The 57,368-nt window shown below is 66.6% G+C and carries 48 protein-coding genes and 1 pseudogene (1 of these 49 running past the window's edge); 19 read left to right on the top strand and 30 right to left on the bottom strand.

The window, feature by feature from the left end; genetic code table 11:
* Positions 1–3,248 carry the 5' portion of a trifunctional transcriptional regulator/proline dehydrogenase/L-glutamate gamma-semialdehyde dehydrogenase gene (putA, locus tag BMY25_RS12705; RefSeq protein ID WP_092497102.1) on the bottom strand. Its footprint begins 448 nt before the window's first position, so only the first 3,248 of its 3,696 coding nucleotides appear in the window; it begins with the start codon at positions 3,246–3,248; its stop codon lies beyond the left edge, outside the window.
* Positions 3,249–3,389: 141 nt separating this feature from the next.
* Between putA and BMY25_RS12700 the strand changes: the two genes are divergently transcribed.
* Positions 3,390–3,863: an Lrp/AsnC family transcriptional regulator gene (locus BMY25_RS12700; RefSeq protein WP_092497100.1), complete on the top strand. Its 474-nt coding sequence runs from the start codon at positions 3,390–3,392 to the stop codon at positions 3,861–3,863.
* A gap of 169 nt (positions 3,864–4,032) precedes the next feature.
* Positions 4,033–5,073 (top strand): ornithine cyclodeaminase, encoded by a 1,041-nt coding sequence (locus BMY25_RS12695; protein WP_092497097.1) that lies wholly within the window; start codon positions 4,033–4,035, stop codon positions 5,071–5,073.
* Between the two features lie 51 nt (positions 5,074–5,124).
* Here the strand turns inward: BMY25_RS12695 and BMY25_RS12690 are convergent, their stop codons facing one another.
* On the bottom strand, positions 5,125–6,060 hold the full coding sequence (locus tag BMY25_RS12690) for an AEC family transporter (protein WP_092497095.1): 936 nt from the start codon (positions 6,058–6,060) through the stop codon (positions 5,125–5,127).
* A 108-nt stretch (positions 6,061–6,168) separates the two neighbouring features.
* Between BMY25_RS12690 and BMY25_RS12685 the strand changes: the two genes are divergently transcribed.
* Positions 6,169–7,053 (top strand): LysR substrate-binding domain-containing protein, encoded by an 885-nt coding sequence (locus tag BMY25_RS12685; RefSeq protein WP_092497093.1) that lies wholly within the window; start codon positions 6,169–6,171, stop codon positions 7,051–7,053.
* A gap of 47 nt (positions 7,054–7,100) precedes the next feature.
* Here BMY25_RS12685 and BMY25_RS12680 read toward each other — a convergent pair whose 3' ends face one another.
* The gene (locus tag BMY25_RS12680) at positions 7,101–9,854 is read right to left on the bottom strand and encodes a glycoside hydrolase family 2 protein (protein ID WP_092497091.1); all 2,754 of its coding nucleotides are present in this window, start codon (positions 9,852–9,854) and stop codon (positions 7,101–7,103) included.
* Positions 9,855–9,954: 100 nt separating this feature from the next.
* On the bottom strand, positions 9,955–10,686 hold the full coding sequence (locus BMY25_RS12675) for a FadR/GntR family transcriptional regulator (RefSeq protein WP_092497089.1): 732 nt from the start codon (positions 10,684–10,686) through the stop codon (positions 9,955–9,957).
* A gap of 252 nt (positions 10,687–10,938) precedes the next feature.
* Between BMY25_RS12675 and BMY25_RS12670 the strand changes: the two genes are divergently transcribed.
* From BMY25_RS12670 to arfA, 4 genes are all read left to right on the top strand, one after another.
* Positions 10,939–12,234 (top strand): ABC transporter substrate-binding protein, encoded by a 1,296-nt coding sequence (locus tag BMY25_RS12670; protein WP_428976968.1) that lies wholly within the window; start codon positions 10,939–10,941, stop codon positions 12,232–12,234.
* Between the two features lie 76 nt (positions 12,235–12,310).
* A complete protein-coding gene (locus BMY25_RS12665; RefSeq protein WP_092497085.1) occupies positions 12,311–13,180 on the top strand; it encodes a carbohydrate ABC transporter permease in 870 nt (289 codons plus the stop codon).
* Positions 13,177–14,007 carry a carbohydrate ABC transporter permease gene (locus BMY25_RS12660; protein WP_092497083.1) on the top strand — a complete coding sequence of 277 codons (831 nt, stop codon included), beginning with the start codon at positions 13,177–13,179 and terminating at the stop codon, positions 14,005–14,007. The genes BMY25_RS12665 and BMY25_RS12660 overlap by 4 nt, the downstream gene beginning before the upstream one ends.
* A gap of 61 nt (positions 14,008–14,068) precedes the next feature.
* Positions 14,069–15,655 (top strand): arabinosylfuranosidase ArfA, encoded by a 1,587-nt coding sequence (arfA, locus tag BMY25_RS12655; protein WP_092497081.1) that lies wholly within the window; start codon positions 14,069–14,071, stop codon positions 15,653–15,655.
* Between the two features lie 102 nt (positions 15,656–15,757).
* On the opposite strand, the gene BMY25_RS12650 is transcribed toward arfA, so the two are convergent.
* Positions 15,758–17,254, bottom strand: a complete 1,497-nt coding sequence (locus BMY25_RS12650; protein ID WP_092497295.1) for a CoA-acylating methylmalonate-semialdehyde dehydrogenase — start codon at positions 17,252–17,254, stop codon at positions 15,758–15,760.
* Between the two features lie 104 nt (positions 17,255–17,358).
* Between BMY25_RS12650 and BMY25_RS12645 the strand changes: the two genes are divergently transcribed.
* Entirely contained in the window at positions 17,359–18,273 is a 915-nt protein-coding gene (locus BMY25_RS12645) for a LysR family transcriptional regulator (protein WP_092497079.1), read from the top strand.
* Between the two features lie 68 nt (positions 18,274–18,341).
* The gene (locus tag BMY25_RS12640) at positions 18,342–19,124 is read left to right on the top strand and encodes an aldolase/citrate lyase family protein (RefSeq protein ID WP_092497077.1); all 783 of its coding nucleotides are present in this window, start codon (positions 18,342–18,344) and stop codon (positions 19,122–19,124) included.
* Here the strand turns inward: BMY25_RS12640 and bla are convergent.
* The 4 genes from bla to BMY25_RS12620 form a co-directional block, all read right to left on the bottom strand.
* Positions 19,107–20,000 (bottom strand): class A beta-lactamase, encoded by an 894-nt coding sequence (gene bla / locus BMY25_RS12635; RefSeq protein ID WP_092497075.1) that lies wholly within the window; start codon positions 19,998–20,000, stop codon positions 19,107–19,109. The two genes, BMY25_RS12640 and bla, sit on opposite strands and share 18 nt — an antisense overlap.
* A gap of 25 nt (positions 20,001–20,025) precedes the next feature.
* On the bottom strand, positions 20,026–20,580 hold the full coding sequence (locus tag BMY25_RS12630) for a glutathione peroxidase (protein ID WP_092497073.1): 555 nt from the start codon (positions 20,578–20,580) through the stop codon (positions 20,026–20,028).
* A 96-nt stretch (positions 20,581–20,676) separates the two neighbouring features.
* The gene (locus BMY25_RS12625) at positions 20,677–21,303 is read right to left on the bottom strand and encodes a cysteine hydrolase family protein (RefSeq protein WP_092497071.1); all 627 of its coding nucleotides are present in this window, start codon (positions 21,301–21,303) and stop codon (positions 20,677–20,679) included.
* Between the two features lie 146 nt (positions 21,304–21,449).
* Entirely contained in the window at positions 21,450–22,559 is a 1,110-nt protein-coding gene (locus BMY25_RS12620; protein ID WP_092497069.1) for an S-(hydroxymethyl)glutathione dehydrogenase/class III alcohol dehydrogenase, read from the bottom strand.
* Between the two features lie 146 nt (positions 22,560–22,705).
* Between BMY25_RS12620 and BMY25_RS12615 the strand changes: the two genes are divergently transcribed.
* Positions 22,706–23,020 carry a hypothetical protein gene (locus tag BMY25_RS12615; protein WP_092497067.1) on the top strand — a complete coding sequence of 105 codons (315 nt, stop codon included), beginning with the start codon at positions 22,706–22,708 and terminating at the stop codon, positions 23,018–23,020.
* Positions 23,021–23,744: 724 nt separating this feature from the next.
* On the opposite strand, the gene BMY25_RS12610 is transcribed toward BMY25_RS12615, so the two are convergent.
* From BMY25_RS12610 to BMY25_RS12600, 3 genes and pseudogenes are all read right to left on the bottom strand, one after another.
* Entirely contained in the window at positions 23,745–24,014 is a 270-nt protein-coding gene (locus BMY25_RS12610; RefSeq protein ID WP_092497065.1) for an RDD family protein, read from the bottom strand.
* Positions 23,978–24,190, bottom strand: a pseudogene (locus tag BMY25_RS21460) (GYF domain-containing protein); the annotation flags it as partial. The gene BMY25_RS12610 and the pseudogene BMY25_RS21460, both read right to left, overlap by 37 nt.
* A 190-nt stretch (positions 24,191–24,380) precedes the next feature.
* A complete protein-coding gene (locus BMY25_RS12600; protein ID WP_092497063.1) occupies positions 24,381–25,520 on the bottom strand; it encodes an aminotransferase class I/II-fold pyridoxal phosphate-dependent enzyme in 1,140 nt (379 codons plus the stop codon).
* 257 nt (positions 25,521–25,777) lie between these two features.
* Between BMY25_RS12600 and BMY25_RS12595 the strand changes: the two genes are divergently transcribed.
* Genes BMY25_RS12595 through BMY25_RS12575 form a run of 5 tightly spaced genes read left to right on the top strand, consistent with a single transcriptional unit; the run spans position 25,778 to position 31,016 of the window.
* Positions 25,778–27,388: an ABC transporter substrate-binding protein gene (locus BMY25_RS12595; protein ID WP_092497061.1), complete on the top strand. Its 1,611-nt coding sequence runs from the start codon at positions 25,778–25,780 to the stop codon at positions 27,386–27,388.
* A 4-nt stretch (positions 27,389–27,392) separates the two neighbouring features.
* Positions 27,393–28,454, top strand: coding sequence for an ABC transporter permease (locus BMY25_RS12590; protein ID WP_092497059.1), 1,062 nt, complete (start codon positions 27,393–27,395; stop codon positions 28,452–28,454).
* On the top strand, positions 28,454–29,377 hold the full coding sequence (locus BMY25_RS12585; RefSeq protein ID WP_092497291.1) for an ABC transporter permease: 924 nt from the start codon (positions 28,454–28,456) through the stop codon (positions 29,375–29,377). Before BMY25_RS12590 ends, BMY25_RS12585 begins: the two co-directional genes overlap by 1 nt.
* Entirely contained in the window at positions 29,374–30,228 is an 855-nt protein-coding gene (locus BMY25_RS12580; RefSeq protein ID WP_238858309.1) for an ABC transporter ATP-binding protein, read from the top strand. The genes BMY25_RS12585 and BMY25_RS12580 overlap by 4 nt, the downstream gene beginning before the upstream one ends.
* Positions 30,225–31,016: an ABC transporter ATP-binding protein gene (locus BMY25_RS12575; RefSeq protein ID WP_092497287.1), complete on the top strand. Its 792-nt coding sequence runs from the start codon at positions 30,225–30,227 to the stop codon at positions 31,014–31,016. The genes BMY25_RS12580 and BMY25_RS12575 overlap by 4 nt, the downstream gene beginning before the upstream one ends.
* A gap of 19 nt (positions 31,017–31,035) precedes the next feature.
* On the opposite strand, the gene msrQ is transcribed toward BMY25_RS12575, so the two are convergent.
* From msrQ to BMY25_RS12540, 7 genes are all read right to left on the bottom strand, one after another.
* On the bottom strand, positions 31,036–31,758 hold the full coding sequence (gene msrQ / locus BMY25_RS12570) for a protein-methionine-sulfoxide reductase heme-binding subunit MsrQ (RefSeq protein ID WP_092497057.1): 723 nt from the start codon (positions 31,756–31,758) through the stop codon (positions 31,036–31,038).
* Positions 31,758–32,702 carry a protein-methionine-sulfoxide reductase catalytic subunit MsrP gene (gene msrP, locus BMY25_RS12565; RefSeq protein WP_092497055.1) on the bottom strand — a complete coding sequence of 315 codons (945 nt, stop codon included), beginning with the start codon at positions 32,700–32,702 and terminating at the stop codon, positions 31,758–31,760. The genes msrQ and msrP overlap by 1 nt, the downstream gene beginning before the upstream one ends.
* A gap of 174 nt (positions 32,703–32,876) precedes the next feature.
* Positions 32,877–34,133, bottom strand: coding sequence for an AGE family epimerase/isomerase (locus BMY25_RS12560; protein ID WP_238858308.1), 1,257 nt, complete (start codon positions 34,131–34,133; stop codon positions 32,877–32,879).
* Between the two features lie 120 nt (positions 34,134–34,253).
* A complete protein-coding gene (locus BMY25_RS12555; protein WP_092497051.1) occupies positions 34,254–36,506 on the bottom strand; it encodes a xanthine dehydrogenase family protein molybdopterin-binding subunit in 2,253 nt (750 codons plus the stop codon).
* Positions 36,507–36,514: 8 nt separating this feature from the next.
* Positions 36,515–37,531, bottom strand: a complete 1,017-nt coding sequence (locus tag BMY25_RS12550; protein WP_092497049.1) for an FAD binding domain-containing protein — start codon at positions 37,529–37,531, stop codon at positions 36,515–36,517.
* The gene (locus BMY25_RS12545) at positions 37,528–38,049 is read right to left on the bottom strand and encodes a (2Fe-2S)-binding protein (RefSeq protein WP_092497047.1); all 522 of its coding nucleotides are present in this window, start codon (positions 38,047–38,049) and stop codon (positions 37,528–37,530) included. The genes BMY25_RS12550 and BMY25_RS12545 overlap by 4 nt, the downstream gene beginning before the upstream one ends.
* Positions 38,050–38,114: 65 nt before the next feature.
* Complete coding sequence (locus BMY25_RS12540) at positions 38,115–39,215, bottom strand: catalase family protein (RefSeq protein WP_092497045.1); 1,101 nt, start codon at positions 39,213–39,215, stop codon at positions 38,115–38,117.
* A gap of 186 nt (positions 39,216–39,401) precedes the next feature.
* Between BMY25_RS12540 and BMY25_RS12535 the strand changes: the two genes are divergently transcribed.
* Positions 39,402–40,145 (top strand): DUF2161 domain-containing phosphodiesterase, encoded by a 744-nt coding sequence (locus BMY25_RS12535; protein ID WP_092497043.1) that lies wholly within the window; start codon positions 39,402–39,404, stop codon positions 40,143–40,145.
* 77 nt (positions 40,146–40,222) lie between these two features.
* Positions 40,223–40,462: a DUF2171 domain-containing protein gene (locus BMY25_RS12530; protein ID WP_092497040.1), complete on the top strand. Its 240-nt coding sequence runs from the start codon at positions 40,223–40,225 to the stop codon at positions 40,460–40,462.
* 50 nt (positions 40,463–40,512) lie between these two features.
* Here BMY25_RS12530 and copM read toward each other — a convergent pair whose 3' ends face one another.
* Together copM and BMY25_RS12520 are read right to left on the bottom strand one after the other, a co-directional pair.
* A complete protein-coding gene (gene copM, locus BMY25_RS12525) occupies positions 40,513–40,893 on the bottom strand; it encodes a CopM family metallochaperone (protein ID WP_092497038.1) in 381 nt (126 codons plus the stop codon).
* A gap of 32 nt (positions 40,894–40,925) precedes the next feature.
* Positions 40,926–43,394: a heavy metal translocating P-type ATPase gene (locus tag BMY25_RS12520; protein ID WP_238858327.1), complete on the bottom strand. Its 2,469-nt coding sequence runs from the start codon at positions 43,392–43,394 to the stop codon at positions 40,926–40,928.
* A gap of 180 nt (positions 43,395–43,574) precedes the next feature.
* Between BMY25_RS12520 and cueR the strand changes: the two genes are divergently transcribed.
* Positions 43,575–44,024, top strand: a complete 450-nt coding sequence (cueR, locus tag BMY25_RS12515) for a Cu(I)-responsive transcriptional regulator (protein ID WP_092497036.1) — start codon at positions 43,575–43,577, stop codon at positions 44,022–44,024.
* Positions 44,025–44,048: 24 nt separating this feature from the next.
* On the opposite strand, the gene BMY25_RS12510 is transcribed toward cueR, so the two are convergent.
* The 9 genes from BMY25_RS12510 to BMY25_RS12470 all read right to left on the bottom strand — a co-directional run bounded on the left by BMY25_RS12510 (position 44,049) and on the right by BMY25_RS12470 (position 57,051).
* Positions 44,049–45,074, bottom strand: a complete 1,026-nt coding sequence (locus BMY25_RS12510) for a UDP-glucuronic acid decarboxylase family protein (protein ID WP_092497034.1) — start codon at positions 45,072–45,074, stop codon at positions 44,049–44,051.
* A gap of 169 nt (positions 45,075–45,243) precedes the next feature.
* Positions 45,244–46,344, bottom strand: coding sequence for a CgeB family protein (locus tag BMY25_RS12505; protein WP_092497032.1), 1,101 nt, complete (start codon positions 46,342–46,344; stop codon positions 45,244–45,246).
* Complete coding sequence (locus BMY25_RS12500) at positions 46,344–47,429, bottom strand: CgeB family protein (protein WP_092497030.1); 1,086 nt, start codon at positions 47,427–47,429, stop codon at positions 46,344–46,346. Before BMY25_RS12500 ends, BMY25_RS12505 begins: the two co-directional genes overlap by 1 nt.
* Positions 47,429–48,547 carry a CgeB family protein gene (locus BMY25_RS12495; RefSeq protein WP_092497028.1) on the bottom strand — a complete coding sequence of 373 codons (1,119 nt, stop codon included), beginning with the start codon at positions 48,545–48,547 and terminating at the stop codon, positions 47,429–47,431. Before BMY25_RS12495 ends, BMY25_RS12500 begins: the two co-directional genes overlap by 1 nt.
* Before the next feature lie 63 nt (positions 48,548–48,610).
* A complete protein-coding gene (locus BMY25_RS12490; protein WP_092497026.1) occupies positions 48,611–49,747 on the bottom strand; it encodes a glycosyltransferase family 4 protein in 1,137 nt (378 codons plus the stop codon).
* A 16-nt stretch (positions 49,748–49,763) separates the two neighbouring features.
* Positions 49,764–50,864 (bottom strand): NAD-dependent epimerase/dehydratase family protein, encoded by a 1,101-nt coding sequence (locus BMY25_RS12485; RefSeq protein ID WP_092497024.1) that lies wholly within the window; start codon positions 50,862–50,864, stop codon positions 49,764–49,766.
* Positions 50,864–51,976 (bottom strand): NAD-dependent epimerase/dehydratase family protein, encoded by a 1,113-nt coding sequence (locus BMY25_RS12480; protein WP_092497022.1) that lies wholly within the window; start codon positions 51,974–51,976, stop codon positions 50,864–50,866. The genes BMY25_RS12485 and BMY25_RS12480 overlap by 1 nt, the downstream gene beginning before the upstream one ends.
* Positions 51,977–52,120: 144 nt before the next feature.
* The gene (locus tag BMY25_RS12475) at positions 52,121–55,633 is read right to left on the bottom strand and encodes an error-prone DNA polymerase (RefSeq protein WP_092497019.1); all 3,513 of its coding nucleotides are present in this window, start codon (positions 55,631–55,633) and stop codon (positions 52,121–52,123) included.
* Between the two features lie 249 nt (positions 55,634–55,882).
* Positions 55,883–57,051 (bottom strand): IS3 family transposase gene (locus BMY25_RS12470; RefSeq protein ID WP_092497017.1). Its coding sequence is split into 2 segments (ribosomal slippage): positions 55,883–56,787 and positions 56,787–57,051, totalling 1,170 coding nucleotides; the frame shifts between segments, so codons are not numbered across the junction.
* A 102-nt stretch (positions 57,052–57,153) separates the two neighbouring features.
* Between BMY25_RS12470 and BMY25_RS21165 the strand changes: the two genes are divergently transcribed.
* Positions 57,154–57,368, top strand: a 215-nt coding sequence (locus BMY25_RS21165; RefSeq protein ID WP_238858307.1) for a hypothetical protein, incomplete at its 3' end; no start/stop codon positions are given.

Genomic DNA, 57,368 nt, shown 5'->3' with positions numbered 1-57,368 from the left:
GGCAGTTCGGCGCCGAAGCCGAGGGGGGAGACGGCCCCGGTCTGGCGGGCTCGCTCGGCTTCAACCCTGGCGCCCCGCGCCTCCAGCCATGCCGCGAAATCGCCGAGCGCCACGCCGGGATGGCTACCCGAAGCATCGACCGGGCGGGGCGGGTCGGCGACGAGGCGGCCGAGATAAAGCGGGCCGCCGGCTTTCGGGCCCGTGCCGGAAAGGCCCCGTCCGCCGAAGGGCTGCACGCCGACCACGGCCCCGATGACGTTGCGGTTGACGTAGAGATTGCCCGCCCGCACGCGGCTGGTGACATGGGCGATCGTGTCGTCCAGCCGGGTATGCAGGCCGAAGGTCAGGCCGTAGCCGGTGGCGTTGATGTCGTCGATCAGCCGGTCGAGCTTTTCGCGGCGATAGCGGATCACATGCAGCACCGGGCCGAACACCTCGCGCTGGAGATCGGCGAGGCTCATGAGTTCGATGATGGTCGGCGGCACGAAGGTGCCTGCCCCGGTTTCCGGTGGCAAGGCGATCTGCTCCACCTTGCGGCCGAGCGCCCGCATCGCGTCGATATGCTTCTCCAGCCCGGCCTTCGCCTCTTCGGTGATGACGGGGCCGATATCGACGCTGAGCCGGTCCGTGCGCCCGATGCCGAGCTCGTGCAGCGCGCCCTTCAGCATGGCGAGGATTCGATCGGCGGCTTCCTCCTGCAGGCACAGCACGCGGAGAGCCGAACAACGCTGGCCGGCGCTGTCGAAAGCGGAGGCGATGACATCGCCCACGACCTGCTCGGCAAGCGCGGAGGAATCCACGATCATCGCGTTCTGCCCGCCGGTTTCGGCGATCAGCGGGATCGGCTTGCCCCCGGGCGGGAGACGGTCGGCAAGCTGCGCCTGGATCAGTCGCGCCACGTCCGTCGATCCGGTGAACATGACACCGGCCGTTTCCGGCGCGCCCACCAGCGCGGCGCCGATCGGACCGTCCCCGGGCACGAACTGCAACACCTCGCGGGGGATGCCTGCCTCATGCAGGATCCGCACGCCTTCGGCGGCGATCAGCGGCGTTTCTTCCGCGGGCTTGGCGAGTACCGGGTTGCCGGCGGCGAGCGGCGCCGCGACCTGGCCGGTGAAGATCGCCAGCGGGAAATTCCATGGGCTGATGCAGACGACCGGCCCGAGCGCGCGGTCGGCCGCTTGCAGCGTGCGCCGGGTCTCGCTGGCGTAATAACGCAGGAAGTCGATCGCCTCGCGCGCTTCGGCGATGGCGTTGGGCAGGGACTTGCCGGCCTCGCGGCAGATGAGCCCGAGCAGGATCGGCATGCGGTCCTGCATGAGGTCGGCCGCGCGCTCCAGCATCGCCGCGCGGTCAGCCGGCCCAATTGCCGCCCAGCCCCCTGCGGCGGAAGCCGCGCGCCGGACCGCGTCGCGCGCTTCGTCTTCGGACGCTTCCACCACGTGGCCCACCACGTCGGCACGGTCTCCGGGGTTGAGCACCGGACGGGCAGAACCGGTTCCGCCGAAGCCCGGCGCGGCCGACCAGTCCCGCGCCGCGCTCTGCCGCAACGCGTCGGAAAGGGCCGCAAGTTCCGTCTCGCTGGCGAGATCGAGCCCGGCGGAGTTTCGGCGCACCTCGCCGTAAAGATCGGCCGGCAGGGCGATGGCCTCGTGCGGCGCGCCCATCACCGGCATGGCGCGCACCGCGTCCGCCGGATCGGCGACGAGTTCGTCCAGCGTGATGGCGGGATCGGCGATACGGTTCACGAAGGAGGAATTGGCGCCGTTCTCCAGCAGGCGGCGAACGAGATAAGCAAGCAGCGTCTCGTGCGTGCCCACGGGGGCGTAGATGCGGCAGGGACGGTTCAGCTTCGCCGGCCCGACCACCTCGTCGTAAAGCGGCTCGCCCATGCCGTGCAGGCACTGGAATTCATAGAGGCCGACGCGGAAATCCGGCCCGGCGAGATGGTAGATGGTGGCGAGCGTCTGCGCGTTGTGGGTCGCGAATTGCGGGAAGACGGCATCGGTCGCCGCCAGGAGCTTCTTCGCGCAGGCGACGTAGGAAACGTCGGTGTGGATCTTGCGGGTATAGACGGGAAAGCCGTCCTGCCCGTCCATCTGCGCCCGCTTGATCTCCGCGTCCCAGTAGGCGCCCTTGACCAACCGCACCATGATGCGTCGGCCCGCGCGGCGCGCCAGGTCGATGATGAAGTCGAGCACGAAGGGGCAGCGCTTGCCATACGCCTGCACCACGAAGCCGAGGCCATCCCAGCCGGCAAGCCCGGGGTCGAGGCCGAGCTCCTCCAGCAGGTCGAGGCTGAGCTCCAGCCGGTCGGCCTCTTCCGCGTCGATGTTGAGGCCGATGTCGTAACCCCTGGCGATCAGCGCCAGCGCCTTCACGCGGGGCAGCAACTCGCCCATGACGCGCCCGGCCTGCGCGCGGGTATAGCGCGGATGCAGGGCCGAGAGCTTGATGGAGATGCCCGGCCCCTCATAGATGCCGCGCCCAGCGGACGCCTTGCCAATGGCGTGGATCGCCCCTTCGTAATCGCGGTAATAGCGCTCCGCGTCGGCGGCCGTCGTCGCCGCCTCGCCCAGCATGTCGTAGGAGTAGCGGAAGCCGCGCTCCTCCAGGGGCCGCGCCCGTTTCAGCGCCTCGCCGATCGTCTCGCCCGTGACGAACTGCTCGCCCATCATCCGCATGGCCATGTCGACGCCGCGCCGGATGACTGGCTCGCCGCAGCGCGCGACGAGGCGGGTGAGGGCGGCGGAAAGCGAACGGTCGTTGACGGTGCCGGTCAGCTTGCCCGTGACCACCAGGCCCCAGGTCGCGGCATTGACGAAGAGCGAGCGGCCGCCGCCGAGATGGGACTTCCAGTCGCCGTCGGCGATCTTGTCGCGGATCAGCGCATCGCGCGTCGCCGTATCCGGGATGCGGAGCAGCGCTTCGGCAAGGCACATCAGCGCCACGCCTTCTCCGCTGGACAGCGCATATTCCTGCACGAGGCCTTCGACGCCGGAGCCCTTGTGCTTGGCGCGAAGAGCCTCGATCAACCGGCGCGCGGTGCGGGCAGCCGCTTCGCGCATGGCGGGCTCAAGCGTTGCGGCTTCCACCAGCGGCGGCAGGCATTCCGGTTCGGGCCGGCGGGTTGCGGCGGTGATCGCCCGACGAAGCGAGCCCTGCTCGCGGATCGGCGGAGCGAAACCGGCAAAGACCGGCGAGGCGGCCGGAGTTTCTTCGGTGGGCGCAGAGATGGGTTCGGACATGGCGGGACCGGGGTCTGAGCGAGGCGTTCGGGCCGCGCTTCTCTTGGCTCAAATCCTAGCATCCCTGACAGCGAGCCGACGCGCTTGAAATCGGCGAGGAAACAGGTCTTCTTCCTTCTTTATGGATAGAAAGAGGGAAGAATGGCGGCGAAATCCGTTGATGCCGGAGAATTAGACGTCTTTGACCGGAAAATCGTCGATGCTCTGGTCGAGGACGGACGCATGACGATCACCGACCTCGCCCGGAAGGTCGGATTGTCGAAATCCCCCTGTCAGGTCCGGCTGAAGCGGCTGGTGGAAGATGGCTTCATCCAGGGCTTCCGCGCCACGCTGGATCCCGGCAAGTTCGGGCTGGACCACATCGCCTTCGCCGAGGTGAAGCTCAGCGACACCCGCGAGGCGGCGCTCCGGGAGTTCAACGCGGCGGTGAGCCGGATCCAGGAGGTCGAGGAATGCCACATGATCGCGGGCAATTTCGACTATCTGCTGAAGGTCCGCACCGCCGATATCCGGCGCTATCGCCACGTGCTGGGCGAGCGCATCTCCACCCTGCCGCATGTCGCGAGCACCTCCACCTTCGTGGTCATGCAGACGGTGAAGGACACCGGCATCTGAGTTCGACCCATCAAGTTGCCTGAAAGCTACTCCACTTCTGCCCGGACAAATGTCGTATCTCCCGCACTTCGTCCGTTTCGCCTTGCATTCTGCTCGCCTAGGCTCTGGTCCCAAGTTCTTTCGGCCAAGGCGACAGCGTTTCGTTCCGGCCGCCTTCCGGAGTTGCCGCATGATCCCGAAACTCAACATCGTCCCCTTCGTCAGCGTGGACAACATGATGAAGCTGGTCCTCTCCATCGGGGTGGAGCGTTTCCTGACGGAGCTGGCAGAGGTTGTGGAAGAAGATTTCCGCCGCTGGGAAAGCTTCGACAAGACGCCGCGCCTCGCCGCCCACTCGCCTGAGGGCGTGATCGAACTGATGCCGACCTCGGACGGCACGGCCTACGGCTTCAAATACGTCAACGGCCATCCCAAGAATTCGCGCACCGGCCGCCAGACGGTCGCCGCCTTCGGGGTGCTCGCCGATGTCGGCAACGGCTACCCCGTGCTCCTGACGGAAATGACGATCCTCACCGCCTTGCGCACGGCGGCGACCTCCGCCGTGGCGGCGAAGCATCTGGCGCCCAGGGGCGCGCGGACGATGGCGATCATCGGCAATGGCGCGCAGGCGGAATTCCAGGCGCTCGCGTTCAAGTCGCTGCTCGGCATAGACAAGCTCCGCCTCTACGATATCGACGCCTCGGCCAGCCAGAAGTGCCGCCGCAATCTCGCGGGCTTCGGGCTCGACGTCACGATCTGCGGCAGCGTCGAGGAAGCGGTGCAGGGCGCCGAGATCGTCACCACCGTGACGGCCGACAAGCAGTACGCGACGATCCTGACGGACAATCTCGTGGGCTCCGGCATCCACATCAACGCGGTGGGCGGCGACTGTCCGGGCAAGACCGAGCTTCACGCCGACATCCTGCGCCGCGCCGACATCTTCGTGGAATATCCGCCGCAGACCCGCATCGAGGGCGAGATCCAGCAGCTCGCGCCGGATCATCCCGTGACGGAACTCTGGCAGGTCATCACCGGCCAGATCCCCGGCCGCCGCGATCCCCGGCAGATCACGCTGTTCGATTCCGTCGGCTTCGCCACGGAGGATTTCTCCGCCCTCCGCTACGTGCATTCCAAGGTGACCGGCACGGCCTTCTTCGAGGAACTCGACATGGTGGCCGACCCGGACGAGCCGCGCGACCTTTTCGGCATGCTGCTGCGAGCGGCGGCCTGATCGAACAGCAGGGCGGCCGCGAGCCGCCCTTTTCTGTCGGGGGCGTCTGCGCTAGCCGGCCACCGCCAGATAGGCGGACACGGTGAAGACGGAGAGAATCGTCGAGATCAGCACCGTGTTGCAGGTGATGCTGGCTTCGCGATTGTAGAATTCCGCCAGCATGAAGGGGCCGGTTCCCGTCGGAAGCGCCGCGATCAGCACGGCCGTGTGCGTCAAGAGCGGCGGCAGTCCGAAGACATGAGCGGCGAGAACCCAGGTCAGAACGGGCTGGCAGATGAGCTTCAAAAACACCAGGAGGGTCGTGGTGCCGAAGTCCGATTCCGATGGCTGGCGTTCGGCGGCCAGGAACAGGCCGAGCGCCACCAGCGCGCAGGGCGACGCCGCGCCGCCCAGAAGCTTGAGGAACGTTTCCGCCGGCGCCGGGATGGTGAACCCGGCCAGCGGCACGATGGCGCCGAGCAGCGGCGAGACCAGCAGCGGGTTCTTCAGGAGCGACAGGCCGACCTTGGCGGCCAGCCGGCTCCGCCGCTTCTCCGTCTGCAGGCCGGTCTCGATCAGCACGATGGCGGCGGCGAAGAGGACGCAGACCGTGATGATGGTTGCCACAAGCGTCGGGGCGAGTGCGTCGTGCCCGAGCGCCACCAGCGCCAGCGGAAAGCCGATGAACCCGGCATTGGCATAGCCGGCGTTCAGCCCGTCGATCGCGGCATCGGCGAGATGGCGCGGACGCCGCAGCCGCACCGCGATCGTCAGCGCGAACACGATGCCGGAACCCAGCCCGAAGGCGGCGATGAAGCCGGGCTGCCAGACATCGCTCCACCGCGCATGGGCCACGATGTCGAAGAGCAGCGCCGGCAGCGCCAGCCAGACCACGAAACGGTTGATCTCGCTGGAAGCCTGCGGGCTCAGGATCTTCGTGCGTCGTGCGAGCCAGCCCGCAAAGATCAGGGCGAAGATCGGCAGCACGATGGAAAGGGTGGAGAGCATGATCGCGGGCGTTCGGGAGAGAAGGAGGAGGAAGCCCCTCCCGCATAGCGGGCGGAGGCGTTACGATCCAATGCCGATTATTCCGGCGATCCATACCTTTTCGGCATCATGATCGATATTCGCCAGATGCGCTATTTCGTGGCGCTCGCCGAGACGCTGCATTTCGGCCGCGCCGCCGAGCGTCTCAATCTCAGCCAGCCGCCGCTCAGCCGCCAGATCGCCGCGTTGGAGCGCGAGCTCGGCGTGCGGCTCGTGGAGCGCCACTCGCGGCAGGCGTCGCTGGCGGCCGCGGGCAAGCGCTTCCTGCAGGATTCCAGAGCGGTGCTCGCCTCCTTCGACGAAGCCTGTCGCAACGCGAAGCTGGCCGATGAGGGCGAACTCGGCGAACTCGCCATCGGCTTCATGATGCACGCGGCCTACGGGGCGCTGCCCGGCATCGCGCGGCGTTATATGGCGGCCTATCCCGGCGTCCGGCTGTCGTTGCGCGAGGTCATTCCGAGCCTGCTCCCGCAGCTGATCATGACCGGGCAGTTCGATGCCGGGATCACCTTCCATGGGGGCGGGAACCCGGCCCTGGAAAGCCGCTCGATCCATCGGGAGCGTCTCTGCCTCGTCGTTCCGCCCGGCCATCGGCTGGCCGACAGGGAAACGGTGCAAGCCGCCGATCTCGAAGGCGAGGCGCTGATCGCCACCCACGCCGACGTCGCGCCGATCCTGCGCAACGTCGTGGTCGATTTCTGCCGCGCCGCCGGTTTCGAACCGCTGGTGCAGCTGGAAGCGCAGCTCCAGCAGACCATCGTCCGGCTGGTCGCGGAGGGGCTCGGGATCGCGCTTGTGCCGGAAACCATGCGCAAGATCGGCTTTGCCGACGTCGTCTTCCGCGACCTGGAGGATGCGCCAGTGGTGGAGCACGTGATCGCCTGGCGGCGCGGCAATCTCAATCCGGCGCTGAAGCCGTTTCTCCGCACCGCCGGGATCTTCGTCGAGGAATGAGGAAGGGACGGGGCGGCGCGCTCGCCCCGCCTCGTCCCCTCCTGCCCTCAACGTCCGGCCGCGGTGCGGATCAGCGCCGCCATCAGGGTCGCCGCGACCGGGTCTTCGCCGGGCGCGGATTCCGTCAGCCGGAAGGTGCTGGCGACGAGCTTGCCGCGTCCGAAGGGCCGCTCGCCGATCGTCACGGCGGGCTTGTGGATCCATCCGACCACGACGCCCGCATGGACGCGGCTTTCATATTCCCAGGGCTGGAAGCCGGTCAGCACATGGCGTGGCGCGACATTGTTGAAGGCGAGATCCAGCAGCGGGCCGCCCGGCAGGTCGGCGAAGGCGCCGGTCCGCTTCAGCCACGAGAAGGACGAGATCCAGTCGCCGCGCCACATCGTGCCGTGCCGCTCGGCAAGGCCGAGACCGGGAAAATAATGATGGTTGGCGACGGGAATGCCGGGCCTTCCATCGACGATCGGCATGAAGGGCTGCTCGCGCGGCGGTTCGTCGGCGCGGAGGTTGCCGCGAGCCCGGCCATGCCCGTCGGCCAGCACCAGCATGCGGCCGCCGAGGCGGATCGCGTCGACATCGTCGGCGTCGACGCCGCGCGCCACCACCACGTCGGCTTCGCCCGGCTTGGCAAGCCTGTAGCCGAGAGCCCCGAGATAGGCGGCGAGTTCGGGATCTCGACAGGCGAGGGTGAGGGACGGGGGCTCCGGCGCCCGCGCGAGCAGGGCAAGGTCGCCGGCATGGGTCGCCAGCACCGATCCATCGGAGGCCACGAGGTCGAGCCGCAGCGTCGCATTGACCGAGGCGTCGAGCGTCGGCGCACCGATCGTGACGGCGAGCGGCGCGGAGGTGGCAAGCGGCGCGACGGCCGGCGCCTGGACCTCGCCCGCGCGTCCGGCCAGCGACCAGCGCAGGCTTAAGCCCTCAGGCACATGCCGCCCGCCCGCCGCGATCACGATCTGGAGGTCGATCGTCTCGCCGGTCCAGAATGCATGGCGCTCCAGCTTCGGCACCAGCACGATGTCGGTATTCACCTCGGCGAAGCGCTCGTGAAAGACGCGCGGATTGCGCTTCAGGTCGAGCAGGCCGTTCGCCTCCCAGTGCACGTCGGTAAACTCGGTGATGACGTAGCCGACGATCGACGGGTGCGAGCGCATCGAGCCGATCTCGTACTGGAGATTGCGGAACTGGTGCCACTGCACCGCCTCGATGAAGCGGTCGAAGGTGCCGAAGACGCGGTCGAGGCGCAGCATGTCGAAGCGGTTGCGGATCGCGTGGGGGTAGGCCGCGCCGTCGCCCCAGAAGGGACCGCTTTCCATCCAGAAGGGCTCGCTGCCGTCCGGTTCGGTCAACTTGGCCGGATCGGGCAGGCCCCAGACGCCGAACTCGGAAACGATCAGCGGTTCCTCGCCGGTGCGGGTGCCGTCGCCATGCGGCGTGAAGGTCCAGTCCGCGCCGCCGGCGAACTCCTCCGTCAGCCGCTCCCACTCCGCCGGCCTTTCCGGGAAGGCGCGGTAATAATGGTAGTCGTTGATGTCTGTCTTCACGTGGAAGTTCGGCACGCAGGCGGAATTATCGACCACGAGCCGCGTCGGATCGAGCGCTTTCGCCCAGTCGAACGTCTCGGCGAGCCAGGCCCGGTGTTCGGGATTTTCCACCAGCCGCGTGCCCCAGTCCTCGTTGATGAGGGTCCAGGCGATGATCGAGGGATGGTTGCCGTCGCGGCGGAGAATGCCCTCGAAGGTCTCGCGCAGCCGCCGCGCGGCGTTCGGCGTCAGCTGCTCGACATTGGGGATCTCGGTCCAGACCAGCATGCCCAGCCGGTCGGCCACCTCGTAGTAACGCGGATCCGGCACCTTGATGTGGCAGCGCAGGCAGTTGAGCCCGAGCTCCTTCGCCTTGTGGAGCTGGTCTTCCAGAAATTCCAGCGAGGGCGGCGTGCAGATGCCGTCGGGGTAATAGTCCTGATCGAGCGCACCCCGGAGATAGAGCGGCTCGCCGTTGAGGAAGAGCTTGCCCTCCCGCGCTTCGATGCGGCGGAAGCCGAAGCTTTCCTCCAGCGCGTCGATCACCTCGCCATCGCGGAGAAGCTCCAGCTGCAGCCGATAGAGGTTCGGTGCATCCGGCGACCAGGGCAGCGGCGCGTCGACATGGAACCGCGCCGCAGCCTGCTCGCCATCGGCCGTGATCTCTCCCTTCCAGGCGGATGAACCGTCCTGCCCGAGCGCACGGATCCTGATGGCACCCGAATGAGCCGCGGAAAGCCCGAGATCGACCTTCACGCCCCCGGAGAGATCGGCGTGGATACGGCAATGCGCGAGATGCGGCGTGGAGCGGGCAAGCAGGCTGACAGACTGCCAGATGCCGCCGAGCGGGCCGTACCAGCTCTGCTTGCCATGCGGGATTTCCGGAAAGGGGAAGTCCGGGAAGCGGTCCGCCTCGCTGGTGGGCAGGGTGACCGTGACCTCGATCTGGTTTTCGGGGCGCAGGCAATCCGGCGGCAGGACGAATTCGAAGGGGAGATAGCCGCCCTCGTGCCGACCGATCTCGGTGCCGTTCACGCGCACGATGCAGAAATAGTTCACCGCGCCAAAGCGGAGCCACACCTCCCGGCCAGCCCAATCGGCGGGCAGCAGGAAGGTCCGGCGATAGTCGGCCGTGCCGGAGCTCTCGCGGAGGTCGTCGAAGGCCGCCTGCCAAGGGCCGGGCACCGTCGTCGTCCGCCAGCCGTCCCGGCTTTCGTGGCGAAACTCCCAGGTGCCGTCGAGGGACAGGCTGGGCCGCACCTCTGCTGTGGTGGTCATGAATGCCTCCCTGATTGTCTTGTTATGTCAGTCGCGATGCGGTCGGAGCGCCCGGCCTTCTTGTGTGGGCCATCTCGTGTGGACCTTCATATGTCGGTCCTCATGGGTCGGGGCCGACCGTGAAGGGCAGCACGCGGGCGCGCGCGGCGTGCAGCAGCTTCTCCATGGCGCCGGCAGCCTGCTGCGGCTCACGCCGGGAGATCGCCGTCCACACCGCCTCGTGCAGGTCTAGATCGGCGATGGGCTGCGTGCTTTCGCGCTGGATCAGCCGCGAGGACACGCGGAGTGCCGATTTCAGCGCCGTGCCGATGGTGACGAAGAGCCCATTATGCGAGGCGTTGATCACCGCGAGGTGGAATTCGAGATCCGCCTGCGACGCCGCTTCCGGCGAACCGTCCGGCCCGTAACTGGAGGCGAGCGCCTGGAAATGATGCTCGATCAGCCCGTAATCCTCGGCCGTGCCCTCGCGGGCGGCAAGAAAGGAGGCGCGGGGCTCGAAGCAGAAGCGCATCTCGAAGATGTCCTCCACGATCTTGGAATCGAACTGCGCGTTGAGCCGCCAGGAGAGGACGTCCCGATCCAGCAGGTTCCAGTCGGCAAAGGGGAGCACGCGCGTGCCGACCTTGGGCGAAACGTCGACCAGTCGCTTGGCGGCCAGCGTCTTCACCGCCTCGCGGATCGTCGTGCGGCTCACGCCATAGAACTGGCAAAGGTCGTTTTCCACCGGCAGGAGATCGCCCGGCGTGAATTCGCCGGAGACGATGCGTGTGCCCAGATGCTGGCCGATCTGGGCCGACATCGTGCCGATGGGCGGCGTCTCGCGCTCCAGCATTCCTCTGAATTCCCTCCCAGCCCGCACGAGCGGTGCGACACTCCGGCCGCTGAACCCGTGGGGCCAACGCTCGCGCAAGGACGATTGACAAGGCCCCGCGTCGGCAACATGATAATCAGCATAAGATAATATGAAATACGGAAACGGAGCAATTCACCTTCATCGAGAGGGGAACGATCCGGGGCCGAACGACGCGGGGAACCCGCGCGAATGTGGCTGATGCCGCAGAGGAAACGTCAAGGAGGGATGAGAATGAAGACGGGATGGAAGCGTCTGGCCGGCGGCTTGGCCGCGGCTTTGATGACGGTCGGCCTCGCTGTGCCCGCGCAGGCGAAGACGCAGGTCGTCTGGTGGGATTTCCTCAGCGGCGGCGACGGCGTCCGCATGAAAGGCATGATCCAGGCCTTCGAGAAGGACAATCCCGACATCGAGATCAACGCCACCACGCTGGAGTGGGGAACGCCCTTCTATACGAAGGTGCAGACCTCGGCCGCGGTGGGGCAGGGTCCCGACATCATGACCTACCATCTGTCGCGCATGCCGCTGGGCGTCTCGACCGGCACCCTGCGTCCCTTCACAGACGACGAGCTGAAGAGCGTCGGCCTCGGCCAGAGCGACTACTTCGCATCTGACTGGGATGCCGCCCATGTCGACGGCAAGCTCTATGGCGTGCCGCTCGATATCCACTCCATCGTGCTCTACTACAACAAGGACCTGTTGAAGAAGGCGGGGCTACTCGGCGACGACGGCAAGCCCAAGGGCCTGAACGGGCTCGATAATTTCAACGCGGCGGTGAAGAAGCTGACGACCGGAAACGGCACGTACGGGCTCTCCATCCATGACGGGGCGCCGGACGGATCCTCGGCGTGGCGCATCTTCTACACCCTGCTGGCGCAGCAGGGCGGCACCTTCATGACCGACAACAAGGTGCTGGACGGCGACAATCTGGAAAAGGCGCAAAAGTCCGTCGAGACGATGGCGAACTGGGTGAAACAGGGCTGGTCGCCCGCCAATGTGAGCTACAATTCGTCGATCGCGCTCTTCACCTCCGGCAAGGCCGCCATGCACATCAACGGTGTGTGGGAAGTGCCGACCATGGTCGATCTCGCCAAGCAGAAGAAGCTCGGCTTCGACTGGGGCGTGATGCAGATCCCGGTCATCTTCGACCATGCCGCGACCTGGGCCGATTCGCATTCCTTCGCGGTGCCGAACCGCAAGGGCAACGAGGTCTCGGCGGAAAAGATGAAGGCCGTGATGACGATCATCTCCTGGATGAACCATCACAGCATCATGTGGGCCAATGCCGGCCACATCCCGGCCTTTAAGGCGGTGACGGAATCGGCCGACTTCAAGAACATGAAGCCGAATTCCGACTACGCTTCGCTGGCGGAGACGGCGGTGTTCGACCCGAAATCCGGCATCACGGGCGTCGCTTCGCCCGCCTACGACACGGCCACCAACTTCCTCGAGCCCGCCATCAACGGGCAGATGGATGCGGCCAGCGCCGTCGAGCAGATGCGCGACGAACTCCAGAACGACCTGCAGTAGACCGAAGCCACCGCGACCGGCCGCCTCGTCGGCCGGTTGCGCCCTGCTCCCCGGAAGCCACGCTGCGAGCGGAACCATGTTCAAACGCCGTCAGATCCTGCCAGCTCTGGTCCTCGTCGGTCCGTTCGTGATCGCCTATCTCGTCCTCTTCATCTATCCCAGCTTGAAGATGCTCGAGCTGAGCTTCACCAACGCGCCGCTGGTCGGCGAGGGCAAGTGGGTGGGCTGGGCCAATTATTCCCGCCTTTTCCGCGACAGCCTGTTCAAGGGCTCCGTGGTCCACACGATCTATTTCGTGGTTCTCACCGTCATTCCGACGACGCTGCTCGGGCTCGTGATCGCGATCCTCGTCGGGCGGCTGAAGGGCTGGCTGCAGAGCCTCGTGCTCGCGGCGTTCTTCCTGCCCTACGTGCTGCCCGTCACCGTCGTCTTCCGCATCTGGGAATGGGTTCTGGATTCCCAGTTCGGCATCGCGCAGCCGGCGTTCCGGCTTCTTTTCGGCCATTCCATTTCCGTGTGGCAGGATCCGGTCTGGGCCATGCCTTCGGTCGCCTTCATCACGATCTGGTGGACCAACGGCTTCAACGTGCTGCTCTTCATCGCGGGGCTGCGGAACATCTCGCAGGACGTCTATGACGCGGCCGAGCTTGACGGCGCCGGCGGGTGGACACGCTTCCGGTTCATCACCTGGCCGCTGATCTGGCCGGTCACCGCCCTGGTGCTGACGATCCAGCTGATCCTGCAGCTCAAGATCTTCGACCAGATCTACCTGATGACGGTCGGCGGCCCGTTCAACTCCACGCAGGTCGTGGTGCAGTACATCTACAAGCAGGCCTTCCAGACCAATCACGGCGGCTACGGCTCGACGATCGCGGTCGCCCTCTTCGTCACCATCGCGGCGCTCTCGGTGCTGCAATACCAAGTCCTGCGCACGCGATCCGAATGAGAAACCGTCTGAACCTCGGGGGTGCGCTCATCACCCTCGTCACCATCATCGCCGCGATCCTGTGGTTCTTCCCGCTCTACTGGTCGGTGATCACCTCGCTGAAGCCGGAATACGAGGTCGTCGAGCCGACGATCCGGCTGATCCCGCGGCACTGGACGCTGGACGCCTATGTCTACGTCTTCGAGAACACGCCGATCCTGCGCTGGTACCTGAACTCCACGGTGACCTCGGCGGCGATTACGATCCTCGTGCTGATCATGAGCGCCGGCTGTGCCTACGCGCTGTCGCAGCTCCGCTTTCCCGGACGCCGGCTGATCTACGGCATGATCCTCGTGAGCTTCATGGTGCCGATCCAGGCGCTGATCATCACCCACTTCGTGCTGATGAACGATTTCGGGCTGATCAATACGTGGCTCGGTGTGATCCTGCCGCAGCTGATCGTCCCGGTCGCGGTGATCGTCTACAAGCAGTTCTTCGATTCCATCCCGCGGGAATACCGGGAATCGGCGCTTCTCGACGGGGCCAACGAGTTCCAGATCTTCGGCCGGCTCTATGTGCCGATGAACTGGGGCGTCACCACCGCGCTCGCGATCATCACCTTCATCGCCGCCTGGAACAATTTCCTCTGGCCGTTCCTGGTGACGAACTCCAACGCCAGCATGACCGTCACGGTCGGCATCACCCAGATCCACGAGAATTTCGGCGTGCAATATGCACGCAATCTCGCCGGCGCGGTGATCGCCGCCTCGCCCGTGGCGGTCGCCTATCTCGTGTTCCAGCGGCGCGTGACCGACGCGATCATGCTTTCCGCCGGCATCAAGGGATAGGCCGGAAACCTCCGCGATCCCGAACATCCTCCCAGCATCGATACAGACAGGACCCCCACAAATGGCCCGCGCCCAAATCATCGTCGATCGCGACTTCGTTCTGGCCGACCTCGACCGCCGCGTCTTCGGCACCTTCGTCGAGCATCTCGGCCGCTGCGTTTATGGCGGCATCTACGAGCCCGGCCATCCGACCGCCGACGAGAACGGCTTTCGCGGCGACGTGATGGAGCTGACGAAGGAACTGGGCGCCACCATCGTCCGCTATCCCGGCGGCAACTTCATGTCGGGCTACAACTGGGAGGACGCGGTCGGCCCGGCGGAAAACCGTCCCAAGAAGCTCGACCTTGCCTGGTTCTCCACCGAGACGAACCAGTTCGGCACCAACGAATTCATGGACTGGTGCCGCAAGACCGAAATCGAGCCGATGCTGGGCGTGAATCTCGGCACGCGCGGCGCCGACGAAGCGCGCGAGTTCCTCGAATATTGCAACCATCCCGGCGGCAGCCACTTCGCCGAGATGCGCAAGTCGCACGGCTACGACGAACCGCACGACGTCAAGTTCTGGTGCCTCGGCAACGAGATGGACGGGCCGTGGCAGATTTGCCAGAAGACGGCGGAGGAATATGGCCGCGTGGCGCTGGAAACGGCGAAGGTCATGCGCTGGCTCGACCCGACGCTGACGCTGTCGGCCTGCGGCTCCTCGCACCGGCAGATGCCGACCTACGGCTCATGGGAATACGAGGTGCTCGACCATTGCTACGAGCAGGTCGACTTCATTTCGCTGCACACCTATTTCGCCAACAAGGCCGACGACATCGAAGACTATTTCGGCGTCATCGACCAGATGGATTCCTTCATCAAGGAAGTCGTGGCGATCTGCGACGCCGTCGGGGCCAAGAAGCGGGCCAGCAAGCGCATCATGCTGAGTTTCGACGAGTGGAACGTCTGGTACAAGGCCCACACGATCGAGCACATGCGCAAGCCCGGCTGGCCCGAAGCGCCGGCACTCCTGGAAGAGATCTACAATGTGGAGGACGCGCTGGTCGTCGGCGGCGCGCTGATCACGTTGATCAACAATGCCGACCGCGTGAAGACCGCTTGCATCGCGCAGCTCGTCAACGTCATCGGCCCGATCATGACGGAAACCGGCGGTCCGGCGTGGCGGCAGACGATCTTCCACCCCTTCGCGCTCTCTTCCCGTTACGGCCATGGCCGGGTGATGCGGACGGAGGTTCGCACGCCCAACTTCTCCACCAAGACCGTGCCGGAGGCGCCGCTTCTGGTGGCCGCCGTGGTCGACGACCCCACGACCGGCCGCAACACCGTCTTCGCGCTGAACCGCAGCGTCTCGGAATCGCTGGATCTGGAGGTCGAGCTTCGCGGCCTCGGCACCGGGCGCCGGCTGGTGGAAGCATGCGAACTCCACAACGCCAACCTGAAGGCGACCAACACCAAGGCCGCGCCGAACAATGTGGTGCCGCAACAAAACCGCGACGTTTCGGTGGAAGGGGAGCGCTTGCGGGTGAAGCTGAAGCCGCTCTCGTGGAACGTCATCGTGACGGAGGCCGAGCCCGTGTCCCTCGTGCCCGGCGCCGATGCGCGGCTGGAGACCGGCACCGCGCCGGAACCGCGGCCGCAAGCGACCTGACCGCAGAGGAGCAAGCCTCCCGCCGATTTATCCCGGTGAGAGGCTCTGGTTCAGCCGTTCAGCGCGTTCTTTCCACTCGACGCATAATCTCGGCGCATCACCTCAACGCATGACCGGCATGGAGAATTCCGCGCCGTCCTTGATGCCGGAGGGCCAGCGCGAGGTGATGGTCTTGGTGCGGGTCCAGAACTTCACCGAGTCCGGGCCGTGGTGGTTGAGGTCGCCGAAGACGGAACGCTTCCAGCCGCCGAAGGAATGGTAGGCCAGCGGCGTCGGGATCGGCACGTTGATGCCGATCATCCCGACCTGGACGCGGGAGGCGAAGTCGCGGGCCGCATCGCCGTCCTGCGTGAAGATCGCCACGCCGTTCCCGTATTCGTGGTCGTTGGCCAGCTTCAGAGCCTGTTCGTAGCTGTCGCTGCGAACGACCGAGAGCACCGGCCCGAAGATTTCCGTGCGGTAGATGTCCATGTCCGCGCCGACATGGTCGAAGAGGCAGGGGCCGACATAGAAGCCCTCTTCGTAGCCCTGCAGTGTGAAGCCGCGACCGTCGACGACGAGCTTGGCGCCTTCCTGCACGCCGCGATCGACCAGCGACAGGATCTTCTCCTGCGCGGCGCGGGTGACCACCGGACCGTAATCGGCGTTCTCGTCGGTGTAGGGGCCGACCCGCAGCCGTTCCACGCGCGGCACCAGTGCCTCGACCAGACGGTCGGCCGTTTCCGCGCCCACTGGTACGGCGACGGAGATCGCCATGCAGCGCTCGCCGGCCGAGCCGTAGCCCGCGCCGATCAGCGCGTCCGCCGCCTTTTCCATGTCCGCGTCGGGCATGATGATGGCGTGGTTCTTGGCACCCCCGAAAGCGTGGACGCGCTTTCCGTGCGCGGCGGCGGTCGCATAGACGTAGGCCGCGATGGGCGTGGAGCCGACGAACGAGATGCCGCCGATCGCCGGATGGGCGAGGATGCGATCCACCGTCTCCTTGTCGCCGTTGACGACGTTGAGGATGCCGGCCGGCAGGCCCGCCTCGATCATCAGTTCGGCAAGCCGGATGGGCACGGATGGATCACGCTCGGACGGCTTCAGGATGAAGGCGTTGCCGCAGGCGATCGCCGGGGCGAACATCCACATCGGGATCATGGCCGGGAAGTTGAACGGCGTGATGCCCGCGCCGATCCCGACCGGCTGGCGGATGGAATGCATGTCGATGCCGGGGCCGGCGCCCTCGGTGAACTCACCTTTCTGGAGGTGGGGGATGCCGATGGCGAACTCCGCCACTTCCAGCCCGCGCAGGATGTCGCCCTTGGAATCCTCGACCGTCTTGCCGTGCTCGCGCGACAGCATCTCGGCCAGTTCGTCCATATGGCGGTTCAGGAGTTCCACGTAGCGCATGAAGACGCGGGCGCGGCGCTGCGGGTTGGTCGCGGCCCATGCCGGCTGAGCCTTCGCGGCGGCATCGACGGCGGCCTGCAATTCGTCGGCGGACGCGAGCGCCACCTGCGCCTGCACTTCGCCGGTCGCCGGGTTGAAGACGTCGGCGGTGCGCCCGCTCTTTCCCGGCACATGCTGCCCGTTGATGAAATGACCGATGGCATGCATGGCGTTCTCCCGCATTTCTTTGTCCGCTTGATATGCCTCCCTTTATCTGCGCACAGCAACGCCATTGATTGCGGTTCCGATGTGCGGAAAACGAAGGGGCGTCGATGGACTGGGAACGGGCGCGGATCTTTCTGGCGGTGGCGCGGACGGGTCAGATCCTGGGCGCGGCGCGGCGTCTCGGCCTCAACCATGCGACGGTCAGCCGGCAGCTCACCGCGCTGGAAGCGGAGCTGAACGCGCGGCTCGTCGATCGTCAGACCACCGGCTGCACGCTGACGCCGGCCGGCGAGATCCTGCTGGTCGCGGCGGAAAAGGCGGAATCGGAGTTCCTCAAGGCATCCTCGGCGCTTTCCGGCGTCAACGAGGCGCTTTCCGGCATCGTGCGCGTCGGCGCCCCCGACGGCTTGGGCAATTACGTGCTGGCGGAAACGCTGGGTGAACTCGCCGAACGTCACCCCGATCTCGTCATCCAGCTGGTGCCGCTGCCGCGTACCTTCTCGCTGTCGCGGCGCGAGGCCGATATCGCCGTGACGCTGGATCGCCCGGCGCAGGGCCGGCTGATCGTCAAGAAGCTGACGGACTACACGCTGGGGGTCTATGCCTCCCGCGATTACCTCGCCCGCACCGGCCCGATCGGGACGGAAGCCGATCTCGCGGGGAGGCTCTTCGTCACCCATGTGGAGGATATCGCCTACAGCCCCGCGCTGGATTACGCGGCGGCGCTGGGGCGGCTGATGCAGCGGCGCTTCGAGTGCGGCAGCGTGACCGGCCAGACGGAGGCGATCCGCGCCGGGCGCGGCGTCGGCATCCTGCACGACTACATCGCCCGCCAGTCGCCGGAGCTCACGCGCGTGCTGCCGGATCTCCGCTTCAGCCGGACCTACTGGCTCCTGTCCCACCCCGATACGCACGAGACGCGCCGGGTGGCGGAAGTGCATGCCCACATCGTGCGCGCCGTGCAGCGGCGCCGGGGCGCTTTCGTGCTGGGCGGCGAGGCGACGACAGCGCCGGCGGGTTGAACTTGGCTCGGCTCTAGGAAAGGATCGCTTTATCGCGGGCGCTCTCCGCGACGCGGCGGGGGACCACCATGGAACTTGCACCCAACACCTTCAAGCGCGCGATCCTCGCGGGCCGGCAGCAGATCGGCTGCTGGTGCACGCTTTCGACCTCCACCTCGGTGGAAGTGGTGGCGGGTTCCGGCTTCGACTGGTTGTTGCTGGATACCGAGCATTCGCCGGCCGATGTCCTGAGCGTACTGCCGATGCTGCAGGCGCTTTCCGGCTATCCCGTCGCGCCGGTGGTGCGGCCCGTCGGCAACGACCCCGTGCTGATCAAGCGCTATCTCGATTTCGGCGTCCAGACATTGCTGATCCCCTATGTCCAGAACGCGGCGGAGGCACGGGCCGCCGCCGAGGCGGTGGCCTATCCGCCGGCGGGAATCCGTGACGTCTCATCGCTGACGCGCGCGACTCGCTACGGCCGCCTGCCGGACTATTTCGCCCGCGCGCGGCAGGAGATCTGCCTGCTGGTCCAGGTGGAAAGCCTGCAGGCCGTGGACCAGATCGAGGCGATCGCCGCCGTGGAGGGCGTGGACGGCATCTTTATCGGTCCGGCCGATCTCGCCGCCAGCATGGGCCACAACGGCAATCTCGGGCATCCTGACGTGCGCGCCGCTGTCGGCGAAGCCATCCGCCGCATCCGCGCCTGCGGCAAGCCGGCGGGCATCCTGACCGGCGACCCCGCCTTTGCCCAGCACTGCATCGAACTCGGTACCGTCTTCACCGCTGTCGGTATCGACATGGGCCTGCTCGCCAATGCCGCCGACGCGCTGGCGCGAAAGTTCGGACGCGGCTCAGCCGGCGAGGGCTGAGGCGAGCGCGCGGCCGATCTCGGCGATGGCCGCATTACGGTCGTCGAAGGAGGCTTCCGTTTCCGTGATGTAGACGGCCGCGATGACCGGTTTGCGGTTCGGCGGCCAGGCTATCGCGACGTCGGCCATGGCGCCGTGGTCGCCGCCGCCGGTCTTGTCTCCGACGCGCCAATCCTTGGGCAGGCCCGCGCGGAGCTTCGCGCCGCCGGTCTCATTGGCCACCATCCATGCCGCCAGCTGTTCGCGCGAGCGCCCGCTCAGGGTTGGGCCGAGCAGCAAGGCACCCAGATCGGCCACCATGGCTTCGGGGCTCGTCGTGTCGCGGGGATCGCCGGGGGTGGCTTCGTTCAGCGCCGTCTCGCGGCGATCCAGCCGGGTGACCTCGTCGCCGAGCGAGCGGGCGAAGCGGGTGACGGCCTCCGGGCCGCCGATGCTGTCGAGAATGAGGTTGCCGGCCGTATTGTCGCTCTGCGTCAGCGCGGCCGCGCTGATCTCGGCCAGCGTCATGCCGTCGCCGACGTGATGCTGGGTAACCGGCGAATAGGTCACGACATCCGCTTTCCCGAAGCGGATGCGACGGGCGGGATCCTCATCACCGGCATCGACCTTGGCGAGCACCGCCCCGGCGGCGAGCAGCTTGAAGGTGCTGCAGAGCGGAAAGCGCTCCGCCGCGCGGTGCTTCCACGCGCGGCGGGTCTCCGTATCCAGTATCGCAACGCCGAGCCGGGCCTGGAGCCGCTTCTCGATAGAGGCGAAGCTCGCGGCAAGAGCATCCCTTTGCGCGGCACGAGCGAGGCCGGAGCGGCCGAGCACTCCGCCCGCCAGGGCCGAGCCGGCGAAAACGGCAAAGCCACGGCGCGTCAGCGTGAGAGGCATGGCTGCTCCAGTGGGCTGGCCGGGCTCAGCCGGTTGCGGAAAGCGCGCGGTCGATCGATTCCCGCAGCTCCGGCGCATCCGGCGTCACGTCGGGGGCGAACCGGCCGACCACCGCGCCATCGCGGCCGATCAGGAACTTCTCGAAATTCCAGAGAACGTCAGAGGGGCCGCCGTCGACGAGCCCGCGTTCCTCCAGCCGGGCGCGCATCGTGCCCGGGCCGGCGGCCTCCGGCGCAGCCTCCGTCAACGCGCGGTACAGCGGATGCATGTCCTCGCCCTTGACGCTGACCTTGGAGAACAGCGGGAAGCTGACATCGTAGTTCATCGAGCAGAAGCTGGCGATCTCCTCGTCGGTGCCCGGCTCCTGTCCCTTGAAGTTGTTGGCGGGAAAGCCGAGCACTTCCAGCCCCGCGCCGTGCTTCTCGCGGTAGAGCGCTTCCAGCGCCTCGTATTGCGGCGTCAGCCCGCACTTGGAGGCGGTGTTGACGACCAGCAGCACCTTGCCCGCGTAATCCGCGAGCGAGGTCTCGCTTCCGTCGATGCGTGTGAGCGGGATCGTATCGAGTTTCGCCGAGGTCATGGACTGGTCCTTGTTTCGTAAGCCAGCCTTCACAGAACCGCCGCTCGAATGCAACGGCAACGGGATGGGCTGTCTGCAGATGCCGATATGCGACGATCAGAACGCGACCATGTCAGTTCGGGTCAGCGTCACGTGTCCCTTCGGCCCCGGCGCGTTCGCCAGGTGCCAGGCGGTATATTGCTCGCCGTAGGGGGTCGCCGAGGAGGCGCCGTCCACTGGCACGACCACCTCGAACCCGCGCATCGCAGCCTCCGAGGAGGTGGCGAGGACCGCACCTTCCGCCGCCGTCCCCACCGTGACGATCGTCTTGATGCCCTTGTCCTTCAGGATCTTCTCAAGATCGGTCTTCAGGAACTTGTCGGCGCTGGCGGTGACGACCGGATCGCCCTTCTCCGGCGCCAGCTCTTTCACCACGTCGGCCGGCTTGGCGCCGGGCACGAGCGTATAGATCACCGGCACATGCGCCGCCCTCGCCTTCGCCAGGAGCTCGGAGACGGGCTTCACGGAATCCACGCAGCGCGGGCGTTCGTTGCAGCGCTGTTGCACCATGTCGAGGATGACGAGAGCCGTGGTCGCGGGATCCGCCTTGACGGATTGCAGCACCGGCGGAGGCGGCACGGCGACGCTCTTCCATTCGTCGACGATCGTGGCGGCCGAGGCGGCTCCGGCCAGAAGCGGGGAAAGGCAAAGCCCGGCGAGGCAGAGAGTTCGGATGGGACGCATGGCAGCTCCTTCACGCGACGTGTCGGAGACGATCTAGGCCGCCGGCCGGCCGGGTAAACGTTAAACTTCGTTAAGGTCGAACGCGGCGGGATGGATCGCCCCGCCGCGTTCGCCCGCCTGCGCCCGGCCGCCCGGTTCTCGCTCGGTCAGTAAACGACGACGGAGCGGATGCTCTCGCCGGAATGCATGAGGTCGAAGCCCTTGTTGATGTCGTCCAGTTTCAGGACGTGGGTGATCATCGGGTCGATGGCGATCTTGCCGCTCATGTACCAGTCGACGATCTTCGGCACGTCCGTCCGGCCCTTGGCGCCGCCGAAGGCCGAGCCCTTCCAGACGCGTCCGGTGACGAGCTGGAACGGGCGGGTGGAGATTTCCTTGCCCGCTTCCGCCACGCCGATGATGATCGACTGGCCCCAGCCTCGATGGCAGGCTTCCAGCGCGGTGCGCATCACGTTGACGTTGCCGGTGCAGTCGAAGGTGTAGTCCGCGCCGCCATCGGTGAGCGCCACGAGGTGCTGCACGAGGTCTCCCTCGACCTTCGACGGGTTGACGAAATGCGTCATGCCGAACTGGCGACCCCATTCCTCCTTGCTGTCGTTGAGGTCGACGCCGACGATCTTGTCCGCGCCGACCATCTTCAGGCCCTGGAGGACGTTGAGGCCGATGCCGCCGAGGCCGAAGACGATGCAGTTGGAACCGGGCTCCACCTTGGCCGTGTTGACCACGGCGCCGACGCCGGTCGTGACGCCGCAGCCGATATAGCAGGAGGACTGGAACGGCGCGTCCTCGCGGATCTTCGCGACCGCGATCTCCGGCAGGACCGTGAAGTTGGAGAAGGTCGAGCAGCCCATGTAATGGTAGATCGGCTGGCCCTTGTAGGAAAAGCGGGTCGTGCCATCAGGCATCAGGCCCTTGCCCTGCGTGGCGCGGATGGCGGTGCAGAGGTTGGTCTTGCCGCTGAGGCAGGACTTACACTGGCGGCATTCCGGCGTGTAGAGCGGGATGACGTGGTCGCCCGGCGCGACGCCCGTGACGCCGGCGCCCACCTCCCGCACGATGCCGGCGCCCTCATGGCCGAGGATCGACGGGAAGAGACCCTCGCTGTCGAAGCCGTCCAGCGTGTAGGCGTCGGTGTGGCAGATGCCCGTCGCCATGATTTCCACCAGCACTTCGCCGGCCTTGGGACCTTCCAGGTCCAGTTCCACGATCTCGAGGGGCTTCTTCGCCTCGAAGGCGACAGCGGCGCGTGTCTTCATGGGGATGCTCCTTGCACTTCCCGCTGTTCTACACGCGGAACTCGGCCGAGATAAACAGGTCTCGCTGCGGCAATGCGGCGTTGCCCCGTCCGAACAAGTGCCGCGTCCGCGCGTTCTCTCTGGAGAAAACGCAGGGAAGCCACGCGATGGAACCGATGAAGCCGATGAAACCCATGGAAGGCATGCGCCCCATGGAGCCGATGAAGCCGATGAAGGGCAGCGAGCCCTGGTGGCCGCGGGATCTGGGCGAGCCATCGACGAGCGGCGGGCAGAACGACGTCCAATATGCCTTTTTCGCCGCCGCCCATCGCCTGCTGATCCGCAAGGGCGGGGAGATCGCCACCTATGACAGCGGCGACCACGGCATTTCAGGCGTCTCGCAGCAGCAATCCGGCTCCAGCTCGCTGACCTTCACCAGCGGTGAGGGCCGGGTGGATCTGGACGCGCTGAAGAAGGTGTGACCCCGACGCCGAGCGGGCCTTCCTGCTAGCGGATGGTCTGGGACAACGCCTGCACGAGTTGCAACTGGGCTGGGCTGGGTGGTGGGTCCGTTGGCTTGGAAAAGAGCATGACGTGCCAGAAGCGGGACCCGGTTTTCTTCAGGAAATAGCTGACCAGGCCCCCGCTTCAGGAAAAAGCCGTTGGCCTCGACGAACTCCACGTTCCCCACCTTGAAGGGCGCCCAGTCGCCGTCGAGTTGAAGAATGGTGCTGAGTGCTATCCGCTGTTGTCGGGCGTAAACGGTAATCTCTTCCTGACCGGTGACATCACTGTCGGCGGCCAGCCTCACGACGCTGGATCCGTCCAGGGCGGCGAAGCTGAAGACTGGATCTTTCGCCCCCTCCACTGTCCTGATCGAGAGAGTCCAGCCCTGCGGCAACCAGGCAGCCTTCCCGGAGATCGGGTTCGTCCAGTACTTTTCTTTGGCTGCTGCACTCTGTTCCAGTTGCAGCTGTCCGACCCGATCGAACAGCGCGAAGGTGCCGAGCAGCAACAGGATCGGTAGCAGGACACCGATGAATCTCCGCGTTCGTCCGATCGGTCGGGCGATCACTGTAGCCATGCCGCGATCATAAGGAACCGGTGCGTCCCGCACGCGCCTCTCGAAAAGCGCGATAGGCCCGGATCTGCCCGACAACGGGGATGCCATAGGCGGTTTCGTTGACGAGGACCGTCATTCTTGCTTCAGCTGTTGAAAAGCCTGAGGCGGGTCCTTCCATCCGCCGCGACTGCACGTAGCCCGAGGATCTTCTTGCCCAGCGAGTTGCCGAAGAGCGCGAGGGTGACGGCGTTCACGAGAGACGCCAGAGCTACCACCAAGAAGGGCAGGAGCCTGTCGTAGCCTCCCTGTTCCGTTGGCCTGGGAAGCCAGCCCTTCACAACAAGAAGGCCGAACAGGAACATGAGAGGGATGGTGATCAGGTGGATGTCGAAATAGCGCGCGCCCTGCCGCAATCAGGGGGCGCCCCGCGTATTGGGCACCCCGCGTGCCGGCGTCGTGCCATCGTGCTGCGCGGCCGTGACCGGGTTTCCATGGCCTCGCCATAGGCCTGCCAGTCCGGCCACCCTTCAAGCCAGATCAGCGTCTCCCGCCCGATATCGCCGCGGGCGAAGAGTCGTTCTAATTCTGATAGCGAGACGGGCCGACCGGCTTACCGGCCTGCGCTTAATACCGTTCCTGCACCCCGGCCCTCCCGGAAAGATGCTCGATCGAAGACGATCGTGTCCTAGACTCATTCCGCACGCGCTGCCGATTGAAACAAGACCCCGCGGCTTATTCCTTGCCGTGTGGCATTCGGGCGGCAGCCCGAAGGCAGCCGTTCAGCCCGTCTGCCGGCGCGCCGCGAACCAGGGCGCCATGCGGGCCAGCGCTTCTTCCACCCGGTCGGTGGAGACGGCGAAGCTGAAGCGCATGAAGCGGTGGCCGTCCACGGGATCGAAGTCGATGCCCGGGGCGGTCGCGACCCCGGTGTCGCGCAGGAGCTGGGTGCAGAAGGCGAGACTGTCGTCCGTCAGATGGCCGATATCGGCGTAGATGTAGAACGCCCCGTCCGGCGGCGCGATGCGGGTCAGGCCGAGTTCCGGCAAGCGCTGGAGCAGGAGGTCGCGGTTGTGCCGGTAGGTCTCGACATGGCCTTCCAGTTCGTCGACGCAATCCAAGGCGACGAGGCCGGCGTGCTGGCTGAGCGAGGGCGGGGTGAGGAAAAGGTTGCCAATGCGCGCGCGGGCGGGCGCGATCAGCTCCGGCGGCACGACCAGCCAGCCCAGCCGCCAGCCGGCCATGCTGAAATATTTGGAGAAGCTGTTGATCACCAGCGCTTCCGGCTCGTCCTGCAGGATCGAGCGGGTCGGCCCGACATAGCTGAGCCCGTGGTAGATCTCGTCGGAAACGATGCGGATGTCCCGCTCGCGGCAGATCTTCGCGATGGCCTGCATTTCCGCCGGCTCGATGATCGTGCCGGTCGGGTTGGCGGGGCTGGCGATGATCAGCCCCTCGGGCGGGGGATCCATCGCGGCAATGGCGGCGGCAGTGATCTGATAGCGCTCGGCCTCGCCGCAGGCGACCTCGACCGGCTGCAGCTGCAGCGCCTTCAAGGTGTTGCGATAGGCGACGTAGCCGGGCCGGGCGACGGCCACGCGTGCGCCGGGAGCGAAGGCCGCGTTCAGCGCCAGCACGAAAGCGGGTGAGGAGCCGCAGGTCAGCAGGATCTGTTCGGGGTCCAGGCTCACGCCGTAGCTCTCGGCGTAGTGCCGGGCGATGCGCTCCTTCAGCGGCATGCTTTCCCAGTACCCCATGCCGTCCGTGTCGAGCACGCGGTGCGCCGCCTCGATGGCCTTTGCCGGGGCGCCGGTAGAGGGCTGGCCGAACTCCATGTGGATGATCGAGCGCCCCTCCGCCTTCATCTGATGGGCGAGCCGGCTGAGGCCGATGGCGTGGAAGGGATCGATCTTGGCAGTCATGGAGGTATCCCTTGAGGCTGGGGAAGGGCTGGTGGCCCGCTTCGACGCGACGTTGCGTCCCTCTAGCGCGAGCGGACGGTTCCTGCCGACCGAAAAATCCCGACGGCCTCCTGTTGAAACAGGGACGGAGACGGTTCGGACCTCCGACTTGGCCGATCCGTCCAGTGGGGCCGCTGGTCAACGCCTGCTTTTCGTGCAGAATGTTCCACTGATCACGGTTGAGGCACATTCCGGGCCGAGATCTTGAGGGGAACACGATGAAGCTGCTTTCAACGGCGCCGGTCGCGCGCGCCGCCTTCTGCGCATTGACCATCATGCTGGGGGGCGTCAGCCTGCCCACGCTGGCCGCGACGCCCAAGGACACCCTGGTCGAGGCCTTTGCCTTCGACGACATCATCACTTTGGATCCGGGCGAGTCCTACGAGCTCAGCACCGGCGAGATCCTGGGCAATTCGTACCAGACGCTGGTCCGCTTCGACATCGACGACCCCGCCAAGATCTACGGCGACGCCGCGCAGAGCTGGACGATTTCCGAGGACGGCAAGACCTACACCTTCAAGATGAAGCCCGGTCTGAAATTCGCCTCGGGCGACCCGTTGACCGCTGAGGACGCGGTCTATTCCTTGCAGCGCGCCGTCCTGCTCGACAAGCCGACAGCCTTCATCCTTGGCCAGTTCGGCCTGACCAAGGACAACGTGAAGGATAAGGTGAAGAAGGTGGACGACCTGACGCTCACCTTCGAAGTCGACAAGCCCTATGCGCCGACCTTCGTATTGAACTGCCTGACCGCGACGGTCTCCATGATCGTCGACGAGAAGCTGCTTCAGCAGCATGAAGCCAACGGCGACATGGGCAATGGCTGGCTGAAGACCCATTATGCCGGCTCGGGCCCCATGAAGATCCGCGAATGGCGCGCCAACGAGATCGTCGTGCTGGAGCGCAACGACAATTACAATGGCGAGAAATCAAAGCTCGCCCGCGTGATCTATCGCCACGTCAAGGAAGCCGCAACGCAGCGCCTGCTGCTGGAAAAGGGCGACGTGGACGTGGCGCGCAATCTCGGCCCCGTCGAGCTCGACGCAATGGCGAAGAACCCGGATATCAAGACCGTCAGCGCGCCCAAGGGCACCCTGTATTATTTCAGCCTGAACCAGAAGAACCCCATCCTCGCCAAGCCGGAAGTGCGCGAAGCGATGAAATATCTGGTGGACTATGACGCGATCGGCGCCACCCTTTTGAAGGGCATCGGCGAGATCCACCAGACGTCACAGCCGGACGGCTTCCTCGGTGCGATCGACGACAAGCCCTATCACCTCGACGTTGCGAAGGCCAAGGAGCTGCTTGCCAAGGCCGGCTACAAGGACGGCTTCTCCGTCACCATGGACGTGCGCAACACCGAGCCGGTGACGGGCATCGCGCAGGCTGTGCAGCAGAGCTTCGCCAAGGCCGGCATCAAGATGGAAATCATCCCCGGCGACGGCAAGCAGACGCTGACCAAGTATCGCGCCCGTAACCACGACCTTTATATCGGCCCGTGGGGCGCCGACTACCAGGACCCGCATTCCAATGCGAGCGGTCTGATCTGGAACCCCGACAACTCCGACAATTCCACCGAGAAGTCCCCGGCATGGCGCAACGCCTGGCAGGACAAGGCGATGAACGACGAGGTGCAGGCCGCCGTCCTGGAGCGCGACACGCAGAAGCGCATTGCCCTCTATCAGGACATGCAGCGCAAGCTGCTGGCCGACGGGCCTTTCGTGATCATCTACCAGCAGATCGAGGTTGCGTCGCTTCGCAAGGACGTTGGCAATTTCCGCCTCGGTCCGTCCTTCGATACCAACTACGCCTACAAAGCCACCAAGGGCTGACGGCATGAGCCTCACGGCAAATGCAGGCGGACGCTCCGGCGCCCGCCTCAAGGGTTTCGGCAAGGCGGCTTCCCGCCTCCTGATCAGTATCGTACTGACCTATGCGGGGCTTCTCGCGGTCACCTTCTTCATCGGCCGCGTGGTGCCGATCGATCCTGTGCTGGCGATCGTGGGGGACCGCGCTCCGGCCAACGTCGTGGAGCGCACGCGTCAGGAACTGGGGCTCGACAAGCCGCTCTACGAGCAGTTTGTCATGTATGTCGCCAAGGCGGTGAAGGGCGATTTCGGCACCTCGGTGCTGACCTCCAATCCGGTCATCCAGGATCTGAAAAGCGCGACCCCCGCAACGCTGGAACTGGCGCTCGCCGGCACGCTGCTCGGCACCGGCATCGGCGTGCCCCTCGGCATCATCGCCGCCGTTCGGCGCGGCAGCCTCGTGGATCAACTCGTCCGCGTCGTTGGCCTTGTCGGCTATTCCGTGCCGATCTTCTGGCTGGGCCTGATGGGGCTCGTGCTCTTCTATGCGCGGCTCGGCTGGGTGCCCGGACCGGGGCGCATCGACATCGCCTATGAATTCACGGTGGAGCGGCAGACCGGCTTCATGCTGCTCGACACGGCGCTGCAGGGCCAGTGGGACGCCTTTGTCGACGTGCTCCGCCATCTGATCCTGCCGGCGGCGCTGCTCGGCTATTTCTCCATGGCCTATATCAGCCGCATGACGCGCTCCTTCATGCTGACCGAGTTGTCGCGCGAATATGTCGTGGCCGCCCGGGCCAAGGGCGTCGGCGAATTCCGCATCATCTGGCGCCATGCGCTCCGAAACGCTCTGGTGCCGCTCGTCACGGTGATCGCGCTGTCTCTTGCCGGCCTGCTGGAAGGCTCGGTGCTGACCGAGACGATCTTTTCCTGGCCGGGTCTCGGCCTCTACATCACCAACTCCCTTCAGAATGCCGATCTGAACGCCGTTCTCGGCGGCACGATCGTGGTCGGATCCATGTTCATCGCCCTTAACCTCTTGTCTGACCTGCTTTATTCCATCCTCGATCCGCGGACCCGCGCGCGATGATGCCGGAAGCATATAATCCGCCGGCTCCGGGCTGGCGGGAATGGCTCTTGACGGAACGCCCGGCCTCGCGACGGCAGGCCCGGCTAGGAAGGGCCTATGCCTCATGGACGCGCTTTGCTTCCAACCGGCTGGCGCTGGTCGGGCTGGCGATCCTCGTCCTGCTGCTGCTCGTCGCCGTCTTCGCCGGTCTCATCGCGCCGGATTCCCCCGTCGTGGGAGGCGATCTGCGCACCGCGCGCCTGCTGCCGCCCTCGGCCGCGCATGTCTTCGGCACCGACGACCAGGGCCGCGATATCTTCTCGCGCATCGTCTTCGGCTCGCGTCTGACGCTGATGATCGTCTTCCTCGTGGCGATCATCGCCGCGCCGGTGGGCCTCCTGATGGGCACGGTGGCGGGCTATGCCGGCGGCTGGGTCGATGCGACGCTGATGCGCATCACCGACATCTTTCTCTCGTTCCCGAAGCTCGTACTGGCGCTGGCCTTCGTGGCGGCGCTCGGCCCCGGCATCGAGAATGCGGTGCTTGCCATCGCCATCACCTCCTGGCCGCCTTATGCCCGCATCGCCCGTGCCGAAACGCTGGCGATCCGCAACTCCGACTTCATCGCCGCCGTGCAGCTGATGGGCGCGTCGCCGGTGCGCATCGTGCTGCGCCACGTCGTGCCGCTCTGCCTGTCGTCGCTGATCATCCGCGTCACGCTCGACATGGCCGGCATCATTCTGACCGCCGCCGGCCTCGGCTTCCTCGGCCTCGGCGCGCAGCCGCCCTCGCCGGAATGGGGCGCGATGATCGCCGACGGCCGCCGTTTCGTGCTGGACCAATGGTGGGTGGCGGCGGCGCCGGGCGCTGCGATCTTTATCGTCAGCCTCGCCTTCAACCTGCTTGGCGACGGCCTGCGCGATGCGTTGGATACGCGCGGATGACGAACATGAAATCCGATACCGCGCCGCTTCTGGAAGTGCGCGACCTCCGCGTCAGCTATCCCACGCGGGATGGCCGCACCGAGGTCGTGCGCGGCGTGAACTTCACCCTTGGCCGTGAGCGGCTGGGGATCGTGGGCGAATCCGGCTCCGGCAAGTCGCAGACGGGCCGCGCGATCATCGGCCTGACCCCGCCGACCGGCCGCATCACCGCCGAGCGGCTCGCCTACAAGGGAACCGATCTCCTGACGGCGAGCCCGCGGCAGCGCCGGCAGATCCGCGGCGGCGGCATCGGCATGGTGCTGCAGGACCCGCGCTTTTCGCTGAACCCGCTGATGACCATCGGCCAGCAGATCGTGGAGGCGCTGCGCTCGCATGTCCGCGTATCCGGCAGCGACGCCCGCCGTCGCGCGCTGGAAATGCTGGAACGCGTCCGCATCAACGATCCCGAGCGCGTCTTCGGGCTTTACCCGCACGAGGTCTCCGGCGGCATGGGCCAGCGCGCGATGATCGCGATGATGCTGATCGCCGGGCCGGACCTGCTGATCGCGGACGAACCCACCTCGGCGCTCGACGTGGTGGTGCAGATCGAGGTGCTGGCGATCCTGGACCAGCTCGTCGCCGAGCGCGGCATGGGGCTGATCTTCATCTCCCACGACCTTCGCCTTGTCTCGTCCTTCTGCGACCGGGTTCTGGTCATGTATGCCGGCCGCGTCGTGGAAGAGATCGAGGCGAGCCGCCTCTCGGAGGCCAAGCACCCCTATACGCGCGGCCTGCTCGATTGCGTGCCGCGCCTGCACAACGATCGGCACCCGCTGCCGACGCTGCAGCGCCAGGCGGAGTGGGCGGTATGAGCGACCTTCACGGGAAGAGCGGGACGGGGGCGCCGGTCCTCATCGCCGATGCGCTGGGCGTCGATTTCGGCCCCTTCCGCGCGGTGGACGGCGTTAGCTTCGAGGTCCGGCCCGGCGAGTCGCTCGGTCTCGTCGGCGAGTCCGGCTCGGGCAAGTCGACCATCCTGCGCGCCATCGCCGGGCTCGCGCCGATCAGCTCCGGCGCGGTCCGGTTCGAAGGCAAGCCGCTCGGCAAGCGCCGGGAAAAGGCTTTCTACCGGCATGTGCAGATGGTCTTCCAAGACCCCTACGGATCGCTGCATCCACGCCAGACGGTGGACCAGATCCTCTCCGAGCCGCTGGCGATCCACCGCATCGCCGATGGCGAACGGCGGATCCGTCAGGCGCTCGATGAAGTGGGCCTCGGCAGCGGCTTCCGTTTCCGCTATCCGCACCAGCTTTCCGGTGGGCAGCGCCAGCGCGTGGCAATCGCCCGGGCGCTGATCACCGAGCCGGAACTGCTGCTTCTGGACGAGCCGACATCGGCGCTCGATGCTTCCGTGCAGGCGGAGATCCTGAACCTCCTGGAGGAGATCCGCCAGCATCGCCGGCTGAGCTCGATCCTCGTCAGCCACGACCTCGCGGTGATCACCCATCTCTGCGAGCGGTTGATCGTCATGCAGTCGGGCCGGGAGGTGGAGACCCTCACCAGCCGGCAGCTGGTGGCGGGCGAGGTGACGAAGCCCTATACGCGCGAACTGATGGCGGCGAGCGAAGGCTTCCGGCGCAAGGAGCCGGTCCCCGCCTGACGGGACCGGCTGCGGCGTTTCAGACCTGGCGCGGCTGGCCGGCGAGGGGCGTTCCGGCGCTCCGCTGCCTTGCAGAGCCACGCCGCTTCGGCCGCCAGAGCGGCCTGAGCAGCCGATATGTCAGAAGCACCGCGACGATCCCGGCATAGACCAGCGGTTCCGTCGGCCAGGACTTCACCGACATCACGAAGTGCACGGCCCCGGCGGCGGCGGCGAGATAGATCAGCTTGTGCAGGCGACCCCAGTTTCGTCCGAGGCGGCGGATGAAATAACCGTTCGAGGTCACCGCCAGCGGGATCAGCATGACGAACGCCGCCATGCCGATGGTGATGAAGAGCCGCTTGAGCACGTCGGCGACGACAGCCGCGATATCCAATCCCTGATCGAGGATCAGGTAAGTCGAAAGATGCATCGCGGCGTAATAGAACGCGAGAAGCCCGAGCGCGCGGCGGTAGCGGATCAGGCTCATGCCCGTGATCTCGCGGAGTGGCGTGACGCAGAGCGTCAGGATCAGGAAGCGCAGCGCCCAGAGGCCGAGCGAATGCTCGAAGCTCTTGACCGGGTCGGCCCCGAGCTGGTCCGTCGCGCCGAGATAGAAGGTCCAGACCGCCGGCACGAAGCCCACGACGTAGAGCGCCCAGACCTGCCACGCCTGCCGCCGGCCGGGACGCGGGCCCGAACGACGTATGGGGGTGGCCGGGGCGGCGGCCGGGGGAGCGGTCGGACGGGCAGGCGAGGCCATCAGTAGTTCACCCGGAGGTCCATGCCGGAATAGAGGCTCGCCACCTGGTCGCCGTAGCCATTGAAGGGCAGCGTCTTGTGCCGGCCGGCGCCGAAGAAGCTGCTTTCGCCGATGCGGCGCTCTGTCGCCTGGCTCCAGCGCGGATGGTCGACCTCGGGATTCACGTTGGCGTAGAAGCCGTATTCGTTGGCGGCCTGCCTGTTCCATGACGTCGGCGGCTGCTTGTCGACCAGGCTGATGCGGACGATCGACTTAATGCCCTTGAAGCCGTATTTCCACGGTACGACCAGCCGGATCGGAGCTCCGTTCTGGTTGGGCAGCGTCTCGCCATAGAGGCCGACGGCGAGGATCGCGAGCGGATGCATGGCCTCGTCCAGCCGCAGGCCCTCCACATAGGGCCAGTCGAGCACGGGCAGGAAACCCTTCTGCCCCGGCATCTCGCTCGGCCGCTGCAGCGTCTCGAACGCGACGTATTTGGCGCTGCCGTTCGGCTCGACCTTGTTGAGGAGTTCGGCGAGCGGGAAGCCGATCCACGGGATCACCATCGACCACGCTTCCACGCAGCGCATGCGATAGACGCGCTCCTCCAGCGGCATGGAGGACAGGAGGTCGTCGATGCCGAATTCGCCGGGCTTGTTGACGAGCCCGTCCACCTTCACCGTCCAGGGTCGGGTCGTCAGCGAGCCGGCATAGGCGGCGGGATCGCCCTTGTCCGTGCCGAACTCGTAGAAATTGTTGTAGGTCGTGATGTCCTTCAGCGAGGTCTGCTTCTCGTCCACCTTGAAGGCGCTCGGCTTGGCGGAAAGAGGAGCCGCGAGCGCCGGGCCGGCAAGTCCGGTCGCGCCCAGCGCGACAGCGCCGCCCAGAATCTGCCGCCGGCTGAGGAAGAGTTCCTTCGGCGTGATCTCTGACGCGGGAACGGTGGGATAGCGATAGGCGGGCACGGGAGCGGCTCCGGGATGATCTCAGGGTGGAAATAGAGATCCTGACGGACGAAACTATTCCCTGCGCCGCAATTAAACGTGACGCCGTGGAGCAAAACTTTTCCCGTCGCTCCTCCGTATGCTGTCGAATGCTGCCGGGACCGGGCCGCAACGTGCGCGACCCGGTCCGTGGCTTCAGCCCGCGTTCGCCTCCGCCAGCGCACAATCGAGCAGGCTGCCCTTCGCCGGGAAGAGCGGGATCAGGCAGGCCTGCAGCGAGTGATAGATATCGGGCTGGCCGGAGAAAAGGCTCGTATTCACCTCCAGCTCCCGGTCGATCTGCGGGATCCAGCGCCCGTTCGGCCGCTCCAGCACATGCGCCGTCGTGAAGTTCCAGATGCGCTGGTACCAGTCCTCGAAGAAGGCGTCGCCCGTCAGATCGTGCAGGAAAGCCGCGGCGCCGATGCCTTCGCAGGCCGGCCACCACATCTTCTCCGTGTTGAGCGGACGTCCGTCGAAACCGACGGTGTAGAAGAAGCCGCCGTATTCCGGGTCCCAGCCGTCGCGAACGGCATTGTGGAAGAGGGTGGAGGCCGCCTCCATCATCCAGTCGTGGCGGCGCGACCCCGCGACCCAGAGCTGTGCCAGGAGCCGGCTCCATTCCAGCCAGTGGCCGGGCGTCGAGCCGGCGGGGCGGAACATCTCCGAGCCCTTGTAGGCGAGGTCGAGTTCCCAGTTCTCGTTGAAATGCTCCGGCAGGCGCCAGTCGTTCGCGCCGGTGATGCGGCGGATCAGCAGGTCGGCGATCGATTCCGCCATGCGGAGCAGCGTCTCGTCGCCGGTCGCCTCATAGCCCGCCATCAGCGCCTCGGTGAGGTGCATGTTTGAATTCTGGCCGCGATAGGGGGCGCCGAGCGGCTGCCAGTTGGCGGTGAATTCCTCGGCGACGGCGCCGTGGCGCTCTTCCCAGAAGCGCTCCTTCAGGAGCGGCACGATATCGGCCAGAAGCCGGTCGGCATCGGGATGGCCGACCCGCTTGGCGCTGGCCGCCGCCAGCAGCACGAAGGCATGGCCATAGGCCTGCTTGGAAGGATCGACGGGCCCATCGTCGCCGACGCCCCAGAAGTAACCGCCGTTCTCCGGGTCGCGGTGACCGGACCACAGATAATCCATGCCATGGTCGATCACCTCATCCGCGCCGGGATGGCCGAGCGCCTTGGCGACGCAGAAGGAGAAGATCAGGCGGCTGGTGGCGTGGAGATTACGCGTGCCGGAGCCGTTCTCGTCCTTGATCGGCTGGCCGTCATCGTCGAGCTCGTAGAAGCCGCCGAGCGGATTGACCGAGGCGAACTGAAAGGTGTCGAAGAGCGTGCGGGCCTGGCCCGTCAGCCACAGGCGATGATAGGGGCGGTTTCTCCAAGGCTTCGGTGCCTGTCCGTTTTCTTGCTGCAAGGACGTTTCCTCCGTCGGCGTGGACGCCGCTTTTAGCATTTCTGGCCGCCCTGTCGCGCGCTTCGGGAAACGAAAAAGGCGCCCCGGTTCCCGGAGCGCCGTCCTTTGGCGAGCCTCGCTTCAGGCGAGGATCTTGTCGATCGTGATCGGCAGGTCCCGGATGCGCTTGCCGGTTGCGTGGTAGACCGCGTTGGCGATCGCCGCGGTGGTGCCGACGATGCCGATCTCGCCGATGCCCTTGGCGCCGATCGGGCTGGTCTTGTCGTCCGGCTCTTCCACGAAGATCACGTCGATGTCCTGCACGTCGGCATTCACCGGCACGTGGTACTCCGCGAAATTGTGGTTCATGAAGCGACCGAGATTGTGATCGGCGAAGGTTTCCTCCTCCAGCGCCGCGCCCATTGCCATCACCACGCCGCCGAGGATCTGGCTGCGCGCCGCCTTGGGGTTCAGGATCTTGCCCGCCGCGACCGCATTGACGATCCGCGTGACGCGAACGACGCCGAGTTCCTCGTCGACCTTCACCTCGACGAAGATCGCGGAATGGGTGTAGCTGACATATTCCTTCTGGGTGGCGGAATCCGGAGCGGCGCTGCCCTCCGCCTCCATCCGGTGCTGGCGGGCTGACCGAACGATCTCGCCCAGCTTCACGCTCGATCCCTCATCCGCGGCCAGCATCATGCGACCGTCGCGGAAGGCCACGCCGTCGAAATCAACGTTGCCGAAGGGGCTGTCCGGCATGGACTGTGCCTGCTTGAAGAGCGCCTGCTTGAGCTTGTCGCAGGCATCGACGACGGCGGACGAGGTGGAAGCCGCGGCCCATGAGCCGCCCTCGACGGGCGCGGTCGGCAGGGAGCTGTCGCCGAGCCTAGCCGTCACATGCTCGATCGGCAGGCCGAAGGCGTCAGCGCCGGTCAGCGCCATCACCGTGTAGGTGCCGGTGCCGATATCGGAGGTGGCGCTGGAAACCTCCAGATGGCCGGTTTCCGTCAGGCTGGCGCGCGCCGCCGTCTTGTTGATCTTGGCTTCCCAGACTCCGGTCGCCATGCCCCAGCCGACAAGCTCGTGGCCGTCGCGCATGGAGCGCGGCTCGGCGCTGCGCTTCGACCAGCCGAAGCGTTCCGCGCCCTGCTCGTAGCAGGAGATCAATGCCTTGCTGGTGAACTTCTTGTCCTCGTTCTGGTCGAAGTCGGCATAGTTCGTCAGCCGCAGCTGCAGCGGATCGACGCCTGCGGCATAGGCCAGTTCGTCCATGGCCGATTCCAGCGCGAACACGCCCAGCGTTGCGCCGGGCGCGCGCATGTCGGACGGCGTGTAGGTGTCGATCTTCGCCAGTTCGTAGCTGAGCTTGACGTTGTCGCAGCCGTAGAGAAGCCCCGCCCAGTTCACCACCACCTCCTGGTAGTCCTCGAAATGCGAGGTGCCGGCCACAGCGTGGTGCATGATGGCGTCGAGCTTGCCACCGGGCGCGGAGCCCAGCGACAGCGTCTGGATCGTTTCGGGGCGATAGCTGAGCGTGAACATCTGGTCGCGCGTCAGCACCACGCGTACGGAACGCTCCAGCGCCTGCGCCGCCATGACGGCGAGGAAAAGCTGGTGCTGCGGGCGCAGGCCGATGCCGAAGGCGCCCCCGACGAAGGCATTGACGACCGTGACGTCGCTCTGGTTCAGGCCGAAAACGCCGGTCACGTAGGCCTGTGCGTTCTGCGACCCTTGAGTCTTGTCGTAGATCGTCAGCTTGCCCCCGGCGTCGCGCACGACCGTGGTGGCGAAGGGCTCCATGGGGTTGTGATGCTCCACGGCGACCCGGTAGGTTTCGTGCACCTTGACCGGCGCCTTGGCGAACGCGGCTTCCGCGTCGCCACGGGGCTCCGGCGGCGGGGCGATGCCCGAGCGCTTCTTGGGCGGTACGTAGGACTGGCCCTTCACCGCGTCGAGATCTGTGATGTGCTCTTCCGGCGCGTAGGTGGCCTTCACCAGCGCCGCCGCGTCGCGGGCAGCCTCGAAGCTTTCCGCCACCACCAGCGCGATCGGCTGGCCGCTGTAGAGGATGCCGTCGCCGTAGAGCGGCCGGAAGGGGCTGCCGGGCGGGGCGACCTGGTCCTGGTACTTGCTGTCGAACCACGCCGTGCGCGGCCGGTTCTCGTGGGTGAAGACCTCCACGACGCCGGGAATCGCCATGGCGGCGGAGGTGTCGATGGACAGGATGCGGCCTTTGGCGATCGAGCCGGACACGACGTACCCGTGCAGGAGATCGTCGGCGAAGTATTCACCGGCATATCTGGCGCCGCCGGAGACCTTCAGGGGGCCGTCGACGCGGCGCGTCGGCTGGCCGATGGAGGGCCGGCCGATCAGGGTTGCTGTGTCAGCCATGTCGGTTCCTAGCGAATGCGTTTGTCGGTCTGGGACTGCGGCGTCCCGTCGGCGGCCTGCTTCAGCGTGCGCACGATGGCGCGGCGGGCGAGGTCGATCTTGAAGCTGTTCTCGCCATAGCCCCGCGCCGTCTCCAGCACCTTGGCGGCGGCGGCCGAGAAGCTTGCCACGCCGGGAGTGCTGTTCTTCAGCATCGCCTCGGCTTCGGTGTCGCGCCACGGCTTGTGGGCGACACCGCCGAGCGCCAGCCGCGCCTGGGTGATGCGCCCGTCCTCGATCTTCAGCGCCGCCGCGACGGACACCAGCGCAAAGGCGTAGGACTGCCGGTCGCGCAGCTTGAGGTAGCTGTGATGGGCGGTGAAATCCTCCGCCGGCAGCTCCACGGCGGTGATGAGGTCTCCGGGCTGAAGATTGGTATCCTTTTCCGGCATGTCGCCGGGTAGTCGGTGGAAATCCTCGAAGGCGATCGTCCGCTCGCCGCCGGGGCCGATGACATGCACCTTCGCGTCCAGCGCGGCCATGGCGACGCACATGTCGGAGGGATGCGTGGCGATGCACTGGTCGCTGGTGCCGAGGATCGCGTGGATGCGGTTCACGCCCTCGATCGCCGGGCAGCCGGAGCCGGGCTCGCGCTTGTTGCAGGGCGTACCCGTGTCGTAGAAATAGTAGCAGCGGGTGCGCTGGAGCAGGTTGCCGCCGGTCGTGGCAAGATTGCGCAGCTGCGGCGAGGCGCCGGCCAGAAGCGCGCTGGAGAGCAGCGGATAGCGCTCGGCGATGCGGCTGTCATAGGCGAGGTCGGCATTGCTGACGAGCGCGCCGATCTTCAAGCCCCCGGATTCCGTCGCCTCTATCGTGTTCAGCGGCAGGCGGTTGATGTCGATGACGCGCTCGGGTGTCTCGACGTCGTATTTCATGAGGTCGACGAGGTTGGTGCCGCCGGCGATGATCCTGGCGGCCGGGCTTGCGGCCAAAGCCGCGACCGCCTCGCCAACATCGTTGGCCCGCACGTAATCGAAGCGCTTCATTCCGCGGCCTCCCTGAGGGTGGAAGACTGCCCGAGCACGTCCTCGATGGCGTCGACGATGTTGGTGTAGGCGCCGCAACGGCAGATGTTGCCGCTCATGTATTCGCGGATTTCCTCGCGGGTGTGGGCGCGGCCTTCCTGCACGAGGGCGACGGCCGAGCAGATTTGCCCGGGGGTGCAATAGCCGCACTGGAAGGCGTCATGCTCGATGAAGGCTTCCTGCATCGGATGCAGGTTTCCGGGCTGGCCGAGCCCCTCGATCGTAGTGATCTCCGCGCCGTCCTTCACCACGGCCAGCACCAGGCAGGAATTCGCCCGCTTGCCGTCGATGAGCACGGTGCAGGCGCCGCACTGGCCGTGGTCGCAGCCCTTCTTTGAGCCGGTCAGCCCTTCCTGCTCGCGCAGGAGATCGAGCAACGTCGTCCACGGCTCCACCTGGAGCCGGCGTTCGGTGCCGTTGATGGTGAGCCGGATCGGCACGGCCGCCGGCGAGAGGGATTGTGCGTCTTGCGAACTCATCGGGTCCTGCTTCGGTTGGAGCGGGGCCGTGCTCCAGATGGCGTGCCCCTGATCGGATGGCCGGCTCAGGCCGGCAGTTTGTCGAGGCGGGCGGGCTCATGGATCGGGCAGCCGTTGAGCTTCGATCGAAGGCCCACGATATCCTCGTAGACGGGCTTGCGGACGCGCATCACGCCGCCGAGCGGCTGGTGGGCGGCGATCCCGTGCCAGGGCCGGAAGGAATAGCCGTCATCGACTGTCCGGGAGCGCTCCTCCGTCCAGCTCGGCTGCGGCTGAACGCTGATGCGGGCGACCGGAACGTAGGGACTTTCCTCTTCCGGCCAGCGGACGGAGGCGTCCTCGATCGGCATGGTCTCCAGGTCGGTGCAGAGCTGGACGCGGATCTCCCATTCGCCGCCATGCTCCGCGAAGAACTCTCCGATCGCGTCGCGAAGGCCGTTCGGCTTGCCGTTGACGTTGAGCGGGGCGTCCTTGAGGTCGCGCAGTTCCGGCGAGACAGGGGCGATCGAGAGCTTGGCGATGTAGTTGCCGTAGCGGATCGGCACCTGCGTGTAGAAGGCTTCGCCAAGCGGGTGCGTTTCCGGCTGGCCGCCGAGGCCGGTGAGCGTCGGGCTCTTCGTGCCGACCTCCTCCAGCGCCCATTCCAGCCCGCGCGCGGCGGCCGAGAAGACCTTCTTCAGGCCCTGCGCCCGGTCGGTGGTGGCAGCGAGCAGCTTGAGGTTGCCCGCAAACTGCTTCGGCGTCGAGGCGTTGAACACGGGGCCGTTCACCATGACGAAGTCCTGCGTGGCGTCGCCTTCCGAGCCCGGCAGCCGCTCGCCTTCCACGCCGATCATCTTGATCGCGAGCCCACGCGGGGTAGAAACGCTGTCGTCCAGGATATCGCCGGGATTGGTGGAGAAGCGCATCACCACCGGGTATGTCTTCGCTTGCGCGAACACGCCCTGCGACAACACCGCGGGCAGGCCGCCGAGAACGCGCACTTCGCCTTGCAGCAGGCCGTGGCTCTTGGCATGCACGCTGCGCAGCCCGTGACCGCCGTCCTTGTAGGTGGTCTCGACGACGTACCGCATGCTGTCCAGGATCGACTGGATCGTTTCCGCCTCGTCCGGGGCGGGTTGCTCGACGGAGGGATCGAAGCGAACGGGAGACGCGGGTGCGGTCAAGTCAGGCTCCGGTGCTGGAAGGTGAGCGAGGGGGCGATTTCACCGCCTGTCGATTGCTTCAAGCGTGCAGATCGGATTGAGTTCCGCCCACAGAACCGGCAGAAAACCTGAGAGTTTTCGTCGGGAAACCCGGCGGCAGTGCCCGTTCGATCCGCCACCGCCAAGGTCGCGAAAACAGGAGCAGCGTTGGAAACCAGTCTCTACCCACCCGTCAAACGCTTTCTGGAGAAGCTCGGCTTCGAGGTGAAGGGGGAGATCGGCGGCTGCGACGTGCTGGCGCTCCGCGACGGAGAAACGCCGGTCGTCGTGGTCTGCGAGCTCAAGCTGAGCTTCAACATGGAGCTGGTGCTGCAGGGCGTGGACCGGGCGGCGGCCTCCGACGAGGTCTGGCTGGCGGCGCGCATGTCGGCGCGGGGCAAGGGACGGGAGAGCGACGCGCGCTTCCGCAATCTCTGCCGGCGGCTCGGTTTCGGGCTCCTGGGCGTCACGTCCACGGGGCAGGTGGAGGTCCTGCTCAGCCCAGCCGCTCTCATGCCGCGCCGCGATCCCAAGCGTCGGTCGCGGCTGGTGGACGAGCACCGCCGCCGGCGCGGCGACCCGATGGCCGGCGGCGGCACCAAGGCGCCGGTCATGACCGCCTATCGCCAGCAGGCGCTATCGTGTGCCGCGCTTCTGGCAACGGGGCCGAAGCGCCCGCGCGACCTCAAGGCGGCAGCGCCGGACGCGGCCCCCGATGCGGCGAAGATCCTGCTTCGCAACGTCTATGGCTGGTTCGCCCGGGTGGAGCGCGGCCTCTACGACCTCACCGACCCCGGGCGCGAGGCGCTGCAGCGCTGGCCCCAGGAGCTAGCGGTAGAGCCCGTGGTCGAGCCCGTGGTCGAGCCAGCGGTCGAGCCGGTGGAAGGGCCCGCCGAAGAAGCGGGAGAGTAAGCGCCGGCCGCCGGGAACATGGGCTCGGGTCGGTCGTTTGAGCGTGCACGCCGCGCAAGGGCGAAGAGGAGATCCCAATGGCAGACGCATCCGAAATCCGCGAGCACATGGAAGTGGTCGGCTCGGATCACCAGCATGTCGGCAAGGTCGACCACATGGATGGCGACCGCATCAAGCTCGCCAAGACCGATCCGGCCGCCGGCGGCGAGCATCATTTCATCCACATCGACAGCGTGGGCGGAATCGAGGGCGACCGGGTCGTGCTGAACCGCACGGCGGCAGAGGCCCGCGACGAATGGGGTGTCGAGTCCGTCTGAGGTTCCGGCTCTCCGGCTGCCGACCCGGCCGGCCGGAGAGCTCGTTTCGGCTATTTCGGGTGCTTGGCGAGCCACGCCTTGAGCTCAGCCACTTCCGGCTTCTGCGAGGCCACGATCTTCCCGGCGAGCATGCGCAGTTCGGGATCCTTGCCGTATTTCAGCTCCACCTCGGCCATGTCGATCGCGCCCTGATGATGCGGGATCATCATGGTCGCGAAATCGTGGTCGGGGTGACCCGTCGGGTTCATCTTCATGTTCGTCATCATCTTCTGCATCGACCTGGCGAAGGCCTGGTCGGCAGGGGAGGCCGCAGCGGCCTGGGTCTTGCCCGCCTCCTGCTGCATGCCCTGCATCCCCTGCGCCGAAGCCATGCCCGGAAGGGCAAGGGCGCCGGTCGCGATGAAGGCGGACAGGATGGTCGTGATCTTCATTGCTGGTCTCCTCTGATGAATGGATATGGCGCTCAGTCCAGCGGGACCGAGCGCAGGCGAAGGGCGTTGCTGATGACGCTGACCGACGAGAGCGCCATGGCGGCCGCCGCGATCATCGGCGACAGGACGAGACCGAAGACGGGGTAAAGAATGCCCGCCGCGATGGGCACGCCGGCCGCGTTGTAGATGAAGGCGAAGAACAGGTTCTGCCGGATGTTCGCCATGGTGCGCCGGGAAAGCCGCCGCGCCCGGACGATGCCGGTCAGGTCGCCCTTGAGCAGGGTGATCCCGGCGCTCTCCATGGCGATGTCGGTGCCCGTGCCCATGGCGATGCCGACGTCGGCGGCGGCCAGTGCCGGCGCATCGTTGACGCCGTCGCCGGCCATGGCGACCACCCGGCCTTCCCCGCGCAGCCTTTCCACCACCCGGGCCTTGGCGTCGGGCAGGATCTCGGCCTCGATCTCATCGATGCCGAGCCGTCGGCCGACGGCTTCCGCCGTGGTCCGGTTGTCGCCGGTCAGCATGACGACGCGCAGGCCCTGAGCCTTCAGCGCGGCGATGGCGGCGGCGGTGGACTGCTTCACCGGATCGGCGATGCCGAACGCTCCGGCAAGCGTCCCGTCCACGGCGACATAGACGGCGGTGGCGCCGTCGCGACGCAGCTCGTCGGCCCTGGCGTCGAGCCGTGCGGTCGCCGTGCCGAGATCGGCCATGAAGGCGGCATTGCCGATCTGCACGGTTCGGCCGTCCACGACGGCGCGGGCGCCCTTTCCGGCCGGGGCGTCGAAGTCCCGCGCGTCCGGAAGGGCGATGCCGCGATCGCTCGCCGCGCGCACGATGGCCTCGCCCAGCGGATGCTGGCTGGCCCGCTCGACGCTGGCGGCAAGCCGCAGCAGTTCCTTTTCGGTGAAGGGAGCCAGCGGCAGGATGGCGGTGACCGACGGCTTGCCCTCCGTCAGCGTGCCGGTCTTGTCCACGACCAGCGTATCGACTTTCTCCAGCCGTTCCAGCGCCTCGGCGTTGCGGATCAGAACGCCCGCCTGCGCTCCCCGCCCGATGCCGACCATGATCGACATGGGCGTGGCGAGGCCGAGCGCGCAGGGGCAGGCGATTATCAGAACGGCCACGGCCGCCACCAGCGCGTAGGAGAAGCGTGGCTCCGGGCCGAAGATCGCCCAGATCGCGAAGGTGACGGCCGCCGCGGCGAGCACGGCCGGAACGAACCAGCCGGCGACGGCGTCGGCGAGCCGCTGGATCTGCGCACGGCTGCGCTGCGCCTGCGCCACCAGCTGCACGATCTGCGAGAGCACGGTCTCCGCGCCGATCTTCTCCGCCCGAATGACGAGACTGCCGCTGCCGTTCAGCGTGCCGCCGATGACCTGAGCGCCGGCTGTCTTCTCCACCGGCATGGACTCGCCGGTGACCATGGATTCGTCGACGTTGCTGCGGCCGTCCTCGACGGAGCCGTCGACGGGGATCTTCTCGCCCGGGCGCACGCGGAGGCGGTCGCCGGTGCCGACATGGTCGAGGCCGATTTCCTCGTCGCCACCATCCGGCTTGAGCCGCCGCGCGGTCTTCGGCGCGAGGTCGAGCAGGCCGCGAATGGCGCTGCTGGTGTTATCGCGGGCGCGCAGCTCCAGCACCTGACCGAGCAGCACCAGCACGGTGATCATCGCCGCCGCTTCGAAATACACGGCCACCCCGCCATGCATGTCGCGGAAGGCGGGCGGGAAGATGCCGGGCGCGAGCGTCGCGACCACGCTGTAGATCCAGGCGATGCCGGTGCCGATGGCGATCAGCGTGAACATGTTGAGGTGGCCGGTGCGCACCGACTGCCAGCCGCGCTGAAAAAACGGCCAGCCGGCCCAGAGCACGACCGGCGTCGCCAGCACCAGCTGCGCCCAGTTGGAAAGCGCGTTCGGGATGATCCGGTCGAGACCGAGATGGCTCCCCATGCCGAGGATCATCACGGGAATGGCGAGCGCCAGCGCGATCCAGAAGCGCCGGCGCATGTCGATCAGCTCTTCGTTCGGCCCGGCATCGGCGGTGAACGTCTCCGGTTCCAACGCCATGCCGCAGATCGGACAGGTGCCGGGTCCCTCCTGCCGCACCTCCGGATGCATGGGACAGGTATAGATCGCGCCCGCTGCGGCCGGTGCCTCGGCTCTCAGTTGGGGGTTCAGGTATCGGGCGGGATCGGCGAGGAACTTGGTCCGGCAACCGGCCGCGCAGAAATAATAGGTCGCGCCATCGTGCTCCGCGCTGTGCTTCGCCGTGGCGGGATCGACGCTCATCCCGCAGACGGGGTCCTTGACCTTTCCCCCGGCCACAGCGGCGTCGTGACCATGTCCGCCGCAGCAGGCGTGTGCCGGAGCTTCGGCTTTGGCGAGATAGCGGTCGGGATCGGCGAGGAACTTGGTCCGGCAGCCTGCCGCGCAGAAATAATAGGCCGCGCCATCGTGCTCGGCGCTGTGCTTCGCCGTGGACGGGTTCACGTCCATCCCGCAGACCGGGTCCGTGGCGGTCATGGGCTGGGAGTTTCGCTCCTGGTGGGCGTGCTTGGCCGAGCAGCATGAGTGGCCGGCGTCCGGAATGTTTTCCGTCATGATCGGTTTCCTTGTTGAAACCGGTTCTGCACCTTCCCATCATGGGAAGGTCAAGCGACGGAATTCGGAGCGTTCATGCAGATCGGGGAAGCGGCCAGGGCTTCGGGCGTATCCGCCAAGATGATCCGGCACTACGAGGCGATCGGGCTGGTGCCGACGGCGGATCGGCGCGACAGCGGCTATCGCGATTATGCGGACGAGGATCTCTCCCGCCTCCGCTTCATCCGCCATTCGCGCGACCTCGGCTTTCCGATCGAGCAGATCCGGGTGCTGCTGCGGCTCTGGACCGACCGGGGACGCAGCAACGCTGAGGTGAAGGCGCTCGCCCGAACGCATCTGGCGGAACTGGAAGGACGCATCGTCCGGCTTCGCGAAATGGCGGACGTGCTGCAGCATCTGGCCGATGCCTGCGACGGCGACGGCCGGCCGGATTGTCCGATCCTGGCCGGGTTAGAGGCCGCCGGCTGCGACGGTTCCCGCGCGGGGAACCGCAGCGTTTGTCACCCGAACCCGGGAGCCGACTGAGCGGCCGCCCGGGACAGGCGACCTTCAGACGGCGACTTCCGTCGCGGCGGCAGCGCGGACCGGAGCCGGCTGCGCCTGCACCTGCACCTTGCGCGAAAGCCGATCTTCCCGGTTAAGCTTGGCGCGGAAATAATCCACCGTCCGCGACAGACCCTCTTCCAGCACGGTGGAAGGCGCCCAGCCCAGAACTTCCCGGGCGACGCGGATGTCCGGCCGGCGGCGCTGGGGATCATCCACCGGCAGCGGCTTCAGCAGGATTTCCGCCTCCACGCCGACATGGGCGGCGATCCGGTGGGCGAATTCCAGAATGGTGACCTCGTCGGGATTACCGAGATTGACCGGGCCGTGCACGCCGTCCGGCGAGTTCATCAGCTTCATCAAGCCGTCCACGAGGTCGTCGACATAGCAGAAGGAGCGCGTCTGCCGCCCCTCGCCATAAACGGTGATCGGCTGCCCCGTCAGCACCTGCACGGCGAAATTGGAGACGACGCGTCCGTCCTTCTCGTGCATGCGCGGGCCGTAGGTGTTGAAGATGCGCGCCACCTTGATGTTCGTGCCGTGCTGTCGCAGCGCATCGAACAGCATCGCCTCGGCGCAACGCTTGCCCTCGTCGTAGCAGGCGCGCGGGCCGGTGCAGTTGACGTTGCCGTTGTCGCTTTCCGTCTGCGGATGCTTCAGCGGGTCGCCATAGACCTCGCTGGTGGAGGCCTGCAGGATGCGGGCGCCCTTTTCCCGCGCCAGCGCGAGCAGGTGATAGACGCCCATGACGCTGATCATCACCGTGTAATGCGGGTCCGCCTGGTAATGCACGGGCGAGGCGGGGCAGGCGAGATTGTAGATCTCGTCGAGCTTGCCGCGAATCTTCAGCGGCTCGACGATGTCATGTTCCATGAACTCGAACCGCGGGTGGTCGAGATTATGGCTGACATTGTCGTGCGAGCCCGTGAGCAGATTGTCGAGGCAGATGACGTGATGACCCTCGGCCAGAAGGCGATCGCAAAGATGGGAGCCTACGAAGCCCGCTCCGCCGGCGACCAGAATGCGCTTCATCGCGTCGTTCCTTCTTGCTGTTCCCGAGGGATCGTAGCGCCGGGGCGGCGCGAGACGCCAGTCAGGGGTTCTGCTGCGTTTGTGGATGGGACGGAGCGGTTCATGCCGGACACGAACGTTTCCGCGATCATCCTTGTTCCTTGATAGTTTAGCCGGGACAGGATGGCGCTCACGACACCGGCTCCGGGTGCCGCGTGTTCTCGGATCGAGCGGCGGGGCGGAGCGAGAAGAGCTGTTCCAGCTGCTCGGCACGGTGGTCGGCGGTGTGCGAGCGCAGCACCGCCGCGCGCGCCGCCGCGCCGATCGCCTGCCGTCCCGCCTCGTCGATATCGTTCAGGAATTCCACGACCTCGGCTGTGCTCTCCGCCAGCAGGATCTCGCGGCCCGGCTCGAAGAAATCGGCAAGTCCGTCCCAGGTGTCGCTGATCACCGGCACGCCGCAGGCCGCCGCCTCGAACAGCCGCACGCTCGGCGACCAGCCGGCGGCGCGCATGTCGGCGCGGGTGATGTTCAGCGTGAAGTCCTGTCCGCAATAGAAGGCGCCATGCTCCGAGGGCGGCAGGTGCCAGATGTAGGAGACGTTTTCCGGCCAGGCGGTGTCTTCGGGATATTGCGGGCCGGCGACGACGAAGCGCGCATCCGAAAGGTCCCGCGCGGGAGCGAGCAGCAGCCGCTCCAGCGTCGGCTGGCGGTCGGGCGAATAGGTGCCGAGATAGCCGAGCCGCCAGTCGCGCGCGACGTCCAGCGGATGGTGAACGTCGGGATCCACGGCGCAGTAGAAGGGCACCGGGTCGGGGCTGCCTAGTTGGCGCAGCCGGTCCAGCGTCGGGCCGCCGGTGAACGACAGGTAATGGTGGTAGGCGCCGATGAGCTCGGCCGTCAGATATTCCTCGTCGCCGCGCGCGAGCTTGGCCAAGGTCACCGGCGTGTCGATGTCGTAGAAGGCGACGGGTCCCGAGGCGCGCGCCAGGGCCCATTTCCCGACCTCCACGCCTTCCGGCACGTAGGAGCCGACGATCACGGCATCGGCTTCGCGCACGATCGCGGAGAAGCGACGATCCAGTTCCTCGCGGTCGGCGTAGAGATGCGTCCGGCAATAGGGCGGATCGGCGAGATCGCGATGCGAGGCGTACCAGGGCACATCGCGTTCCAGGAAGACGACATCGTGCCCGCGCCGCGCCAGCGCCTTCACCAGCCCGCGATAGGTGGTTGCGTGTCCGTTGCCCCATGAGGACGTGATGGACAGGCCGAGGATGGCGATCGTCGCCATCAGATCGCCTCCTGCAGCGCCTCTCGGCCTTCCAGGATGGCCTCCAACTGCTCCGCGCGATGGGAATAGGTGTGGGCGGCGAGAACGCGGCGGCAGGCGGCGTCGCCGATGGCGCGGGCGCGTTCGGGATCGAGCGCCTCGACATGGGCGGCCACCTCGTCGCCGGTCGCGGCGAGCAGGATCTCGCGGTCGGGTTCCAGGAACTGCTCGATGCCTTCCCAGGCATCGGTGACGATGCAGGCGGCGGCCCCGGCGGCCTCGAAGATGCGCGTCGGCGGGGAAGCCCCGTAGCGCGCCATGCTTTCGCGATTGATGTTGAGGACCGCCAGCGCCGACGAGTTCAGCGCGTTGTGGTCACGGGTATAGACGTGGCCGATATAGTCGATGTTGGACGACATCGGCTTGTCGGCCCAGCCGTTGCCGCCTAGCAGGAAGCGGCGCTCCGGCAGCTTCGCGGCGGGGTTCAGGAAGAACTCTTCCACGCGCGCCTCGCGGTCGGGCAGGCGGTTGCCCAGGAAGGCCAGGTCGGTGCGGAAGCGGTCCTCGGGCTCCACCCGGTGATGGGTGGCGGGATCGACGGCGTTGTAGATCGGCAGGCAGGCCTTGGCCCCGAGCTTCTCGTAGGCCGAGACCACGGCCTCGCCGCCGCCATAGGTCATGACCGCGTCGTAGCGCGGGATCTGATGGCGGAGCGGGTCGGCGGGGTCGGCGAAGATGCTGTCGAGCGTCGCCGGTGCGTCCACGTCCCAGAAGAGCACGGTGCGGTTTGGCCGCTTCATGTCGACGACGGCCTGCTCCAACTCGCGGTCGAGCACGCCGACGCCGCTGAACTTGACCACCACGTCGGCCGAAGCCGCGGCATCGAGCGAGCGCTGCAGGCCTTCCGCATCCGGCTGGAACACAGTGACGCGCGCCCAGTCGGGGTCGTCGATATCGCGATGCGCCTGCCGCTCGAACGCATCCGGCTCGTAGAAGGCGACCGAATGGCCACGCGCGGCGAGCGCCTTCAGGAGGCCGCGATAATAGGTGGCGGCGCCGTTCCAGTAGGCCGAGACGAGACTGGAGCCGAAAAAGGCGAACTGCATCAAACCGCTTCCTGCATGCGCTGCGCACCCGTCCGGGGCGCGAGGGTGGAGTAGATTTCGAGTAGCTGGTCGACGCGATCGCGGCACGTATGGCCGTTCAGCACCGCCTTCAGCCCGGTTTCGCGCAGCGAGGCCGCGAGGTCCTCATCGTCCAGCACGGCGCGCATGGCGCGTCGCATCTCCTCGCCGCTGTTAACCCTGAGATAGCTGCCGGCGGGAAAGAGCTGCTCGGTGTCCTCCCAGGGGGCGCTGATCAACGGAATGCCGCAAGCCAGCGCCTCGAAGACGCGGATCGTCGGAATGCCGGGCAGAGCGCGCGCATAGGGCCGGCGCGGCACATGCACGGTGAAACGATGGCGGGCGAAGGCATCGGGCGCGTCGTAGTTCGGCAGGAAGCCGCGATATTCGATGCCGTGCTGCTTCAACTCGTCCCGCGCATATTGCGGGTAGCGGACGCCGTAGATGTGCGTGGTCAGGGCGAGGGCGGAGGAGGGTTCCAGCAGGAACTCGCGAAGTTCGTCCGAGCGCTCCTCGTCGCCCCAATTGCCGACCCATACGAGATCGCCTGCGATCTCCCCCGCCTGCCGGGGATAGAAGATCGAGGTATCGGCCGCCTCGTGCCAGGTCCAGACGCGCCTGGCCCAGCCGCGCTCCTCGTAGATCTCGCCGATCGCCGCGCCGAAGGCCAGCACGCCGTCATAGCCGGAGAGATCGAACCGGGCCATCTCATCGGGCACGGTGGCGGCGCGGTGGTGCGTATCGTGGAAGAGCAGCACGAACGGCGCGCCGTTCGCCCGCATTCGGCCCAGGCGGTTGACGAGGTCCGGCTCGTTCCACTCGTGGACGATCACCAGGTCCGCGCCCTCGGTAAGCTCGATCAGGTCGGGATCGCCCGCATAAAGGGCGGGCTGGATGTGGGGAAACGTCCGGGCGTAGCGCTCCAGCGCGGCGACGCCATGGTCGGCGATGAGGTTCTCTCGGCTCCAGGCGCCGGCAGGCTCGTGGAGGACGACCTCGTGTCCCTTTTCCTGCAGCGCGGTCACGACGCCGCGTAGGAAGTGGGCGTTGCCATTGTTCCAGCAGGAGGCGACGGCATGGACGAAGAAGACGACCTTCATCCGTTGAGCCTCGCGTTCGATGCGGAGTTCGATGTCATGCTGCGTTCCGTAAAATCCGGGCCATCAAAGTCGGGCTCCCTGCGTCCGGGCCGGCATTCCGACGTGGGGATGCGAGCCGCCGAGGAGCGTGCGGTAGGCGTCGAGATAGCCCTCGGCCATCCGCTCCGCCGTGAAATGGCGGCCACGTTCGAGCGCCAGCGTCCCGAGTTCCTCGCAGCGGCGGGGATCGTCCAGGAGCGCGCGCAGGGCATTGTGCAGGCCGGCAGCGTCGTCCGGGCTGACAAAGACCGCCGCGCCGTCCCAGAGTTCGCGCAGGGTGCCGATGTCGGCGACGATCAGCGCGCAGGCGGAAAGCGCCGCTTCCAGGACGCCCAGCCCGAACGGCTCGTAGCGCGCCGGGGCGACATAGACGGACGATCGCGCCATGTGGCCGGCAAGGTCGGGCGGCGGCAGAAAACCGAGTTCGGTGACGTTGGGCTGGAGCTCGGCCCGATTGCTGCCGGGGGGGCAGGCCGTCCCGGCGATCGCCACGGGATAGGGGAGGCCCTCGGCCGCCTTGCAGAGGAGCGAGATGTTCTTCGCCTCATCCCAGAGGCGGCCGGAACCCAGTGCCACCGGGTGCTTCTGGCGGCGGGGATCGAAGCGGTTGGGATCGCGTCCGTTCAGGATGACACGGCCCGCGCGCGGCTGCCCGTGCAGCTCGGTGAAGGTCCGGTAATACGAGTGCGTCGGCGCCACGATCATGTCGGCGGCGCGTACGCATTCGCCGACGCGGTGCTCGTACCTCTCCCATTCCGCCGGCACCGGCTCGGCCCGGCAGGCGCGGAACCAGGAGGTGACGCAGGAATGCGCGACGGCGAGCACCGGCGCTTGAAAGGGCAGCGCGGCATGATGGTAGCCGTTCAGATGCACGATGTCGGGCTGCCGTTCGGCTTCCAGCTCGATCAGCAATTCGTCGGCGATCCGCAGATCGTCCTCCGCGCCCTGCATCCATTCCAGCTTGAGGTCGGTCGCGATCAGCGAAACGTTGGAGAGAAACTCCGCGTCGCGCATCTGCTCGCGGTTGGGCTTGCCGCCCATCACCACCAGCGTGACGTCGATGTTGCGGCGAGACAGTTCCCGGCAGAGGTCGAGCGAGTAAGTCCAGACGCCGCCGACGCTGTCCGTCGTCATCAGGATGCGGCGGGGCTCGCTGGTCATGTCGCCGGTCCGCCGGTCACGCGCGGAGCTCCCGCTTCGCGGCGCCCTGAGCCTCGAAAGCGGTGCCGAGCCAGCTCTGCAGCTTGGACAGGCCGTCGCGAACGCTGGTTTCGGCGCGCCAGCCGGAGGTGCGGGACAGGTGATCGGTGTTGGAGACGTACCAGGGCTGGTCGCCCGGCCGCCATTCGTCGAAGTCGGTGACCGGCTTCACGCCGGTGATGTCGGCAATCAAGGACAGCAGCTCGCGCAGGCTGACCGTGTTGGCCGGTCCGCCGCCGAGATTGAAGGCCTGCCCGGCCATGCTGTCGATATCGGCGAGTGCGCGCGTATACGCGTTCACGGCATCGTCGACATAGAGAATGTCGCGAACCTGGTATCCGTCGCCGTACAGCGTGATCTTGCGGCCCGTCAGCGCCGCGATCAGGAAATGCGCGACCCAGCCCTGGTCCTCGGTGCCGAACTGGCGCGGCCCGTAAAGGCAGCTCATGCGGAAGACGGCGGTCTTCAGCCCGTAGACGCGGCCGTAATCCAGCACATACTGGTCCGCCACGCCCTTGGAACAGCCATAGGGGCTGTAGAAGGCGAGAGGCGTCGTCTCGTCCAAGCCCTTGTCGAAGGCAGGATCGCGCGGCACGTAGCGCTCGCCTTCCTGCTTCATCGCGTCGAGGTCCATCAGCTTGCCGTAGACCTTGTTGGTCGAGGCGAAGAGGACGGGCGCGTCCGGCGCACCGTTACGGACGGCTTCCAGCACGTTCAGCGTGCCGCGCGCATTGATCTCGAAATCGGAGACGGGATCGGTCACGCTGGTGGTGACGGCGACCTGGGCGGCCAGATGCACCACGGCCTTCGCCCCGCGGATCGCCTCGGCCATCTTGCCGGCATCGCGCACGTCGCTGCGCTCGAAGGCGATGCGGTTGCCGTGCCGCTCCTTCAGCCAGTTGAGGTTTTCCTCCACGCGCGGGCGCGCGAGCGTGTCGACAATGAGGACGTCCTCACCCTGCGACGCAAGGTTGGCAACTAGATTGGAGCCGAGAAAGCCCGCGCCGCCGGTGACGACGATGCGGCCTTCCCCCGGCGCGGCGCCGGGGGCTTTGTTCGGTGATACAGGCGCTGCCATCAGGCGACGAGGCCCCGCTTGGTGAGCTCCTCGGTCGCCGCCTCGACGGAATCGACGGCGATCTGGCCGGAGAGCCATTCCGCGAGTTCGGCGATGCCGTCCTCGAAACGCACCTGCGGCTTGAAGCCCAGGAGCTTCTCCGCCAGCGAGATATCGGCGAAGCAATGGCGAATGTCGCCGGCGCGGTACTTGCCGGTGACGTGCGGCGTCAGCTCGGTCTTTCCCGTTGCGTCGGCCAGCGCCTGCGCGATCTCCATGATGGAGCGGCTCTGCCCGGAGCCCACATTGATGACGTGGCCGTTGGCCTCGGGTGCCTCAAGTGCGAGCCGGCAGGCGCGGGCGACGTCGCGCACATGCACGAAGTCGCGGCGCTGCTGGCCGTCCTCGAAGACCATGGGCGGACGGTTGTTGAGCAGGCGCGAGCCGAAGATCGCGAGCACGCCGGTATAGGGGTTGGAAAGCGCCTGGTCCGGCCCGTAGACGTTGAAGAAGCGCATCGCCACGACCTCGCGATCATAGGCGCGGCCGAAGATCAGCGTCATGCGCTCCTGATTGAACTTGTTCAGCGCGTAGACGGAGGAAAGGGCGGGGTGCTTGCTTTCCGGCGTCGGGATCGGCTCCAGCGCCTCTCCATCGGGGCCGCGAAGCTCCCACTGACCGGCCTTGAGCTGCTCCAGCGGCCGCTCGGCGGGCTCCACGAAGCTGTCGCCGGAGCGGGTGAGTCCCTCGCCGTAGATCGACATGGAGGAAGCGACGAGAAGGCGGCGCACGTCGGTCTGCGCCAGTTCCTCCAGCAGGATCGCGGTGCCGAGATCGTTGACCGAGGTATAATGCTCGATCGCGTACATGCTCTGGCCGACGCCGACGGCCGCGGCGAAATGGACGACGACCTGAACGCCTTCCAGCGCCGTCTTCACCGCTGCGCGGTCGCGCACGTCGCCGACGATCAGCTCGGCTTCGGCTTCGAGGTAATCGGGGCGCTTGCCCTCCGGGTGGACCTGCCGGTCGAGATTGTCGAGAACGCGGACCTTGTAGCCGTTCTGCAGCAGTTCGCGGGCGAGATGGGAGCCGATGAAGCCGGCTCCGCCGATGATTAGCGCTGTCTCTGTCACATTCGTCCTCGTCTATAGCCAACTAAATGACGGTAATAGAAGGTTCGTTCCCGAGGTCGTGAAAAGCCCAGTTGTAGCCGGTTTTGCATCTAAGTACAGGTTGAAGAAGTTAGCCTGCGAAGCGTTTGTGGGGCAGCGCCGGCCTTATTGGAAGTTGCGGCCCTTGGGCATGACGCTGCCGGCCTGTCGGGCGAGAGCGTCCAGTTCGGCCCGTGCGCCGGGTTCCTCGGCCAGCAATTGCTGCAGCCGGGAGCGGGTGGAAACCTTCTGGTAGCGGCTTGGCACGGGTCGGCGCACCTCGTCGGCGCGCGCCATGCCGGCCGCCCCGATAGGCTCATCGGAAAGGTGGGAAAGGAGCGACGAAAGGTCCTCCACCTGGTCGGCGACGAGATGGATCACGCCCTGCTCCGACTGCAGACGGCCGGTCACCGCAATGAAGCGTGCGCCCATCACCACGGCGCGGTATTTCTCGAAGACCTTGGGCCAGACGATGACGTTGGCGACGCCCGTCTCGTCCTCCAGCGTGGCGAAGATGACGCCCTTGGCCGTGCCCGGCCGCTGGCGCACCAGAACGAGCCCCGCCACCGTCAGATGCCGGCCGCCGCGGATCTCGCGAAGTCGGCCGCATTCCACGATATCCGCCCGCCGCAGACGGTCGCGGAGAAACGATACGGGATGCGCCTTCAGCGACAGCGACAGCGAGCGATAGTCGTTCACCACATGCTCGCCCAGCGGCATGGCCGGGAGTGCCACCGTCGGCTCGGCCTGCAAGGGCGGTGCGTCGTAATCCGGAGCCGCATCCTCCGCCAGGCCAGGCATCGCGACGGCTTCAAAGAGGGGCAGGCGTTCCGCGGCGCTCTTCGTATCCAGCGCGCGCACCTCCCAGAGGGCGGCGCGGCGGTCGAGGCCGACCGAGCGGAAGGCATCGGCTTCCGCCAGCCGTTCCAGGCTCGCCCGCATCAGGCCGGTGCGCAGCCAGAGTTCGCGAACGCTGCGATAGCCGCCACCGCGCGCGCTCACCAGCCGCTCCGCCTCGTCCTCGCGCAGTCCCCGGATCTGGCGAAAGCCCAGTCGGACGGAGCCGGTCGAATGGATCGCCGCGCGCTGGGTGGCATGCTGCGCCTCGACCCGGTGGCGCAAGGTGGCGGCGCCCCCGGCTTCCGGCTCCAGCGAGGAAAGCCAGTCGGAATGATTGATGTCGACGGGGCGCACCTCCACGCCGTGCTCGCGCGCATCGCGGACAAGCTGCGCCGGGGCATAGAAGCCCATGGGTTGCGCGTTCAGCATGGCGGCGCAGAAGACGTCGGGATAATGGCACTTCATCCAGGCGGAGGTGTAGACGAGAAGCGCGAAACTCGCCGCGTGGCTTTCCGGAAAGCCGTATTCGCCGAAGCCCTCGATCTGGCGGAAGCAGCTTTCGGCGAAGGCCCGGTCGTAGCCGCGCGAGGCCATGCCTTCGACCATCTTCTCCTGAAAGGTGGAGATGGTGCCGACCCGGCGGAACGTCGCCATGGCGCGGCGGAGCTTGTCGGCCTCCCAGGGCTCGAACTTCGCGGCCACGATGGCGATCCTCATCGCCTGCTCCTGGAAAAGCGGGACGCCCAGCGTCTTGGAGAGCACCTGCTCCAACTCCATGGGGTCGTGCTCCGGAGCGGGCCGGGGATAGTTCGCCTTTTCCAGCCCCTGACGCCGGCGCAGATAAGGATGCACCATGTCCCCCTGGATCGGCCCGGGGCGGACGATCGCCACCTCGATGACGAGATCGTAGAAGGTGCGCGGGCGCAAACGCGGCAGCATGGTCATCTGCGCCCGGCTCTCGATCTGGAAGACGCCCAGGGTATCGGCCCGGCAGATCATGTCATAGACCTCGGGGTCTTCGGCCGGGATGGAGGCGAGCGTCAGCTGCTTGCCGTAATGCGTCTCCAGGAGCTTGAGCGCGTGTTTCATGGCGCTCAGCATGCCGAGCGCCAGCACATCGATCTTGAGGATGCCGAGCGCGTCGAGATCGTCCTTGTCCCATTCTATGATGGTGCGGCCGTCCATGGCGGAGTGGAGCACCGGCACCGTCTCGTCGACGCGGCCGCGCGTGATCACGAAGCCGCCGACATGCTGGGAGAGATGGCGGGGAAAGCCGACGATCTCGCGCGTCAGCTCCATCACCTGCCCGATGCGGGCGTCGGCGGGGTCGAGACCCGCGCGGCGCGCATCCTCCAGGGCGAGCCCGTCCGACGACCAGCCCCAGACATTGCCGGCCAGCGCCCCGACGGAATCCTCCGAGAGCCCGAAGGCCTTGCCTACCTCGCGCGCGGCCGAGCGCGTGCGGTAAGTGATGACGGTGGCGGCCAGCGCCGCACGGTCGCGGCCGTACTTGCCGTAGATATACTGGATCACCTCCTCGCGGCGCTGGTGCTCGAAATCCACGTCGATATCCGGCGGCTCGCCGCGTTCAGGGGAGATGAAGCGCTCGAACAGGAGATCGGCGCGGTCGGGATCCACCTCCGTCACGCCGAGACAGTAGCAGACGGCGGAATTGGCGGCCGAGCCGCGACCCTGGCAGAGGATGCCCTGGCTGCGGGCGAAGCGGACGATGTCCCACACGGTGAGGAAATAGCCCTCGTATTTCAGTTCTCGGACCAGCTTCAGTTCGTGCCGGATCGTGGCGCGCACCTTGTCCGGCACACCGGCGGGATAACGTTGGGCCGCCCCGAGCTTCGTCAGGCGCACGAGTTCGTCGAAGGGGGTGGCGCTCTCGCCGGCCGTTTCCTCCGGGTATTCGTATTTCAGCTCCGCCAGCGAGAAGGAAAGCTGGTCGAAGACGCGCAGGGTTTCCGTCATCGCCTGCGGGATCGCCCGGAACAGGCGCGTCATCTCAGCGGCACTCTTCAAATGGCGCTCGCCATTGATCTGCAATCGGCGGCCGGCTTCCTCGATCGTCACATGCGACCGGATCGCGGTCAGCACGTCCTGCAGCCGACGGCGCTCCGGCCCGTGGTGGAGAGTGTCGCCAAGCGCCACCAGCGGCGTCGCGGTGCGACGGCCGAGAGCGTCGAGTTCCGCCAGGCGGCGAGCGTCGCGACCGTCGTAGAGCATGGTTGCGCCCTGCCAGACGCGGCGGGGAAAGGCATCGCGAAGCGCTCCCAGGGTTTGCGCGAGGCGGGTATCGACCGCCTGACCGGGCAGTACACCCAGGAGCAGGCCTTCGCCCCATTCCAGGAGATCGGCGAGATCGAGGTGGCAGGAGCCCTTTTCCGCGCGCAGATTGCCGGCGCTGAGCAGCCGGCAGAGGCGGCCGTAGGAGGCGCGGTCGGGCACCCAGGCCACGATATCCGGCGTCCCGTCGCGAAAGACGAGCCGGGAACCCACCGCGTAGGGCGTTCCGGTCTGCCGGCTCGCCAGATGGCCGCGTACCGAGCCGGCCAGCGTGTTGCGGTCCGCAATGACCAGACCGGAGAGCTCCAGCGTTTCCGCGGCGGCCGCCAGCTCCTCGGGATGCGAAGCGCCATGCAGGAAGGAGAAGTTGGACGCACTCAGCAGTTCGGCATAGGCCGGCTCACCCGCGCGCCGTTGCCGGCGCTCGATCTCCGAGCCGATGGACTGCGCCAGCGTCAGGCCGAGCTTGCTGGCCGCAGGGCGGTTGGATGGGGGCTGCTCTGGCATGGCTCCGCCGCTCGCGGAGGAACCCCCTCCACGGTTTCGCTGGCTCGAATGGATTTGTTCCTATTATGTTCTGCGGCGCGAGAGAGTCAATCGACCCCGCGAGCAACAGGCTGGAAGACGTTTGGACTAGCCCGGCTCGTTTCGAAGGAGGGGGGCACCAGCCTAAGGAGGTCCTGATGCCATCGCTCGAACATCGATAATCCCGCAGCGGGGCTGTGGCCTGCCCCCATTAGGTGGCCCGGTTGGAATCTAATGCATGGTGGGCTTGTCGGCCATGGTTGAGGTGGCCGACGACGCAGGTTGGGTTGGCGTATTTGGCCACACCACGGCGGCGGGGGCTGGCGGTCTGTAGCCGAGGGAGGAGTGCGGGCGCAGGGTGTTGTAGTGCTGGCGCCAGCCCTCGATGACGATCCTGGCCTCGGCGAGGGTATAGAACAGCTCGCCGTTCAGCAGTTCATCGCGGAGCTTGGAGTTGAAGCTCTCGCAGTAGCCATTCTCCCAAGGGCTGCCAGGCTCGATGTACGCCGTTTTCGCGCCGACCGCTGTGATCCACTCCCGCACCGCCCTGGCGACGAACTCGGGGCCATTGTCCGAGCGAACATGCCCAGGCACGCCGCGCAGGATGAAGAGATCGGACAGGACATCGATGACGTCGGTGGATTTGAGCTTTCGGTCGATCCTGATGGCGATACACTCCCGGGTGAACTCGTCGATCACATTCAGCATGCGGAACTTCCGGCCGTTGTGGGTGCGATCCTCAACGAAGTCGTAGGACCACACATGGTTGGGATATTCCGGCCGGAGCCGGACACACGAGCCGTCGTTCAGCCAGAGGCGGCCCTTCTTCGGTTGCCTGGCTGGCACCTTCAGCCCCTCCTGTCGCCAGATCCGCTCGACGCGCTTGACGTTCACGACCCAGCCGAAGGTCTCCAGCATGGCTGCGATCCGGCGATAGCCATAACGACCGTACTTGGTCGCGAGCGCGACGATGTCGGCGGTCAGCGCCGTTTCATCGGCGCGACCCTTCCGCACTTTTCGTTGGGTGGATCGATGCTGCCCCAGGACCCGACACGCCAGCCGCTCCGATACGCCAAACTTCACCATGACGTGGTCGATGCACTGGCGACGGCGGGCGGGGCTTAGAAGTTTCCCGACGCGGCTTCCTTGAGGATCAGCTTCTCAAGCGTCAGGTCCGAAACGGCTTTTCGTAGCCGCTCGTTCTCCTTCTCCAGGTCCTTCAGGCGCTTCACCTGATCGGACTTGAGCCCACCGAACTCCTTGCGCCACCGATAGTAGGTGAACGGCGTCACACTGATCGTGCGAATTGCCTCCGAAACCGATCGGCCTTGCGACACGAGCACATCGACCTGCCTCAGCTTGGCGACGATCCCTTCCGGCTGGTGCTTCTTACGCGGCATTCCTGACATCCTCCAAAGGCTCAAAAGCCTACTTCAGGGAGGACCACTTTTCAGGGGGCAGACCAGGCAGGTATCATCCAGGAGGAACTGGAGGAACGGGGCGTGAAACGCCGGGGCCCGCGCGGGAAGGCCGCCTGTGCGAAACACGCTTCTTCCAAGTCACTGATCCAAAAGGAACTTCTCGACTATGTGAACTTTTTTCCAGCTTTCCTGTTTCGCCTTGTTGACACCCTCGGCTGCCCTGTCTATATCAGCGTCACACCGGACGACGGGGCGCGGTTAGCGGCACTGAGGTCTGGTTGTTCTCGATTGAGATG

Source organism: Faunimonas pinastri (assembly GCF_900110915.1).
Taxonomy (GTDB): Bacteria; Pseudomonadota; Alphaproteobacteria; order Rhizobiales; family Afifellaceae; genus Faunimonas; species Faunimonas pinastri.
This window is presented reverse-complemented; position numbering and strand designations above follow the sequence as displayed.

Coding starts and splice junctions, on each gene's coding strand:
- BMY25_RS12700 (WP_092497100.1), top strand. CDS start 3,390: ATGGCGGCGAAATCCGTTGATGCCGGAGAATTAGACGTCTTTGACCGG.
- BMY25_RS12695 (WP_092497097.1), top strand. CDS start 4,033: ATGATCCCGAAACTCAACATCGTCCCCTTCGTCAGCGTGGACAACATG.
- BMY25_RS12690 (WP_092497095.1), bottom strand. CDS start 6,060: ATGCTCTCCACCCTTTCCATCGTGCTGCCGATCTTCGCCCTGATCTTT.
- BMY25_RS12685 (WP_092497093.1), top strand. CDS start 6,169: ATGATCGATATTCGCCAGATGCGCTATTTCGTGGCGCTCGCCGAGACG.
- BMY25_RS12680 (WP_092497091.1), bottom strand. CDS start 9,854: ATGACCACCACAGCAGAGGTGCGGCCCAGCCTGTCCCTCGACGGCACC.
- BMY25_RS12675 (WP_092497089.1), bottom strand. CDS start 10,686: ATGCTGGAGCGCGAGACGCCGCCCATCGGCACGATGTCGGCCCAGATC.
- BMY25_RS12670 (WP_428976968.1), top strand. CDS start 10,939: ATGAAGACGGGATGGAAGCGTCTGGCCGGCGGCTTGGCCGCGGCTTTG.
- BMY25_RS12665 (WP_092497085.1), top strand. CDS start 12,311: ATGTTCAAACGCCGTCAGATCCTGCCAGCTCTGGTCCTCGTCGGTCCG.
- BMY25_RS12660 (WP_092497083.1), top strand. CDS start 13,177: ATGAGAAACCGTCTGAACCTCGGGGGTGCGCTCATCACCCTCGTCACC.
- arfA (WP_092497081.1), top strand. CDS start 14,069: ATGGCCCGCGCCCAAATCATCGTCGATCGCGACTTCGTTCTGGCCGAC.
- BMY25_RS12650 (WP_092497295.1), bottom strand. CDS start 17,254: ATGCATGCCATCGGTCATTTCATCAACGGGCAGCATGTGCCGGGAAAG.
- BMY25_RS12645 (WP_092497079.1), top strand. CDS start 17,359: ATGGACTGGGAACGGGCGCGGATCTTTCTGGCGGTGGCGCGGACGGGT.
- BMY25_RS12640 (WP_092497077.1), top strand. CDS start 18,342: ATGGAACTTGCACCCAACACCTTCAAGCGCGCGATCCTCGCGGGCCGG.
- bla (WP_092497075.1), bottom strand. CDS start 20,000: ATGCCTCTCACGCTGACGCGCCGTGGCTTTGCCGTTTTCGCCGGCTCG.
- BMY25_RS12630 (WP_092497073.1), bottom strand. CDS start 20,580: ATGACCTCGGCGAAACTCGATACGATCCCGCTCACACGCATCGACGGA.
- BMY25_RS12625 (WP_092497071.1), bottom strand. CDS start 21,303: ATGCGTCCCATCCGAACTCTCTGCCTCGCCGGGCTTTGCCTTTCCCCG.
- BMY25_RS12620 (WP_092497069.1), bottom strand. CDS start 22,559: ATGAAGACACGCGCCGCTGTCGCCTTCGAGGCGAAGAAGCCCCTCGAG.
- BMY25_RS12615 (WP_092497067.1), top strand. CDS start 22,706: ATGGAACCGATGAAGCCGATGAAACCCATGGAAGGCATGCGCCCCATG.
- BMY25_RS12600 (WP_092497063.1), bottom strand. CDS start 25,520: ATGACTGCCAAGATCGATCCCTTCCACGCCATCGGCCTCAGCCGGCTC.
- BMY25_RS12595 (WP_092497061.1), top strand. CDS start 25,778: ATGAAGCTGCTTTCAACGGCGCCGGTCGCGCGCGCCGCCTTCTGCGCA.
- BMY25_RS12590 (WP_092497059.1), top strand. CDS start 27,393: ATGAGCCTCACGGCAAATGCAGGCGGACGCTCCGGCGCCCGCCTCAAG.
- BMY25_RS12585 (WP_092497291.1), top strand. CDS start 28,454: ATGCCGGAAGCATATAATCCGCCGGCTCCGGGCTGGCGGGAATGGCTC.
- BMY25_RS12580 (WP_238858309.1), top strand. CDS start 29,374: ATGACGAACATGAAATCCGATACCGCGCCGCTTCTGGAAGTGCGCGAC.
- BMY25_RS12575 (WP_092497287.1), top strand. CDS start 30,225: ATGAGCGACCTTCACGGGAAGAGCGGGACGGGGGCGCCGGTCCTCATC.
- msrQ (WP_092497057.1), bottom strand. CDS start 31,758: ATGGCCTCGCCTGCCCGTCCGACCGCTCCCCCGGCCGCCGCCCCGGCC.
- BMY25_RS12555 (WP_092497051.1), bottom strand. CDS start 36,506: ATGGCTGACACAGCAACCCTGATCGGCCGGCCCTCCATCGGCCAGCCG.
- BMY25_RS12550 (WP_092497049.1), bottom strand. CDS start 37,531: ATGAAGCGCTTCGATTACGTGCGGGCCAACGATGTTGGCGAGGCGGTC.
- BMY25_RS12545 (WP_092497047.1), bottom strand. CDS start 38,049: ATGAGTTCGCAAGACGCACAATCCCTCTCGCCGGCGGCCGTGCCGATC.
- BMY25_RS12530 (WP_092497040.1), top strand. CDS start 40,223: ATGGCAGACGCATCCGAAATCCGCGAGCACATGGAAGTGGTCGGCTCG.
- copM (WP_092497038.1), bottom strand. CDS start 40,893: ATGAAGATCACGACCATCCTGTCCGCCTTCATCGCGACCGGCGCCCTT.
- BMY25_RS12520 (WP_238858327.1), bottom strand. CDS start 43,394: ATGGACGTGAACCCGTCCACGGCGAAGCACAGCGCCGAGCACGATGGC.
- cueR (WP_092497036.1), top strand. CDS start 43,575: ATGCAGATCGGGGAAGCGGCCAGGGCTTCGGGCGTATCCGCCAAGATG.
- BMY25_RS12510 (WP_092497034.1), bottom strand. CDS start 45,074: ATGAAGCGCATTCTGGTCGCCGGCGGAGCGGGCTTCGTAGGCTCCCAT.
- BMY25_RS12505 (WP_092497032.1), bottom strand. CDS start 46,344: ATGGCGACGATCGCCATCCTCGGCCTGTCCATCACGTCCTCATGGGGC.
- BMY25_RS12500 (WP_092497030.1), bottom strand. CDS start 47,429: ATGCAGTTCGCCTTTTTCGGCTCCAGTCTCGTCTCGGCCTACTGGAAC.
- BMY25_RS12495 (WP_092497028.1), bottom strand. CDS start 48,547: ATGAAGGTCGTCTTCTTCGTCCATGCCGTCGCCTCCTGCTGGAACAAT.
- BMY25_RS12490 (WP_092497026.1), bottom strand. CDS start 49,747: ATGACCAGCGAGCCCCGCCGCATCCTGATGACGACGGACAGCGTCGGC.
- BMY25_RS12485 (WP_092497024.1), bottom strand. CDS start 50,864: ATGGCAGCGCCTGTATCACCGAACAAAGCCCCCGGCGCCGCGCCGGGG.
- BMY25_RS12475 (WP_092497019.1), bottom strand. CDS start 55,633: ATGCCAGAGCAGCCCCCATCCAACCGCCCTGCGGCCAGCAAGCTCGGC.